65 protein-coding genes (2 of these 65 only partly in view) are annotated in these 56,228 nt (G+C 42.4%); 42 read left to right on the top strand and 23 right to left on the bottom strand.

The window, feature by feature from the left end; genetic code table 11:
* Positions 1-392 carry the 3' portion of a guanylate kinase gene (gene gmk / locus G500_RS0109060; protein ID WP_027002329.1) on the top strand. The gene continues 187 nt to the left of window position 1, outside the view, so only the last 392 of its 579 coding nucleotides appear in the window; its start codon lies beyond the left edge, outside the window; it ends in the stop codon at positions 390-392.
* A gap of 43 nt (positions 393-435) precedes the next feature.
* Positions 436-1,008: a nicotinate (nicotinamide) nucleotide adenylyltransferase gene (gene nadD / locus G500_RS0109055; RefSeq protein WP_027002328.1), complete on the top strand. Its 573-nt coding sequence runs from the start codon at positions 436-438 to the stop codon at positions 1,006-1,008.
* A 67-nt stretch (positions 1,009-1,075) separates the two neighbouring features.
* Here the strand turns inward: nadD and G500_RS0109050 are convergent, their stop codons facing one another.
* The 13 genes from G500_RS0109050 to G500_RS24980 form a co-directional block, all read right to left on the bottom strand.
* Entirely contained in the window at positions 1,076-1,393 is a 318-nt protein-coding gene (locus tag G500_RS0109050; protein ID WP_027002327.1) for a hypothetical protein, read from the bottom strand.
* A 24-nt stretch (positions 1,394-1,417) separates the two neighbouring features.
* Entirely contained in the window at positions 1,418-1,765 is a 348-nt protein-coding gene (locus tag G500_RS0109045; protein ID WP_035756869.1) for an avidin-fold protein, read from the bottom strand.
* A 413-nt stretch (positions 1,766-2,178) separates the two neighbouring features.
* Positions 2,179-2,580 (bottom strand): hypothetical protein, encoded by a 402-nt coding sequence (locus G500_RS0109040; RefSeq protein WP_027002325.1) that lies wholly within the window; start codon positions 2,578-2,580, stop codon positions 2,179-2,181.
* Positions 2,581-2,748: 168 nt separating this feature from the next.
* Positions 2,749-3,399, bottom strand: coding sequence for a hypothetical protein (locus tag G500_RS0109035; RefSeq protein ID WP_027002324.1), 651 nt, complete (start codon positions 3,397-3,399; stop codon positions 2,749-2,751).
* Between the two features lie 139 nt (positions 3,400-3,538).
* Positions 3,539-5,398, bottom strand: coding sequence for an AIPR family protein (locus G500_RS0109030; protein ID WP_027002323.1), 1,860 nt, complete (start codon positions 5,396-5,398; stop codon positions 3,539-3,541).
* Positions 5,399-5,598: 200 nt separating this feature from the next.
* A complete protein-coding gene (locus tag G500_RS0109025) occupies positions 5,599-6,501 on the bottom strand; it encodes a right-handed parallel beta-helix repeat-containing protein (protein WP_027002322.1) in 903 nt (300 codons plus the stop codon).
* Positions 6,502-6,531: 30 nt separating this feature from the next.
* A complete protein-coding gene (locus G500_RS0109020) occupies positions 6,532-7,233 on the bottom strand; it encodes a hypothetical protein (protein ID WP_027002321.1) in 702 nt (233 codons plus the stop codon).
* A gap of 101 nt (positions 7,234-7,334) precedes the next feature.
* Positions 7,335-7,670 (bottom strand): hypothetical protein, encoded by a 336-nt coding sequence (locus G500_RS0109015; protein ID WP_027002320.1) that lies wholly within the window; start codon positions 7,668-7,670, stop codon positions 7,335-7,337.
* Positions 7,671-7,790: 120 nt separating this feature from the next.
* Positions 7,791-8,444, bottom strand: a complete 654-nt coding sequence (locus tag G500_RS0109010; protein ID WP_027002319.1) for a hypothetical protein — start codon at positions 8,442-8,444, stop codon at positions 7,791-7,793.
* Between the two features lie 88 nt (positions 8,445-8,532).
* Entirely contained in the window at positions 8,533-9,060 is a 528-nt protein-coding gene (locus G500_RS0109005; protein WP_154657091.1) for a hypothetical protein, read from the bottom strand.
* A gap of 63 nt (positions 9,061-9,123) precedes the next feature.
* Positions 9,124-9,618: a hypothetical protein gene (locus G500_RS0109000; RefSeq protein ID WP_027002317.1), complete on the bottom strand. Its 495-nt coding sequence runs from the start codon at positions 9,616-9,618 to the stop codon at positions 9,124-9,126.
* Between the two features lie 257 nt (positions 9,619-9,875).
* Entirely contained in the window at positions 9,876-10,097 is a 222-nt protein-coding gene (locus G500_RS22985) for a peptidoglycan-binding domain-containing protein (protein WP_051203398.1), read from the bottom strand.
* A gap of 77 nt (positions 10,098-10,174) precedes the next feature.
* Positions 10,175-10,864, bottom strand: a complete 690-nt coding sequence (locus tag G500_RS24980; RefSeq protein ID WP_161626110.1) for a YARHG domain-containing protein — start codon at positions 10,862-10,864, stop codon at positions 10,175-10,177.
* Positions 10,865-11,583: 719 nt separating this feature from the next.
* Here G500_RS24980 and rplP point away from each other — a divergent pair.
* The 22 genes from rplP to rplQ all read left to right on the top strand — a co-directional run bounded on the left by rplP (position 11,584) and on the right by rplQ (position 23,822).
* Positions 11,584-12,015 carry a 50S ribosomal protein L16 gene (gene rplP / locus G500_RS0108970; RefSeq protein ID WP_027002313.1) on the top strand — a complete coding sequence of 144 codons (432 nt, stop codon included), beginning with the start codon at positions 11,584-11,586 and terminating at the stop codon, positions 12,013-12,015.
* A gap of 38 nt (positions 12,016-12,053) precedes the next feature.
* A complete protein-coding gene (rpmC, locus tag G500_RS0108965) occupies positions 12,054-12,242 on the top strand; it encodes a 50S ribosomal protein L29 (RefSeq protein ID WP_027002312.1) in 189 nt (62 codons plus the stop codon).
* 78 nt (positions 12,243-12,320) lie between these two features.
* A complete protein-coding gene (gene rpsQ / locus G500_RS0108960; protein WP_027002311.1) occupies positions 12,321-12,590 on the top strand; it encodes a 30S ribosomal protein S17 in 270 nt (89 codons plus the stop codon).
* Positions 12,591-12,685: 95 nt separating this feature from the next.
* The gene (gene rplN / locus G500_RS0108955) at positions 12,686-13,054 is read left to right on the top strand and encodes a 50S ribosomal protein L14 (protein WP_027002310.1); all 369 of its coding nucleotides are present in this window, start codon (positions 12,686-12,688) and stop codon (positions 13,052-13,054) included.
* A 24-nt stretch (positions 13,055-13,078) separates the two neighbouring features.
* Positions 13,079-13,429 (top strand): 50S ribosomal protein L24, encoded by a 351-nt coding sequence (gene rplX, locus G500_RS0108950; RefSeq protein WP_035756865.1) that lies wholly within the window; start codon positions 13,079-13,081, stop codon positions 13,427-13,429.
* 18 nt (positions 13,430-13,447) lie between these two features.
* Positions 13,448-13,993, top strand: a complete 546-nt coding sequence (rplE, locus tag G500_RS0108945; RefSeq protein WP_027002308.1) for a 50S ribosomal protein L5 — start codon at positions 13,448-13,450, stop codon at positions 13,991-13,993.
* A 29-nt stretch (positions 13,994-14,022) separates the two neighbouring features.
* Positions 14,023-14,310, top strand: coding sequence for a 30S ribosomal protein S14 (gene rpsN, locus G500_RS0108940; protein WP_027002307.1), 288 nt, complete (start codon positions 14,023-14,025; stop codon positions 14,308-14,310).
* Positions 14,311-14,451: 141 nt separating this feature from the next.
* Complete coding sequence (rpsH, locus tag G500_RS0108935) at positions 14,452-14,853, top strand: 30S ribosomal protein S8 (RefSeq protein ID WP_027002306.1); 402 nt, start codon at positions 14,452-14,454, stop codon at positions 14,851-14,853.
* Positions 14,854-14,967: 114 nt separating this feature from the next.
* Positions 14,968-15,525: a 50S ribosomal protein L6 gene (gene rplF / locus G500_RS0108930; protein WP_027002305.1), complete on the top strand. Its 558-nt coding sequence runs from the start codon at positions 14,968-14,970 to the stop codon at positions 15,523-15,525.
* 50 nt (positions 15,526-15,575) lie between these two features.
* The gene (gene rplR / locus G500_RS0108925; RefSeq protein ID WP_035756862.1) at positions 15,576-15,926 is read left to right on the top strand and encodes a 50S ribosomal protein L18; all 351 of its coding nucleotides are present in this window, start codon (positions 15,576-15,578) and stop codon (positions 15,924-15,926) included.
* A gap of 23 nt (positions 15,927-15,949) precedes the next feature.
* Positions 15,950-16,462, top strand: coding sequence for a 30S ribosomal protein S5 (gene rpsE, locus G500_RS0108920; protein WP_027002303.1), 513 nt, complete (start codon positions 15,950-15,952; stop codon positions 16,460-16,462).
* A 19-nt stretch (positions 16,463-16,481) separates the two neighbouring features.
* The gene (rpmD, locus tag G500_RS0108915) at positions 16,482-16,661 is read left to right on the top strand and encodes a 50S ribosomal protein L30 (RefSeq protein ID WP_027002302.1); all 180 of its coding nucleotides are present in this window, start codon (positions 16,482-16,484) and stop codon (positions 16,659-16,661) included.
* 53 nt (positions 16,662-16,714) lie between these two features.
* Positions 16,715-17,161, top strand: a complete 447-nt coding sequence (gene rplO / locus G500_RS0108910) for a 50S ribosomal protein L15 (protein WP_027002301.1) — start codon at positions 16,715-16,717, stop codon at positions 17,159-17,161.
* Between the two features lie 160 nt (positions 17,162-17,321).
* Positions 17,322-18,656 carry a preprotein translocase subunit SecY gene (gene secY / locus G500_RS0108905; RefSeq protein WP_027002300.1) on the top strand — a complete coding sequence of 445 codons (1,335 nt, stop codon included), beginning with the start codon at positions 17,322-17,324 and terminating at the stop codon, positions 18,654-18,656.
* Positions 18,657-18,872: 216 nt separating this feature from the next.
* Entirely contained in the window at positions 18,873-19,676 is an 804-nt protein-coding gene (gene map / locus G500_RS0108900; RefSeq protein ID WP_035756859.1) for a type I methionyl aminopeptidase, read from the top strand.
* A gap of 249 nt (positions 19,677-19,925) precedes the next feature.
* On the top strand, positions 19,926-20,144 hold the full coding sequence (gene infA / locus G500_RS0108895; RefSeq protein ID WP_027002298.1) for a translation initiation factor IF-1: 219 nt from the start codon (positions 19,926-19,928) through the stop codon (positions 20,142-20,144).
* Between the two features lie 184 nt (positions 20,145-20,328).
* Positions 20,329-20,445, top strand: coding sequence for a type B 50S ribosomal protein L36 (gene ykgO / locus G500_RS25500; RefSeq protein ID WP_086047862.1), 117 nt, complete (start codon positions 20,329-20,331; stop codon positions 20,443-20,445).
* A 24-nt stretch (positions 20,446-20,469) separates the two neighbouring features.
* Entirely contained in the window at positions 20,470-20,838 is a 369-nt protein-coding gene (rpsM, locus tag G500_RS0108890; RefSeq protein WP_027002297.1) for a 30S ribosomal protein S13, read from the top strand.
* Positions 20,839-20,891: 53 nt separating this feature from the next.
* Positions 20,892-21,284, top strand: coding sequence for a 30S ribosomal protein S11 (rpsK, locus tag G500_RS0108885; protein WP_027002296.1), 393 nt, complete (start codon positions 20,892-20,894; stop codon positions 21,282-21,284).
* 251 nt (positions 21,285-21,535) lie between these two features.
* A complete protein-coding gene (gene rpsD, locus G500_RS0108880) occupies positions 21,536-22,141 on the top strand; it encodes a 30S ribosomal protein S4 (RefSeq protein ID WP_027002295.1) in 606 nt (201 codons plus the stop codon).
* Positions 22,142-22,301: 160 nt separating this feature from the next.
* Positions 22,302-23,294: a DNA-directed RNA polymerase subunit alpha gene (locus G500_RS0108875; protein ID WP_027002294.1), complete on the top strand. Its 993-nt coding sequence runs from the start codon at positions 22,302-22,304 to the stop codon at positions 23,292-23,294.
* A 48-nt stretch (positions 23,295-23,342) separates the two neighbouring features.
* On the top strand, positions 23,343-23,822 hold the full coding sequence (gene rplQ / locus G500_RS0108870) for a 50S ribosomal protein L17 (RefSeq protein ID WP_027002293.1): 480 nt from the start codon (positions 23,343-23,345) through the stop codon (positions 23,820-23,822).
* A gap of 145 nt (positions 23,823-23,967) precedes the next feature.
* Here the strand turns inward: rplQ and G500_RS0108860 are convergent, their stop codons facing one another.
* On the bottom strand, positions 23,968-25,920 hold the full coding sequence (locus tag G500_RS0108860) for a T9SS type A sorting domain-containing protein (RefSeq protein ID WP_027002292.1): 1,953 nt from the start codon (positions 25,918-25,920) through the stop codon (positions 23,968-23,970).
* 102 nt (positions 25,921-26,022) lie between these two features.
* Positions 26,023-27,279, bottom strand: coding sequence for a site-2 protease family protein (locus G500_RS0108855; protein ID WP_051203397.1), 1,257 nt, complete (start codon positions 27,277-27,279; stop codon positions 26,023-26,025).
* A gap of 253 nt (positions 27,280-27,532) precedes the next feature.
* Between G500_RS0108855 and G500_RS0108845 the strand changes: the two genes are divergently transcribed.
* The 8 genes from G500_RS0108845 (at position 27,533) to G500_RS0108800 (ending at position 39,194) form a co-directional block, all read left to right on the top strand.
* Positions 27,533-28,042, top strand: a complete 510-nt coding sequence (locus G500_RS0108845; RefSeq protein ID WP_211220148.1) for a hypothetical protein — start codon at positions 27,533-27,535, stop codon at positions 28,040-28,042.
* A gap of 313 nt (positions 28,043-28,355) precedes the next feature.
* Positions 28,356-30,479, top strand: a complete 2,124-nt coding sequence (locus G500_RS0108835) for a PAS domain S-box protein (RefSeq protein WP_027002288.1) — start codon at positions 28,356-28,358, stop codon at positions 30,477-30,479.
* Between the two features lie 38 nt (positions 30,480-30,517).
* On the top strand, positions 30,518-32,269 hold the full coding sequence (locus G500_RS0108830) for a SpoIIE family protein phosphatase (RefSeq protein ID WP_027002287.1): 1,752 nt from the start codon (positions 30,518-30,520) through the stop codon (positions 32,267-32,269).
* An 81-nt stretch (positions 32,270-32,350) separates the two neighbouring features.
* On the top strand, positions 32,351-33,289 hold the full coding sequence (rsgA, locus tag G500_RS0108825) for a ribosome small subunit-dependent GTPase A (protein ID WP_027002286.1): 939 nt from the start codon (positions 32,351-32,353) through the stop codon (positions 33,287-33,289).
* A gap of 25 nt (positions 33,290-33,314) precedes the next feature.
* The gene (locus G500_RS0108820) at positions 33,315-36,671 is read left to right on the top strand and encodes a UvrD-helicase domain-containing protein (protein ID WP_027002285.1); all 3,357 of its coding nucleotides are present in this window, start codon (positions 33,315-33,317) and stop codon (positions 36,669-36,671) included.
* 108 nt (positions 36,672-36,779) lie between these two features.
* The gene (locus G500_RS0108810; protein WP_027002284.1) at positions 36,780-37,421 is read left to right on the top strand and encodes a hypothetical protein; all 642 of its coding nucleotides are present in this window, start codon (positions 36,780-36,782) and stop codon (positions 37,419-37,421) included.
* A 39-nt stretch (positions 37,422-37,460) separates the two neighbouring features.
* Positions 37,461-38,594 carry a glycosyltransferase gene (locus G500_RS0108805; RefSeq protein ID WP_027002283.1) on the top strand — a complete coding sequence of 378 codons (1,134 nt, stop codon included), beginning with the start codon at positions 37,461-37,463 and terminating at the stop codon, positions 38,592-38,594.
* A gap of 36 nt (positions 38,595-38,630) precedes the next feature.
* Complete coding sequence (locus G500_RS0108800) at positions 38,631-39,194, top strand: 2OG-Fe(II) oxygenase (protein ID WP_027002282.1); 564 nt, start codon at positions 38,631-38,633, stop codon at positions 39,192-39,194.
* A 40-nt stretch (positions 39,195-39,234) separates the two neighbouring features.
* Here G500_RS0108800 and G500_RS0108795 read toward each other — a convergent pair whose 3' ends face one another.
* From G500_RS0108795 to nhaC, 6 genes are all read right to left on the bottom strand, one after another.
* Positions 39,235-40,407, bottom strand: coding sequence for an acetyl-CoA C-acyltransferase (locus G500_RS0108795; RefSeq protein WP_027002281.1), 1,173 nt, complete (start codon positions 40,405-40,407; stop codon positions 39,235-39,237).
* A gap of 212 nt (positions 40,408-40,619) precedes the next feature.
* Positions 40,620-43,046 carry a 3-hydroxyacyl-CoA dehydrogenase/enoyl-CoA hydratase family protein gene (locus G500_RS0108790; RefSeq protein ID WP_051203440.1) on the bottom strand — a complete coding sequence of 809 codons (2,427 nt, stop codon included), beginning with the start codon at positions 43,044-43,046 and terminating at the stop codon, positions 40,620-40,622.
* Positions 43,047-43,310: 264 nt separating this feature from the next.
* Positions 43,311-44,045, bottom strand: a complete 735-nt coding sequence (locus G500_RS0108785; RefSeq protein WP_027002279.1) for a pirin family protein — start codon at positions 44,043-44,045, stop codon at positions 43,311-43,313.
* A 190-nt stretch (positions 44,046-44,235) separates the two neighbouring features.
* Positions 44,236-45,321, bottom strand: a complete 1,086-nt coding sequence (locus G500_RS0108780; protein WP_027002278.1) for an alkane 1-monooxygenase — start codon at positions 45,319-45,321, stop codon at positions 44,236-44,238.
* A gap of 105 nt (positions 45,322-45,426) precedes the next feature.
* A complete protein-coding gene (locus tag G500_RS0108775; protein WP_027002277.1) occupies positions 45,427-45,930 on the bottom strand; it encodes a YcxB family protein in 504 nt (167 codons plus the stop codon).
* A 92-nt stretch (positions 45,931-46,022) separates the two neighbouring features.
* Positions 46,023-47,489 carry a Na+/H+ antiporter NhaC gene (gene nhaC, locus G500_RS22975; protein ID WP_086047873.1) on the bottom strand — a complete coding sequence of 489 codons (1,467 nt, stop codon included), beginning with the start codon at positions 47,487-47,489 and terminating at the stop codon, positions 46,023-46,025.
* Between the two features lie 200 nt (positions 47,490-47,689).
* Here nhaC and G500_RS0108765 point away from each other — a divergent pair, with 200 nt between their 5' ends.
* From G500_RS0108765 to G500_RS0108725, 8 genes are all read left to right on the top strand, one after another.
* Entirely contained in the window at positions 47,690-48,019 is a 330-nt protein-coding gene (locus G500_RS0108765) for a nucleotide pyrophosphohydrolase (RefSeq protein ID WP_027002276.1), read from the top strand.
* A 113-nt stretch (positions 48,020-48,132) separates the two neighbouring features.
* Positions 48,133-48,819, top strand: coding sequence for a LytR/AlgR family response regulator transcription factor (locus tag G500_RS0108760; protein WP_027002275.1), 687 nt, complete (start codon positions 48,133-48,135; stop codon positions 48,817-48,819).
* 103 nt (positions 48,820-48,922) lie between these two features.
* Positions 48,923-49,570: a toxin-antitoxin system YwqK family antitoxin gene (locus tag G500_RS24975; RefSeq protein ID WP_161626109.1), complete on the top strand. Its 648-nt coding sequence runs from the start codon at positions 48,923-48,925 to the stop codon at positions 49,568-49,570.
* A gap of 21 nt (positions 49,571-49,591) precedes the next feature.
* Positions 49,592-50,866 carry an ABC transporter permease gene (locus G500_RS0108750; RefSeq protein WP_027002274.1) on the top strand — a complete coding sequence of 425 codons (1,275 nt, stop codon included), beginning with the start codon at positions 49,592-49,594 and terminating at the stop codon, positions 50,864-50,866.
* 16 nt (positions 50,867-50,882) lie between these two features.
* Positions 50,883-51,713 carry a glycosyltransferase family 2 protein gene (locus G500_RS24970; protein ID WP_051203395.1) on the top strand — a complete coding sequence of 277 codons (831 nt, stop codon included), beginning with the start codon at positions 50,883-50,885 and terminating at the stop codon, positions 51,711-51,713.
* A 437-nt stretch (positions 51,714-52,150) separates the two neighbouring features.
* Positions 52,151-53,062 (top strand): MerR family transcriptional regulator, encoded by a 912-nt coding sequence (locus G500_RS0108735; RefSeq protein WP_027002273.1) that lies wholly within the window; start codon positions 52,151-52,153, stop codon positions 53,060-53,062.
* A gap of 123 nt (positions 53,063-53,185) precedes the next feature.
* Positions 53,186-53,545 carry a type II toxin-antitoxin system RelE/ParE family toxin gene (locus G500_RS0108730; protein ID WP_027002272.1) on the top strand — a complete coding sequence of 120 codons (360 nt, stop codon included), beginning with the start codon at positions 53,186-53,188 and terminating at the stop codon, positions 53,543-53,545.
* Positions 53,514-53,819, top strand: a complete 306-nt coding sequence (locus G500_RS0108725; RefSeq protein ID WP_027002271.1) for a helix-turn-helix domain-containing protein — start codon at positions 53,514-53,516, stop codon at positions 53,817-53,819. Before G500_RS0108730 ends, G500_RS0108725 begins: the two co-directional genes overlap by 32 nt.
* 158 nt (positions 53,820-53,977) lie before the next feature.
* On the opposite strand, the gene mnmC2 is transcribed toward G500_RS0108725, so the two are convergent.
* Positions 53,978-54,664: a tRNA (5-methylaminomethyl-2-thiouridine)(34)-methyltransferase MnmC2 gene (mnmC2, locus tag G500_RS0108720; RefSeq protein WP_027002270.1), complete on the bottom strand. Its 687-nt coding sequence runs from the start codon at positions 54,662-54,664 to the stop codon at positions 53,978-53,980.
* 13 nt (positions 54,665-54,677) lie between these two features.
* A complete protein-coding gene (locus G500_RS0108715; protein ID WP_154657089.1) occupies positions 54,678-55,247 on the bottom strand; it encodes a hypothetical protein in 570 nt (189 codons plus the stop codon).
* Between the two features lie 264 nt (positions 55,248-55,511).
* On the opposite strand from G500_RS0108715, the gene G500_RS0108710 reads away from it, so the two are divergent.
* Together G500_RS0108710 and G500_RS0108705 are read left to right on the top strand one after the other, a co-directional pair.
* Positions 55,512-56,033 carry a hypothetical protein gene (locus tag G500_RS0108710; protein WP_027002268.1) on the top strand — a complete coding sequence of 174 codons (522 nt, stop codon included), beginning with the start codon at positions 55,512-55,514 and terminating at the stop codon, positions 56,031-56,033.
* A 182-nt stretch (positions 56,034-56,215) separates the two neighbouring features.
* A protein-coding gene (locus G500_RS0108705; protein ID WP_027002267.1) for a M23 family metallopeptidase crosses the window boundary here: on the top strand, positions 56,216-56,228 show its beginning. Its footprint extends 845 nt past the window's final position; the window shows 13 of its 858 coding nt (coding positions 1-13); it begins with the start codon at positions 56,216-56,218; its stop codon lies off the right edge, out of view.

Here is a 56,228-nt window from a genome sequence, read left to right as displayed (position 1 = left end):
AGATAGCACAAAAAGCCTTTGTGGAGTACGAGGAAGTCTATCAGGGCTTGTTTTATGGTACGTTACAAAGTGAGATTGAGCGGATATGGCAGGAAGGCAAAATCGCGCTTTTTGATATTGATGTCAAGGGCGGCATCAATTTGAAGAAATATTTTGGCAGCCAAGCCCTTTCCATCTTTGTAAAGCCACCCAGCCTAACGGCTTTGGCAGAGCGGCTTGAAAAACGCCAAACCGAAAGCGAGGAGCGAAAGGCGGAACGCCTCAAAAAGGCGCAAGAGGAGATGCAATTTGAAGCAGATTTCGACTGCGTTTTGCTCAACGACGATTTAGATACTGCCTTGAAAGAGGCTGAAAAACTACTGCTCCAATTTTTAGAAGTGGAAACGGCATAGGCTATCAGACAAGCGATTCAATCCTAACCCGACTTTACGCGCTATGAAAATCGGTCTTTTTTTTGGTTCGTTTAATCCTATCCATATCGGACACCTTATTTTGGCGGATACGATGGCGCAAAGTACGGATTGCGACCAAGTTTGGTTTGTCGTTTCGCCTCACAATCCACACAAGGAGCGCGGTTCGTTGCTACACGAATTTGACCGCTACGACATGGTACGCCTTGCCATCGGCGACAATCCCCTACTTGACGTTACGGATATAGAATTTTCGTTGCCTCGCCCCAGTTATACGATTGACACTTTGGCGCACCTTTCCGAAAAATACCCACAACACGAATTTGCCCTCATTATGGGTGAAGACAACCTGACGCACTTTCAGAAGTGGAAAAATTACGATAAAATCTTGAAATATTACCATATTTTGGTCTATCCGCGTCCTGCTGTTGCCAAAACGGTTTGGCATACACATGAAAAAGTCCGCTTGGTAGATGCACCAATGATAGACATTTCGGCAACTTTTATCCGCAAGCGCATAGGAGCGCATCAATCCATTCGCTATTTGGTTACGCCCGAAGTAGAAACGATGATACGGTTGAAGAAGTTTTATTTGTAGGGGTAGTTTGTTACAATAAAAAAAACAGGATATTTTATCTATAAAATTGTTGTTTTTATATTTTATTCTACCACTGTTTCGTTACCTTTTTTAGTTTATCGTCTTCAAATATAAGCAAGATTCGGTTGAGCGAAATCGTATCGGCTTTGAAGTCTGCAAAGTCAAAATGACTGTCGTTTTTAAGTTTTTCTATTATCTGTTTTTTGCTCAAATTGGTTTCGCTCACAATCTCCATAAGCTCTTCAAGGTCTTTTTCGGTGTCTTCATACCCAACTTTTTGATAAGTTAGGGTATAGGCTTGGTCAATGATTGCGTAAGCTGCAAAGCAGGTTACTGCCACCAAAAGTGCCAGACAACTCCAAAATGCAATTTTCCAGTAGTTCATGTCTGCTTTTTATTTTCTACGAAATTAAATTTCTTCAATAATTGATGTACCTTTTGAGTTATCTCCACTTGTCCATTGCCAAGTTTCGTGCAATCTCAACTTTCCATTTGGCAAAACTTCTGGTCTTGATTTGCAAATGCCCGTCATCAATTCGTTGTTTGTATTTATCTGATGATAGCGCATCTCTATATTTCCAAGTTCGTCGACCAGACCTATCAAATGTCCAAACTTGATTTTTCCACCTGAATAGGTTGCTGTTATCATATTCCCATTTTGTGTGTAGTGGAAAGTAGTTTCTTGGGAAGTTTCACCGTTATCAGTGTTTATGAAGGGTCTGAAAGATTTTTTGTCATAATTTATTGCCTTTTGCATAGGGAGTTTTTGGGGTTTTGTGGTGAATGGAAAATAAAAAAAATAAAGATAGAATGTAAAAAAATGTTTTATTTAGTGATTTTTAGCTATTTTGTTTGAAATTTTCAACTTGTCCCCTGGTGGGCGTAGCTTCTAACTACGACCTATCAGGGCAAATCTTAGATTTGCGCTGTAAGATACTACAGAAGTAGCAAAAAACAAATATAAAATGCTGTTTTTAGATATTTTAATCGTAGTGGCTCTGTAAATCTAAGATTTGCTGAATGGATTAGACTTAGTCTGTGGTTAAGCCTAACACTTAGCTTTATTTTTTAGTATTCTGAAGGCTTCGCCAAACAGTGGAAATCAATAATCGTAAAAAATGAGTATTCATTAAAACAATAAACTTTGTTTTTTTTAAATATTAGTATTGTTTAGTTGTTTGTATTTTGTTCATCTTTATTTTTTCTTCGTCTAATAGCAAACCATATTTGAATGATTGCTCCAATTAGTCCACCAAGCGTTATGAAAGGAATGGAATCAATGAATCCATCAGGTAGAAATGGTAGATATTCTTGTAAAAAGGTTTTTGAATAGGTTGAAGTTGGGTCAATTTCAAGTCTAATTTTTTTCTCTATATCTGTAAGGAAACATCCGCCTGTAAAAAATAATGAAATCATTTGACCGATTGTAAATATCATAAAAAGCCAAGCGAAATAGTCTTTTTTGTGAAATTTTGTAAAGCGTCCTGTCAATAAGGCGATGCAGCCTGCAATGGTAACTCCCACTACTACGCTATGGACTAATAGTATCAAATAAACTAACCAAATTTGCATTTTTACGTTTTTTTGAGGTTTTGTTAGAAGAAAACATGTATAAAAAAACTAAATAACATTTTATTTGCACTAAACAGAAAGTTTATAGAAAGCACAAAAGCCTAAATACATACATTCGTCTTCGCTGATTTTCAATTCGCAAAAACTATGTTGCAAGGTGTTTTTCGCTCACTCGTTTCTACTGTCCTCTATTACACGAAGCCGAAATTCCCTATCAATTTCATTTCCTTTTTCATCAATTTGAGTAATATAATTCGCTTTTGATTTTATTAAATGAATGTTGTCTTTTGGGTAATAATTTTCAGTTCTAATAACAAACTTATTAGTCTTTATACAAGTGCTAATACTTGATTTGTCTATTGTAATAAGGCTGTCTTTCAAAGTATAAGTTCCGTAAAAATAACGCTGCCCAAGTCCGCTTCCGTTTGCTATTACGTAATTTCCGTTCTTCTTAAAATCTACGGAAAAACCATTAAAGTCACCATCATAAAAAGCCCTAATTAAAGTTGGTGTATTTATTTTGTTATTTTGGTAATAGAATAAACCGATATTTGCCAGGATAAATAATAATCCGATAAAGGTTGGCAAATAGCTTGTCAATTTTTGCGAAGTCTGAAACGCTTTTAGGTCTTTACGAATTGTCCAAATGAGAACTAATAGTCCAATTAGTGCAATTATTAACAAAATAATTCCATCAAGAAAAAAGTCATCTTGATATGTCTGATACAACTTGTATGCGAACCAAGCTCCGAAAACTGTAACCAGAATAGTTCGTAATATTTTGTTGTCTTGTATCGATGGTGTCGTCTTTTGGAACATTCTGTAATGGAAAAATGTTTGCGGAGGGCGGGATTTAATAGCGTTACACCTCACACAAGCGCAAAAATAAGTAAAAAGCACTAAATTTCAAAACAGCACCTTAGCCCGACTTACGCAAATGTAATGTTAGGCATTGTTTTTATTCTTGCTCACTTTTTACTTCGGTATCTTTATCACCTTCAATTATATCATCATTATCTTTTAAGACAATGTCGTCGATGTCTTTTACAGATATTTCAGTGTCTTCTAGTGCATCATAAATTTTTTGATAGTGTGATAATGTGAACAAAAATTTAAACATACGTTCTGTTGTCTTTTTTTCGTTATCGGCTACCTCAATCTGTTTTTCAACAAACTGATTAAGAAATTTAAAGGTCTTTATGATAACCTCTTTTTCTCCCTGCTCATAGATTTTGACTATCTGTCTGTTTACATTAATCTTATCTCCATACTTGGCAGTAAGATACTTTGTAAAGGCAACTTTAAATAAAGCAAGTAAATGGTATAAGTTTGTTTTAAATGAATAAGAAAATTCTCTTTGTAACGGTTTAAAAATTACATCAAACACATAAAAAGCGCAAAGCATATCCTCAAAAGAGGTGTTACTATTAAATATTTTTTCATACAAACCATCTTTGTGGTCTTTATGAGAAATAAAGTTTAAATCTTTATCTGTTTTAAATCGCTGGGTGTGATTTTTTAGTACGCTTACAGGGTCTTGTAGGTGATAGGCTAAATATACATTGGCAAAAACTAAGTTTGGCATTGTTCTAACTCCCTTAGGGGTTTCTCTAAATTCACCTCTTCTTTTTTCATACCAAACATTTGTTTGATAGGACGCATTTTGCAGGCTTACTTGAATTTCATCATTGGCGTAAAAATCTCTGTCTTGGATAGGGTTTTGGCGATTAGTGTAGCGAGTAACATTCAAATCAAAAGATTTTCCTCCTGATTTTAGCAAACGCAAAGTAACTAAGACTTCGCTATCCATTTTTAATCTTTGTGTAGGTGAAGCACTTTCATAAGCACGATAAATGGCATAAACTGTTTGCGCACCGTTGATAATTTGTAAACCTGTAACCGTTATTTTTTCAGCTTTTTTGCCAATTTCTGGAAGTAGGTAAGTAATTGCGGTTATTCCATTGTTATAATACCAAAAAAGGTTAGACTCCTCTATGGCTGTTTTTTCAATTTCTTGATTAAATTGAGATTGTAATAAAGGATTGCGAACATTTTTGAAAAACAGTGAAAAATTATAGGTTTTAAAAAGTTCCCAAATTGCTTTGGGGCGAAGTAAAAACATATATGCCTCGTAAGGCTTTTCAATTTTTATACTACCGCCTTTTTGTACAATTTCAAGCGTTACAGAACTTTCTTCGGGGTTTTGATAGGTTTCAAGAGGATTGATAGGGTCTATTTTTTTATACTTCCTATCAATATAATCAACTCTAATTCTGTTAATATCAATTACTTCAAATTTAGTCTTAACATCATTATTTCGAAATGCCTCAATATTTTCATCGGCACCACCTTTGTATTGAGAAAGTGAAAGAAAAATAAATTTTACCTCACCATTTGCTTTTAAGTGCAAATCAAGTTCTTCTAATTTAGATTTTAGTTTCTCATTTACACTTTTCTTTTCGCCACGTAAAATGGTTTCAAAATCATTGAGGGCTTTTAAAATCTCATCTTTATTTGTTTCTTTTTCAGAGTTATCTACATTGTTCCACTTTGATTGAACGATATAAAAAACCTTATTTCCTTGATTATCAAGGCTATCAAATACAATATCACAAGAGCTATCATTATCTCCGTCTGTGATAAAGTTAGAATAATTGGATATTCTGCCATAAAAATCAAGAAACCAAATCAAAAGGGCATAAGACTTTTGATTGTTAATAGCACTTTTATGCTTTTTGATGAAGTTGTCATCTTTATATTTTATGATAAGTGCATCGAGTTCTACGTCTATGATGCTATAAAAGTCTTTTGTAAGCATTTTTGTTGTTTTTTTATGTTATTTTAAAACAAATAACACCCAATAGCAGCTACCCACAAGCGACTTTGCATTTCCCCTCAAAAAGCAAACCTACAAAACTTCTCACACATTTCCAAATTAGAAATAGGGCTTTGTACAAAAAAAGGACTTCTTTGTAGAGAAGCCCTTTTTTCTTTTTATGATACCCAAAAATGGGTAAATTATTTTTCGTACATGCCCTTGTAGGTGTTATTGCTTTCTATCTGTGAGCCATTGTTGCGAATAGCACTGCGCGAATTTGCCAAATAATCTACGCGATTAAATTTGATAAGGCAGTTATTAAGCGTAACCGAATTGCCATCTACCTGAAAGAGTTTGTTGCTACTATGTTGATGGTATTCTGTGTCGGGATTGCTATTGGTGTTATCTTTGATAATGCAACTATTAAAGATAACATTGCTACAATCATGGATTGAAAAAATATCTAAATTGCCATTATCTGTAAAAGTAACCTTGTTCAAATTGACATAACCACACTCGATAAGATAGAGTGCGCCATAGGTGGTGCTGCGAATTGTGCTATTTTCTATCGTAATATTCTGACTATTTGTGCCTTCTAAACCATAAGTGCCGCTACCATAGAGAACAGAGCGGCTCACAAAAAAGCCATCTGTTTTGTAGGTACGCAAAACTGCCCCCTGACAATATCCTGTCGAAGCACCATGCCCAACTTCTACATTTTCTAAGCGCACATTTTTACAGTTATTAAAGGCTAAAACTGTAGCGTATGCGTCGGCATCTAAGATAATTTCGGTAGGGAAATCGCCTACGCCTCTGATAGTTAGGTTGGAAAGTCCGTTGATGTGGAAACCCGAATAGGGGTAGTCGCTATCATAGTAGGCTTCACTATTGTAGTTGCTCAAATTATACAAGCCGTATTCCATCTCGATGGTCGTATTGGATTGTAGGGCAGCCACAAATTCGGCTACATTGCGGACGCGCACCGTTTTGGGCGTATTGTTGCTCATGGCTAAGGCTTTTCCCACAGGTACTTGCGCCCAAAGGCTATCTTGGGGCAGTAAAAGCAGGGCAAAAAGGGCAAGCAGAAGTGTTTTTTTGTACATGGGGCAGAAAAATTAGGGTTTAAAAAGGCTTTATTTGGTATTAAAAACTTCGAGGTAGTCGAGATAAGGATTGAGGGCTACAAAGTTGCTTTCGTCGGAAGAAAAAGTTACATCTTGGTTTTTGCCTTTGAGCTGTGGCAGCAAATCTGCAATGTACTGATTGGGGTTATTTTTTTGGCGAAGTTGGAGAGAAAAGCACTTGTTCACTTTTTCGTCTTTGACAATCAAACGCCCCATTTCTACAGAATGATACACCTCAAAGGGTTTGCCTATCAAACTTTCAAGTTCTGAAACGGGCATGCCTGCATAGAAGCCTTCTTGGGTTTTGTAGTTGGGATTGCTCACGACGATAAAGCCAATTTTTTTCCCTACTTCGGTCTGAAAATCCCAATAAACCGTCAGCGTATCGCCTGCACTTAGGACGACATCGCAGTAGTCGCCATCGTGTCCTGCCTCTATTTCAGACACTTTTTCGCCAAAAAGCTCTTTGAGTTTGGCGTAGTCATAGCTCATCTTGATTTTACCTACGCCTTCACAAGAGATAAGATAATCCTCTTGTGGCAAATCATTGCCCCTATTTTGGTCGGCTTCGGAAACGAGCGCGGCGGTGTTATCGGCGGAAGTTGTGCTTTGTTCGGCATCTTGTTTTTTGGCGCAAGCTACCAAAAAAAAGCCCATCAAAAGGGCTGCTGCAAAAAGGGTGCGAAACTGAAAAAGGCTTGTTTTTTTCATATCAAAAGAAGATTGGGTGAGGGGATAAACTTTGCCGTTATTCGAGCAAAATCTCAAATAAGGGCAAAGTTAGCAAACTTATACTTTATCTGCCTCTGGGCTTACATGAGGTCGGAAAGTTTGTAGGTCTTATTGGCGACCTTCGCTGTTACTTCTAACAAAACTTTGCCCTTTCTACCTTTATCAGCTAAGTACAATTTGCCACCTTCTTCTATACAAATTTCGTTGGTGGTCAGATTGTTCATGGGCTTTGTGCCGCTTCCTGTGTGTAGCGTTTGGCTTGCGCCTGTATCGTTTTTAATTTTGAAACAAATCTTGCCTTTGGGTGCAACAAGGGCAATGCTGTTGGGGCTTGTGCCAACAAAGGCGGTGCTACCTACGCCTATCAAGGCGGCAAAAGAAAAAAGGGTACAGAATTTTACAAAAGAAAACTTCATATAAAAAGAAATTTGGGTTGAAAAATGTGAGTGTTAGGCTCTAATAGCGTTTATGAATAGGTTTTGTAGTGTTGTATTTAGCACTTTTTACAAATTATCCATAAACGCTCTTGATAGAAATTACTGCTTGACAAAACGTCGTTGCTCAAAACTAAACTTACGCTTTTGGGTTTCGCTTTGTGCCTCTTCTTTGCCCTCGACATCGATAATTTCGGTAGTGATGGTCATAACTTCGCCCTCGATTTGGTCTAAACTTATGCTGCCATGTGGGGCAATATTGATAAGTGTTTGTTCGTCCAGACCGCGCCCTTCGGCAGAAAGGGCTACTAAGGTTAAGCCGCTGCTCATCATGCCTGCATAAGAGCCTACTACAAAAATGACGTTGTTTTCGGCATACAAGCCATAAATTTCATAAGACTGATTGGCTTGGTTGGCAAAGAAATTACCTAATACTTCAAATTCGGGTGCAGAAGTGGGTACTTGCGCCACTAAGTTATAAGAAGGATTTTGAGAGTCTGTGCCTTGGTTTAGTGTGGCATAGAGTTGGGTGCTTCCTTTGATAAGTTCCTCAAAAGAGTTGTAGGTTTTTACGCCTGCCTTTTCTAAACTCTCTTGGAAAGGGCTTTTTGTGGTTTCTGCCGTCGTTATTGCTTCGACATTTGCCATCACTTGGGCGGTATCTGCGGTAGCCGTTGTTGCTTCGGATTGATTTCCGCAGGCTTGTAAGCTCATTGAGGCGAGCAGGGCGATACCTGCCAAAGACATTTTTTTCATATAATATAAAAGGAGAAAAAGATTTGAAAATCAAAACCACAAAAAGTAATAAAAAGCAGTAATGTTTGGAAGCCCCTGTGTTGAAGTGCTAATTTTTTTGTCTTCTACAAACGGTTTGCGGATAAGTGCTGCCATCTTCATTGACAATTTGGAAAATAAATTCGTCTTTTGTCAATTTGATAATGCGGCGTTTTTGCACCCCATAAACGCTATGCGTGCAGAGGAGCATGTCGCCTGCAAATGAAATTTGGGCAGGACCCATTTCGCTTTCGGCATAGGCGCGGTCGTTCCATTCAGTGCCGCTGATGGTGAAGCCATACCAGCCGTTTTCAGAATCTTCGGGTGCGTCGGGGTCGCCTGTTTCCCAAGCTCCCTGCAATAGTTTGAGTTGGTCTTCGTCTATTCGCGGTGCATCATCGTCATAAGGCTCTTCGACGACTTCTTCGGCAGTTTCACCGTTGGCGGCTTGTGCCTCTGTGCTATCCACTTGCAAAGCCTTTGATTGCGCCTCGTCCGTTGTGCTTTCTACTTTGGCTGTGCAGCTGCTCAATCCCAAAATTAGACTAAGCATTAGAAAGGAAAGCACAAGGGCATTTTTTTTGAATAGGAAATACATGATAGAAAGATTTGAATTGAAAAAAAGAAAAAAGAAAATCAGAGCAAGCGCAAGGGTTTGCATTTAGATTTTAAAACTGCTCATCAGGCGCGAAAACTCGTCTTGGTAGGTCTTGCGGTCTTCTATTTTGCAATAGAGGTCGAAAACGATATATTGCTTGCCGCCTTTTCTGACCACCATGCGCATACGGTAGTGCGTATTTTCTACTACCCCGTCGACGATATAAACTTTTCCGTCCTCATCTATAAATCTATCGCCTTCTGTACCTAAGTTTTCTATTTCCGAAACGGCATTTTGAAAGGCATTTTCCATCGTGCCATAATCTTCTGATTCTTCGTCTAACCAAGTGGTTAGGATAGTTTCGCCTGCGCTATCTTTGAAATAAGCGATGTCCATATCCCCATAGGTAGCCGTTAGCAGGCTTGGGGTGTAGTTGAAACAATAGTTGCCTATTTTATGACAAAACTTTTCCGTATCCTGCGCTGTGGCGTTTTTGGGCAACCCCAAAAAGAGTAGGAAAAAGGCGAAGGCGAATGTGAAAAAAGGTTGTTTTTGCATAAAATTGCGTTTTTGACGTGAAAAGCGAAAACCAAAGAGAATGAACTTTTTGATATGCTTGCAAAGTTAGTAGGAGTAGGACTATTTTTTTTTGTGTTTTTTATGAAATAGCGGTATGACTTTGTGAAAAGGGCTTTTGGGCAAATTTTCGCCTCTGCTTAGGTGATAAAATGAGATGAAAAAAACGATACAGTTTTGCTGTATCGTTTTCTAAAAAGTAGGAAAAGTAAAAAATGAGAGTAAGCACAGGGATAGGCTTAGGCGTTGTAATCGCCTGCATAGCCCTTTTGTCGGGCGGCAGTATAGGTATTTTTGCCCACAATGCCGTCGGCGGTTAAGCCTACCGATTTTTGGAAGTTCATGGTAGCCTGACGCGTACCTGCACCAAAGATGCCATCTACGGCAATGTTATTGCCAATCTGCACCAAAAACTTTTGCCACTGCAATACTTCAGGGCTTTTGCTTCCTTGTTGAATCATAGAAAATAAAAAGGAAAAGGTGGATAAATAAGAGTTTGATAAGTGAATTAATTGTAAAATAAAAAATTATTTTGTTGCTATTTTTCGTACTTTTGTATCAGCGCGATATTTGCCTGCTCCAAAGGCGTGAGCAAGTTATCTACATTGCTTTTCGTAGGTTGATACCAAGCCTTGTTTGCAAAGTGGTTTTTCATGGCTTCGGTCTTGAAAATGTAGCCATAACGCGCATAGATTTCATTTCTCATGATTTTAAGTTGGCTCTTTGTCAGACGTATCATATCGCCTTCCGAAAGCGGCACCAAAGAGGCTTGTGGGTAGTCGCCGATATAACTAAAATCGCCCTTTCCACAATAGATGCGCTTTGTGTTGGCATCGAGTGTTTCCCATTCGCCTTGTGCCAATTCGTCTGCATTAAAGGAAAGGCGTTCTATTTCAGACCTAAATTCGTAGTAGTGATGCTCGTAATATGCCCAGTCAGGCAGATTTGCGCCGCCCATGTTGTCGCGTTTTCCAAAGCCTGTTGGTACGAAAGTGGCGTTGAAGGTATAAAAAACATCTCCGCCGCGCTGCTCCCAAAAGCCAAAACGATACATTCCCATTGATTCATGGACTAAGCGTCCTTCGGGACAGAAACTGTAGTTTTCGATACCAGAGCCATAGGTGAAAGTAATGCTAAAACCTGAAACCGACCTTTGCGCGATAAGTGTGCCTGCTACACCTACCCAAAAAAGAAAGGGCAGTAATAAGAATTTTTGTATTTGTGTCATTTTAAAAATTGAAAAGTAGTGAATGATTGTCATAACTGCAATAAATAATCGCAGTGGTGTGCCATTGGGCAGCCTTCAAAGTTGGTGCAAAAATAGGGTCTAAAAGATGCGCCCACTTTTCAAATTTTATGAAAGTGTAGTTTGGCTTTGCGAAAAGGGCTTTTGGGCAGTTAGGCGTGCTAAAAATATTGGGTAGCGGTAGGCAAAAGGCATTGTCTTGTTCTAATTTTAGAAAGTAACCTGATTGGGAGTGGCGCGTGTCATTTTAAAAAAGTTCCTCATTTTCAGAAAAAAAGCGAAAAAAAAGCGTTTCGGGTTTGGAAAGTTGAAAATAGTTTGTACCTTTGCAGTCCCTAACGGATACTATGTACGCCTGCTACTTGTGTTTGCTATCAAGATAAAACAAGGCAGTCGCGCAAAAGTCCGCCTTTAAACGCCTATTTTGTATCAATGATTATGAATTGAAGTAGGGCTACTACAAAGCAAACTCCTTCACATTTTTATTTAGGCATACAGTAAAGAAGTTTAAGAGAGGACATTTCGTTTGGGTTTGACTTTTGAAAAAGGAAAGCCTGATGGGTGTTGCGCTATTTGCACCACACACGCACCTTTCCCCGTTTTGCAGTCAGACCGCCGCTTTTATAGGGTTAGCAACCCAAAGGCACGCAAGTATCACGTAGGGTAAAGCCATTGTATCCGCAACTCAATAGCAAGAAGTTATGTTACAGCCAAAGCGCACCAAATTCCGCAAACGCCATAAGGAGGTATCGCGTACCAGAGGGGTCGCCCAACGCGGTCATACCGTTAATTTTGGCGACTTTGCTATCAAAGCCTTAGAACCGGGCTGGATTACCTCTCGCCAAATCGAGTCTGCCCGTATCGCTGTTACACGCGCGATGAAACGTCAAGGTCAGGTCTGGATTCGTATCTTCCCCGATAAGCCCGTTACGAAGAAGCCTGCTGAGGTACGTATGGGTAAAGGTAAAGGTTCGCCTGAATACTGGGTAGCACCTATCAAAGCGGGTACGGTAGTATTCGAGGTATCAGGGGTTGATGAAGCCCTTGCACGTGAAGCCTTGCGTTTGGCTTCTCAAAAGCTACCTATCCTGACTAAATTTGTGGTACGTTTAGATTACGAAGCTGGTCAGTAGTAGGGTCTTATTTTACCAAACTTATTATCTGAAAAGATATGAAAAATCAAGACATTCGTGCGCTCTCTACCGAGGACATTCACGCACAAATCAAGGAATTGGAAGCCAAATTGCAGAAGCTCTCTTTCAGCCATGCAGTAGCTCCGTTAGAAAATCCGATTTCCTTGCGACATACGCGCCGCACGATAGCACGCCTCAAAACGCATCTGCAAGCTCGCACAAAATAAGCCGCTTTTGTTTAGAAGAAGCCATGCTTATCAGCTGCTTTATTTCCAAATTCCTAACTTGCAAACGCCCAATTATCTATGGAATCTACCCAAATAGAGAGAAAGCAACGCAAAGAGCGCATCGGCATCGTAACGAGCAATAAGATGGATAAAACCATTGTTGTAGCCGTAGAGCGTCGTATGAAGCACCCCCTTTACGGGAAATTTGTAAAGCGTACCTCTAAATTTATGGCGCACGACGAGGAGCAAACTTGTCAGATAGGCGACCGAGTACGCATCATAGAAACGCGCCCACTTAGCAAAAATAAGTGCTGGCGACTCGCCGAAGTGATAGAACGCGCTAAGTAACCCTTCGCCGCTCTTGACCTCCCCTACTCCACTGCCCTTCGGCAGGCGAGTTTATTAATAAGCGCATCATCTTATTCCTTAACTCATTAAGAGCGATGATACAACAAGAAAGCAGACTGGCAGTAGCCGATAACAGTGGTGCCAAAGAAGTGTTATGTATTCGCGTATTAGGCGGTACAGGCAAGCGTTATGCCAGCGTAGGCGATAAAATCGTTGTGGCAGTCAAATCTGCCGTTCCTTCTGGCAACGTCAAGAAGGGCGCAGTTTCAAAAGCCGTCGTGGTACGCACCAAATCGGCTATCCGCCGCAAAGACGGTTCTTATATCCGTTTTGAAGAGAACGCCGCCGTATTGCTCAATGCGCAAGACGAACCGCGTGGCACTCGTATCTTCGGTCCCGTTGCACGTGAGCTTCGTGAAAAGAAGTTCATGAAAATCGTATCCTTAGCACCCGAAGTTCTTTAATCACTCCTAACCTTGTTTAAAGGTATGAAGACATCAAGCAAAACACCTGCAAAAACCCCTAAACTGCACGTCAAGACTGGCGATACGGTTATCGTAGTCGCTGGCGCAGATAAAGGCAAGAAAGGCGAGATTTTGAAAGTCTTTCCTGAAAAGCAGCGTGCCATCGTGAGCGGTATGAAAATGGCAAAGAAACACATCAAGCCTACTGCCGAACAACCACAAGGTGGCGTTATTGAAATTGAGATGCCGATTCATGTGAGCAACCTGATGCACCTCGACCCTAAAAGTGGCGAGCCTACCCGCATCGGACGCAAGAAAGATGAAAGCGGCAAAACCGTTCGTTATTCTAAGAAAAGCGGAGAAATTATTAAATAATTCGTCCAAATCATCGTCATGGCAAGACCCAGATTAAAGGAAAAATACTACAACGAAGTAGTGCCTGCTTTGCGCGAAAAATTCCAATACAAGACGGTGATGCAAGTCCCTCAATTAGAGAAAATTTGCATCAATCGCGGTATCGGACAAGCCGTTGCAGATAAGAAACTCATCGACGTGTCGGTAGAAGAGCTTTCCAACATCACTGGTCAGCGTGCCGTTCCTACCTACGCCAAGCAATCAGTAGCGAACTTCAAATTGCGCGAGGGCATGCCCATTGGTGTGCGCGTAACCTTGCGCGGCGACCGCATGTATGAGTTCTTAGACCGTCTCACTACCGTATCTATGCCTCGCGTCCGCGACTTCCGCGGCATTAGCGACAAGGGCTTCGACGGACGTGGCAACTACACGCTTGGCATCAAGGAGCAGATTATCTTCCCCGAAATCTCTATCGATAAGGTAAAGCAAATTTCAGGTATGGATATCACCTTTGTAACCAACGCGGCTACCGACGAAGAGGGCATGGCACTTCTCAAAGGCTTAGGACTCCCCTTCCGTAGTTAAGCCACTCACTTTAACCCTAAGTAGCAATTATGGCAAGACTTTCCATTATCGCACGCGAACGCAAACGCGAGAAACTTGTAGCCCTACAAGCTGAAAAACGCGCCGACTTGAAAAAGCGCGTCAAAGACGGGGACATAGAAGCGCAAGCACTCTTAGACAAATTGCCACGCAACGGCTCTAAAGTGCGCCTCCGCAACCGCTGCAAACTCACAGGCAGACCACGTGGCTATATGCGCAAATTTGGCATTTCACGGGTTACGTTTCGTGAATTAGCCTCTGCGGGTAAGATTCCGGGCGTAACGAAAGCAAGCTGGTAAGCAATACATTTGCCTATCACGCCTTCTCTGTCCTTAAACTTACCGTCCAAACTTACCGACGGCACAATCGGAACGATTTGATTGCCCTGTGTCGTCTTCTTATTTCAAATCCGAATACGAAGGAAATAAATTCTTGAGGGAATGACAACGGATCCAATTGCAGACTATCTGACTCGCATCAGAAATGCCATCAGAGCCAACCATCGCATTGTTGAGATTCCTTCTTCTAAATTGAAGAAAGAAATCACCAAGATTTTATACGATAAAGGCTATATCCAAGGCTATAAATTTGACCAAGCTGCCAGCATCGGCGGCACTATCAAAATTGCCTTGAAGTACAATCCTGTAACCAAACAAGCGGCTATCTCTGCCTTAGAGCGAGTGAGCCGTCCAGGGTTGCGCCAGTATCGTAAAGCAAGCGAACTTCCGCGCGTTATGAACGGACTCGGCATTGCGGTTATCTCCACTTCGCGTGGCTTGATGACTGACAAAGAGGCTCGTAGAGATAACATCGGCGGCGAGGTGCTTTGCTACATTTACTAATCTTAGCTTCTTCGGCGGTTTGCTATTCAGAGATGACTTTTTAGGGAGCGAATAGCCCCTTAGAAACACAATTTCCCGCCGAAATTTTACACTGACCTTCAAAAAACAGACCCGATGTCACGTATAGGTAAAAAACCGATTAGTATTCCAAACGGTGTAAGTGTAACCATTGACAAAGATGTCTTGACCGTCAAGGGACCTAAGGGCGAATTGAAGCAGACCCTTCACAAAGACGTATCTGCTTCTATGCAAGACGGCGAAGTGGTCTTCGAGCGTCATGCCGAATCTAAAGACGCACGTGCTTTGCATGGGCTTTACCGTTCCTTAGTACAAAATATGGTCAAAGGCGTTACCGAAGGTTACAAACTCCAATTAGAGTTGGTAGGGGTAGGTTATAAAGCTGCCACCAACGGACAAGTGTTGGAGTTAAACTTAGGTTATTCGCACGCTATCTTTTTCCAAATCCCCAACGAGGTGAAAGTCGCTGCCGAGATGGTCAAGGGTAAGAATCCTATCGTTACTTTGGAAAGTAATGATAAGCAACTTATCGGACACATCGCTGCCAAGATTCGCTCGCTACGCAAAGTAGAGCCTTACCAAGGTAAGGGTGTGAAATTTGTAGGGGAGAACATTCGTCGTAAGGCTGGTAAAGCAGGCGGCAAGAAAAAATAATTTCTTCACCACTGGCTGGATACAAAACAGACATAAAATAGACACGAACTATGTCAGCTACTACCATCGCGCTTAAACTCAAACGCCGCGCTCGTATTAAAAAAGGTATTCGCAAGCGTGTGAGCGGAACTGCCGAGCGTCCTCGTCTTAGCGTCTTTCGCAGCAATAAAGCGATTTACGCCCAACTGATAGACGACAACGCAGGCGTAACCTTAGTTAGTGCTTCTCTACAAGCGGGAACGCGCAACATCGAAAACTCTAAGCAAGTAGGCACTCTGCTTGCCGAGCGTGCCTTAGCCAAAGGCATCAATACTGTTACTTTCGACCGTAACGGCTACCTCTATCACGGCAACGTGAAAGCCCTCGCTGAAGGCGCAAGAGAAGGCGGTCTGATATTTTAATCACAAACTCACAACCTTAGATTATGAACCTCAATACGGTAAAAGTAGCCGAAACGGGCGAATTGAAGGAAAAAGTTGTTGCTGTGAATCGGGTTGCCAAAGTAGTGAAAGGCGGACGCAGATTTAGCTTCTCAGCATTAGTTGTCGTGGGCAATGGCGAAGGCGTAGTAGGATACGGCTTAGGAAAGGCTCTCGAAGTACAAGATGCTATCAATAAAGCGGTAGAAGATGCCAAGAAAAACTTGGTTAAAGTTCCTATCATCAATGCCACTGTCCCACACGATATTATCGGCAAATTCGGCGCAGCCAAGGTATTGCTCAAACCTGCTTCAAAAGGTACAGGTGTTATCGCTGGTGGCGGCGCACGTGCCGTCTTAGAAGCAGCAGGCATCAACAACGTCCTTGCCAAATCGCAGGGTTCTAATAATCCCGGCAACGTCGTTCGCGCTACTGTCAATGCCTTGCTCAATATGCGTGATGCCCATTCGGTAGCACAACAACGCAACGTTAAACTTTCCAAAGTGTTCAACGGCTAATGCCCTCTCTTCAATAGATATGGCTAAAATCAAAATCACCCAAACTCGCAGCACCATTAAGCGTCCCCAAGCACAACGCTTGACGCTCAAAGCCCTGGGGCTGCACAAAATTCATCAGTCGGTAGAGCAAGAAGACTCTGAAACTATCAAAGGCATGATTAGAAAAGTGGCACACTTAGTTAAAGTGGAAGCCCTCTAAGCACTCCTGCTCCCACCTCTCCCTGATATTCATCTTCTAACAAGAGAACGACAATGAAACTACATAACCTTCAACCCGCAGCGGGTTCGGTCAAAGCCGAAACACGTATCGCACGTGGGCAAGGCTCTGGTAAGGGCGGAACGGCTACCCGTGGTCATAAGGGCGCACAGTCGCGCTCTGGCTACAGCCACAAGAAAGGCTTCGAAGGCGGTCAGATGCCTTTGCAGCGTCGTATTCCTAAGTTCGGTTTTAAGAATTTCAATCGAGTAGAGTATAAGCCCATCAACTTAGACACCCTCGAGAAATTGGCGAGCGAAAAAGGTATCTCTACCATCACCCCTGAAGTGTTGTATGCCAACGGACTGGTAGGCAAGACAGACAGAGTCAAAATCCTAAACCGCGGCGCACTTCAAAGCAAAATCGAGGTCTCGGCACATGCTTTCTCGGAGGCTGCCAAAGCCAAAATCGAGGAAGTGGGTGGCTCAGTCGCTACGCTTTAATCTTATTACAATAGTTAGGAATTTCAGAAAAAATCGTTTCTTTGCGTTTTCTTACCAAGCAAGCGTTTGGCTCGTAAGATACGGCGTTTGTGTGGTGAAAAAGTAAGCCAACGACTTTCTGTTTTTGCTAACTATTCATTTATTTTATCCGTGAGAACTCATGAATAAGTTCATTCAGACGATAAAGAATATCTTTTCTATCGAGGAACTACGCAACCGCATTTTGGTTACGCTCGGCTTTTTGCTGGTCTTCCGTCTTGGCTCCTATGTGGTTCTGCCGGGCGTAGACCCTGACAAGCTCGAGGGCGCACAAGGTGGTCTTTTAGACTTCATCAACCTCTTTTCTGGTGGAGCTTTTAGCCGTGCCTCTGTGTTTGCCTTAGGGATTATGCCCTATATCTCGGCTTCTATCGTGATACAGCTTCTAACCGTTGCGGTAGGCTATTTTCAGAAACTACAAAAAGAGGGCGAATCGGGCAGAAAACGCCTGAATCAAATTACACGTTTTCTCACGATTGCGATTACGCTGTTCCAATCGGTGGCTTATATCAAAGGGACAATCCCTAATGAAGCTATCCTTATCAACTCCAATTTCTTCCTTTTTGCCTCGATGGTCTTGCTTACAGGCGGTACAGTTTTCTGTATGTGGCTGGGCGAAAAAATCACGGAAAAGGGTATCGGAAATGGGGTGTCTTTGCTCATCATGATTGGTATTGTGGCACGTTTCCCCGACGCTTTGTGGCAGGAATCTACCCTACGTGGCATAGATGGTCTGTTGATTTTCTTCTTAGAAATCTTCGCTCTTTTCTTTGTTGTGGTAGGTACGGTCTTGGTCATTCAAGCAGTTCGTCATGTGCCTATGGAATACGCACGTCAGATGGTGGGTGGAAAGGGCAGAAGAGCTGCTATGGGTGCTAATCCTCGCTCTACTTTGCCCCTGAAAGTCAATGCTGCTGGTGTAATGCCTATCATCTTTGCACAAGCCTTGATGTTTCTTCCCCCGCTTATCGCCTCTGCTTTTCGCGGAGAGGACACACCTACGGCTGATTACATTTCGCAGCGTTTCGCAGACTTTACAAGCTGGGAATACAATCTGCTCTTTGGCGTTCTGATTATCCTCTTCACCTTCTTTTATACTGCCATTACTATCAATCCGCAGCAAATTGCAGAAGATTTGAAGCGCAATAATGCTTACATTCCCGGCGTACAGCCCGGCGAGGAAACGGCAACTCACATTTCTACCATTATGGATAGAATTACTTTGCCCGGTGCTATCTTTATTGCCATCATAGCCATCTTACCTGCCTTAGCAGCCGCAGCAGGCGTAGGGGCGCAATTTGCGCAGTTCTACGGCGGTACTTCACTACTTATCATGGTGGGGGTAGTATTGGATACACTACAAAAGATAGAAAGCTATTTGCTTGACAAAGATTACGAAGGTCTGATGGACGGCTCTGCCGAAGGTAGGACACAACCCCATTTAGACGTTATTTAATCTTGACAAGAAACTCGCCGACAGCTCTTGAAAACTGTCGTCTGGTTTTTTGAAACAATAAGCACAGTGGCGCAAGCAAAATGGCAATAGTATGATGCGTTTTCTACTATTCTGATAAGCAAAGTAAGAAATTACTTTGCTTTCGCCGTGCTAAATCATTCACTTCTTATTCCTTCTTTGTGCCGCATGCTTTTGTGCAGGCACACGTCAGAAACTATGCCTATCTATTACAAAACCGCTGACGAGATTGCACGCATGCGCGTGAGTGCCGACCTCTTGGGGCGCGCACATGGCGAAGTTGCTAAACACGTTAAGCCCGGTGTTTCTACCAAACGATTAGACCAAATCGCTTTTGAGTATATTGCCGACCATAAGGCGATACCGTCTTTTCTCAATTATTCAGGCTTCCCTGCCTCGCTTTGTATTTCTGTTAATGAAGTCGTCGTGCATGGGATTCCAAGTCAATATATTTTGAGAGAGGGCGATATTATCTCCATCGATTGTGGCGTGTTGTTCAATGGCTATCACGCTGACAGTGCTTATACTTACCCTGTGGGCGAGGTCAAGCCCGAAGTACAGGCACTATTAGACGCAACAAAGGCTTCGCTTTATGAAGGAATTGCGAAAGCTACCTACGGCAATCGTATCGGTGATGTGAGTGCGGCTATTCAGACTTTTGTAGAAAAGAGAGGCTATTCGGTAGTGCGTGAGTTGGTAGGACATGGCATTGGGCGCAACCTGCACGAATCGCCAGAAGTTCCCAACTTTGGCAAGCCGCGCAAGGGCGAAAAATTGCGAAACGGCTTGGTTTTAGCCATCGAGCCGATGGTCAATTTGGGAAGTCGTGCCATTGTGCAGGAGGCAGACGGCTGGACAATCCGCACTATGGACAAAAAGCCCTCGGCACACTACGAACATACCGTTGCTATTTTGAATGGCAAGCCTGAAATCTTGACCACTTTCAAATATATCGAGGAGGCGTTGGGGCTTGCCGTACTTAGTTCTACTAAGACAGCTTGAGAAGCGCACTCGCTCAAATCGGTTTTCTTGGATAAACCCTAAGTCTTGTTTTCTTTCAAATAGAGAATTTCGCTTTGAAAGAATCTCTTAAAAAGTAAAAACTTTATCGCAAATAGAGTTTTGCAAATCCAAAAAAAAAGACTACCTTTGCATTTCGTTTGAAATCAGACAGTTGGCGAAGTGATGTTGTGGAAACTAATTCCGTAATTTATCTAATCAAAAACTATTTACCATCTCTAACCTACCTTTATGCCCAAACAAGCTAATATCGAGCAAGACGGCGTTGTAACAGAAGCCTTATCCAATGCGATGTTTCGCGTAGAACTTCAAAGCGGACATCAAGTAATTGCACATATTGCAGGAAAAATGCGAATGAATTACATCAAAATCTTGCCGGGCGATAGAGTGAAATTGGAGATGTCGCCCTACGACCTGACACGCGGACGCATCGTCTATCGCTACAAGTAGCGAAAGAGTTGCGATTTGGCGTTTAAAGACGCGCTGCTCCCAACTTTCCCTGTGGGTGGTTTTGTCTAAGGTCTGTGGCGGCAAGCCTTCAGGTTTGTGAAGTTCTCAAACGTAAAGCCAAGCCAAGTCCTTCTTTTGTTCTCAATCGCAAAATCGAGAGTCTTCTCTCTAAAATTTCACTCCCATGAAAGTAAGAGCATCTGTAAAAAAACGCAGTGCGGATTGCAAGATTGTTCGCCGTAAAGGAAAAGTTTACGTCATCAACAAGAAAAATCCGCGATTCAAACAAAGACAAGGCTAATCCAACTCAATCTATAACTACACTATGGCAAGGATACAAGGGGTAGATATTCCCGACAAAAAACGTGGAGTCATTAGTTTGACTTACATCTATGGAATCGGTCCTACACGTGCAAGAACTATCTTGGAAAGCGTAGGCATTTCTGCTGATAAGCGTGCAGGGCAATGGACAGACGAAGAGGCACGCGCCATTCGCGAGTTTATCGCTCAAAACTACAAAACGGAAGGTGAATTGAAGTCGGAAGTGCAGCTCAACATCAAGCGTTTGATGGACATCGGCTGCTACCGTGGTCTTCGCCACCGTAAGGGTTTGCCTGTTCGCGGTCAGCGCACCCAAACCAACGCGCGTACCCGCAAAGGTAAGCGCAAAACAGTTGCCAACAAGAAAAAATAATAAGGGCAACTGACTTCTAATCCGAACCGTGTCCCTATCGAATTTTAAAAAACATGGCACAAAAAAGAAAAGATAAAGCTAAAAAGCGCGTCGTTAAAGTAGAAGCGACAGGGCAGGCACACATCAAAGCCTCCTTCAACAACATCATCGTTTCTATGACCAACGAGGCTGGACAGGTCATCACTTGGGCTTCGGCGGGTAAAATGAACTTTAAGGGTTCGAAGAAAAACACGCCCTATGCAGCTCAGGTTGCGGCAAAAGATTGCGCACAACGCGCTTTTGACTTAGGACTTCGCAAGGTAGATGTCTTCGTCAAAGGACCTGGTTCTGGTCGTGAGTCTGCGATTCGCGCTATTAGCGCGGTAGGCATTGAAATTGCCTCTATCAAAGATGTTACGCCACTACCTCACAACGGTTGCCGTCCACCCAAACGCCGTCGCGTTTAATCTCTTTCAGAAATGCTGAAACAGTTGTCGATTTCGCCCACTTGCTTGTATCTTTTTGATATAATATACTGGCTCGGCAATCTTACGCGCGAGCAGAGTGCAGGCTGTAAATCCACTGTTTAGATTTCGCCCTCTCTTATCTACCTGATTGGAGAGCGGTTTTCTCTCAAATTATTTGCATCAATCGCAAACCACAAGGCTCTGCACCGATACCCTTTCGGCAGGCAAGCCCCAAATTGTACGAAATTCTTATGGCAAGATATACAGGTCCTATTGATAAGATAGCACGCCGCTTCAACGAGGCTATCTTCGGTCCTAGTAAGGCTCTTAAGCGTAAGCCTTATGCGCCGGGTCAGCATGGCAAAGGTCGCCGTCGTAAGCCGTCCGACTATGCCGTCCAGCTCATGGAAAAACAAAAAGCCAAGCACACCTACGGGGTGTTAGAGCGTCAGTTCTCTAATCTTTTCAAGCGTGCTGCCAGCAAACAAGGTGCGACAGGTCATAACTTGATTAAGTTCTTGGAAGCGCGTCTTGACAACGTCGTTTATCGTTTAGGCATTGCACCTACACGCCGCGCTGCCCGTCAGCTCGTCAGTCACAAGCACATCACCGTCAATGGTGAGGTCGTCAATGTGCCTTCTTACGCATTGCGCCCTGGCGATATCGTGGGAGTTCGTGAGAAGTCTAAGTCCTTAGAAGTCATTTCTGAAAGCCTTTCTGGGCGTGCAGCCAACAAGTATTCTTGGTTGGAATGGGATAGCAACCAGTTGGCGGGTAAATTTATGAGCTATCCTGAACGCGAAGAAGTGCCTGAGAACATTCAAGAGCGTCTTATCGTAGAATTGTACTCTAAGTAAGCAGGCTTTTGGCAGGCTGCCTTAGCAAGTACGCTCCTGACCGCGGACGCAAGAAGGTCAGACACGCTTTTTTTCCTGCGTCCGCTTTATTTTGTATCTTTTCAATCTTTCTCTACATCATCAAAACCAACGGTTTTCAAACCCAAAGAAGGCAAACAATATGGCAGTTTTAGGATTTCAGATGCCCGAAAAGGTGGTAATGGAAAAAGCAGACGACTTCCACGGGCTATTCGAGTTTAAGCCGCTTGAACCCGGTTATGGGGTTACGATAGGAAATGCTCTGCGCCGCGTACTCTTGTCTTCGCTTGAAGGCTATGCCATCGTAGGCATACGAATCCCCTCTGTGTTACACGAATTTTCTACTATGGAAGGCGTAGTGGAAGACGTGAGTGAAATTATCCTCAACTTGAAAATGGTGTGTTTGAAGAGGAAAGTAGAAGAACCTACTTTGAAATTCTCGGCGCACGTCAAAGGAAAGAACGTCATCACAGCTGGCGATTTAGGGATTAACTCTTCCGATTTTACCATTCTGAATCCTGACTTGGTGATTTGCCATTTAGATGAATCGGTAGAGTTCGAGATTGACCTGTTTATTGATAGAGGCAAAGGATACGTTCCCGCAGAGGAAAACAAGCCCGCTACCGAAATGCCTATCGGTTATATTCCGATTGATGCCATCTACACGCCTATCAAAAACGTGCGTTATAGCATCGAAAATACGCGCGTAGAACAGCGCACCGACTATGAAAAGTTGCTCATCGAAATTAAAACTGATGGCTCTATTCACCCAGAGGAGGCACTTAAATCGGCTGCACACTTGCTCATCAAGCATCTCCTACTTATCTCCGACCAAAACATCACCCTCGATGAAGCCGAAAGAGAAGAGCAGGAAGCCGTAGATGAGGAAATGCTCTACATGCGTCGCTTGCTAAAATCCCCGCTTTCAGAGTTAGACCTTTCGGTACGCGCTTACAACTGCTTGAAGGCAGCCAACATCAAGACTTTGGGCGATTTGGTAAGTTTAGAGATTTCAGATATGATGAAATTTAGAAACTTCGGTAAAAAATCCCTCACCGAACTTGAACAACTCGTCAATGAGAAAGGACTTACTTTTGGCATGGACGTATCTAAGTATCGTTTAGACGAAGACTAATCTCTCACCCTCCGCAATTTGTAGTCAAATTGCACAACGAACTTCAAAATGAGACACGCAAGTAAAATCAATACACTCGGACGCACAGCCTCACATCGTAAGGCTTTGATGGCTAACATGGCATCGTCGCTCATTAAACATAAGCGCATCAAAACCACTTTGGCGAAAGCAAAAGCCTTGCGCAGCTATGTAGAGCCGATGCTTACACAAGCCAAAACCGACACCACAGCCGCAAGACGCTTAGTTTTTGCTAAGGTGCAAGACAAAGAAGTGGTCAAAATCCTTTTTGATGAGATTGCACAAAAAATTGCAGACCGTCCCGGTGGCTATACACGCATCTTGAAATTGGGACAGCGTGTAGGTGATGCTGCTGAAATCTGCTTCATCGAGCTTGTCGATTACAACGATTTGATGAAGAAAGGCGAAGGCAAAGCCACTAAAACGCGCCGCCGTCGCAAGAAAAAAGCAACCGACGCTGCACCTGAAAATACAGCTTCTGAAGCAACAGAAAACAGCACAGAGGAATAAGACCGAAAGCGGTACTTTTCTCTTGTTTTTCTACAAAAAGCCCTTCTTTTTGAAAAAGAAGGGCTTTTGTGTTGTCAGAGCCAAGCTACAGACGCGCCAGCAGGCTTTTCCTATAAAACTTCTTTACAAAACTTCCCTTTAAAATTTATCTTTTAATGAATTTTTTGAATGAAGTTTCGCCTTTTTGGGTTTGGGTTAGTCGGATTAGATACAAACCCGCAGGAAGAGAAGCGATATTGTGTTGCCAAGTCTGTTCGCCTGCCTCGAAGTGCCTTGTATCGGAGAAGCACTTTTTGCCCTCTGCCGTTAGAAATTCGAGGTATAGTAGGTCGTTTTGTGGCAAGTAGAAAGTTAGGGATAGTTCTTCTTGGGCAGGATTGGGGTATAAATTGGTTATCTGGAAGCTCTTTTTGAAGGCGTTTCGCAATAGGATAGTCTTCGAGTAGGTGAAGGTCTGATTTTGGTCTATTTGTTTGAGGCGGTAATAATTATCGCCTTCGAGGGGCTGATTGTCGGCAAATTGGTAGTATTGTTTGCTTTTGCCATTTTTACCTGCCTGAATCCTACCCAAATAAACGAAATTTTTGCCATCTGCACTACGCTCTACTTCAAAGGCTTCGCTCTGCCATTCCGATACCGTAACCCATTGGAGCAAATTTCGCTCGCCTTGTACTTGTCCCTTAAATTCCTGCATTTCCACAGGCAGTATGGTGCAGTCGAGGTCGGCAGTGCCGCCAAAGGAGAGATTGAAGCCGATGCCTGTGGTGCTAAAATTATTGATAAGAAGATAAAAGCGGTCGCCTGCTGTGGCGTTGATGTCTAAATTGAAAGGATTGCCTGCATTGGGACCTTCGGAATTGGTAGTGCCGCCCAAAGCAGTGCTTACGCCTGTGGTGCCGCCTGCGCCTACGCTGGAGCGTGCGTTGCAGGAAACGACTGTTCCGTTGGTAGCGACGTTGGTACAAAAGTCTGGATTATTGGCGCGATAAACGATAAAATCATAATCGTCGGCAGGGCTATTTTGTGAATCTATGACAAAGGAAAGTGTGCCAGTGGTTTGGGCTTCAAAATTTATCCATACCGATTGCGATTCCGAAAAAGTGCCAAAACAGTTATTGATAGGGTCTTGTGTTGCACCAAAACCAAAACTATTGGTATTAAAGGCGGCATCACTGCATAAGGGAATACTGACATTGCAGTCTGAATATTGCTGCTGCACACAAACGCCAAACGTACTTTGTCCCCCACCAAAATCCCAAATGCGCACGTAATAGACATCGCCGGGTATAAGGTTGTAATTGACAATCTGCGACATGCTGCCTTGTCCGTCATCGTCATCACATTCTACCGAATTAAGTGAGCCACAAGTGCCATCAGGCGCGTGATAGAGTTGCATGCCGCTATCGGTCATTGTGCCTGCTATTGTGCTAAGGGCAATATCGCCGCTGGCAGGAGCGGTAAATCTATACCACACATCTTCTGCGCCGTTTCCACTGGCACAGGAGGGTGCGCCGCCAAAGGCATTGCTGGCAGTAGCATTGACGGTAGTGCCATTGATAGGACTGCACTCAAATTCGCCTACGGTAAGCTCGATAGCCCCTGTACAGATGTCATTGACAGGGGGCGGCGGAGGGCTGGTTACACAGATATTGCCCGTCATGTTGTTATTTCCACCTGCTTCATATCGTATGATTCGGATAAAATAAGTTGTGCCGACGGTTGTGGCAATCGTTAGCGTTTCTGTTCCATTATTTCCAAGTGCATCTTCACAACCCAACTCGGTTAGGCTGCCACAACTGCCACTATAAACGGCAATGGCTACATCTCTATTTGTTGTGATGGTAATGGTAGAGCTTGTCCCGATGGCGGTGAAACTATGCCAACCGTCTTCGCGGTTATTGGCATTGCTGACGCAAGAGGCTGCTGAGATGGCATCACGTGTGAAAGTGGAAGGAATAGAATAGTTGCTATTATTACAACTGAAATTGGCTGTAATTGCCGTCGCATCTGCACAAGCGTCGCTTTGTGCCAATAAAGTGGTGTTGTTCCATAATAGAAAAAATCCTATCATAGATAAAAATAAAATATTTTTTTTCATAAGTTTCAATATTTGTTGAGCGTGAGATAAAAGTTTAGTGGCACTAAAATACGGAAAAAATGCTTTCCTTTTGAAAAAAGTGAGAAAAGAGTCAATTTTTTATTAGCTTATTACAAATGGAGTAGGCGAAAAGCAAAGAATGAAAACAATCAGCGCCAGCCAGCCCAAAAACTTGCGAAACGGAGAGAGCGGTGTTTTTTCGTCTAAGGCTTCGGGGTGCGCTGTGCCTAAAAATCTACCGATAATGAAGCCAAAGAGTAGCCAGCCTTGATAGCCCTCTACGGTAGGGAAGACGGTTTTGAGTACAAATTGAGTCGTGAAGATGGCAGTAGCTATGACAAGGGCAGTGAGGCGCGACTCGAAACTGCGTTCTAAGGTTGCATATAGGAAAAAGAGGTACAAAGCACCATAGAGAAGTAGGTCTTGATAGTTGTCTTGGATAGAAAAAAGCCCCAATCCTGCATATCCGATAAAAACGACAAAGATGATGCGCGAAATAGCCCCATGTCTTTTACTTCCCAAAAGCCCATACAAGACATGCCCTCCATCTAACTGTCCGATAGGCATCAGGTTAAGGGCTGTAAAGAAAAGGGCTAAATAACCTGCCAAAATCCAAGGATAGTGCATCAATTCGCTATTAGGAGGCAAATTTGTAGGGTCATTGATGAGGAATTGTTTGCAAAACTCGAAGAGTAGGTTTGTTCCCAACTCAATTTGCCCACTTAAACTGTACCCTCTTTTCACAAAATCTTCTTGGGCAGCATATACAAATTTGGTGTTGCCATGTTGTTCATAAAAGGCTTGCCATTGGGGGTGCGGCTTTTCTATCAAATAACTTTGAGGCGGAAAGGTTTGGAAGCCATAAATCAAGACCCCCAAAGCGACGACAAAGCCCGCCAAAGGACCTGCTATGCCCACATCAAAAAAGGCGGCACGAGTTTTTAAAGGCGATTTGATTTTGATAAATGCGCCCATTGTGCCGATAGTAGAGGGCATACCTAAAAAGCCCAACCATATTGGAATGTAGTAGGGCAAACTCACACGCAGGCGGTAGTGTAAGGCAGCGAAATAATGCCCAAATTCGTGAAAGGTGAGAATCCCTAAAAAAGGCACAGAATAGTACAAGCCATCTAACCAATGCGACCAACCCAAATTCCCTTGTACGATTGCTACCGAAAGAAAAGTATCGCTTTCTACCAAATTGAAAAAACTGTCGGCATAAATCCATTCTGCCCCTGCAAAAGTAGTGCTGATAAGTGTCAGAGAAAAGAGCAAAATTTGAAACAAGATTGTTTTCCAATTCGTGCGTGGCGCAGGCGAGGCAGGCGGATAAGAAAAAGAAGCGTGGTCATCAGACATAGCGCGGCAATAGAGGAGAAAGGTGAAATATAGGATTAAGAGATGCTCAAAAATAAGTCTTTTTTCTTATTTTTCCTACTTTCGCGCCGAAGCAAAAAGAGTAGGGAGCAATTTTAAAAGCGTTTTAAATTGCGTTTAAAGGGCAAAAAAAAGAGCCGAAATCGGATTTTATACAAACGCTTTCCCTTTTTTTTTGTTCTTTTGTAAAATTCCTGCCTTCCTTCTTCTGCCTTGTCTGATAACAAAATCGCCCTTGCCGAAAAGCCGCACATATCGCCTCCTATTTAAAAATGTAACAAAGTTATTGAGCAAAGCACCGACTTTGCTCCCACATGGCTTTGCCCTTTTTGCCAATGCCGACGAGCTTGCACCCCACATAGACGCAATCCTGCCCCATGCCGATGTCTTGCTTCCCCACTTAGACAAATTGCTGCCCTATAAAGAAACTTTACTTCCTTATATCGATAAGATTGCGCCCCAAGCTGCCATTTTGCTCCCCCATGCCGACGCGCTCCTGCCCAAGGCACATATCCTACTGCCCTATTTTGACCTGCTCATGCCTGTGGCTGAAAAGCTATTGCCCTATAAAAATATCATGCTTCCCTATGCCGAAGTTTTATTGCCTCATGCCGAAAAATTGCTCCCCCACATCGATATGCTGCTTCCCCATGCCCAAAGACTCCTGCCCCATGCAGAGGATATGTTACAAGATATTGACGTTTTGTTGAAGCACATAGACAAATTGTTGCCTTTCTACGATTGAAAAAAGCGCGAAAAAGGTTTTTCATGCCTTTTTTTGAAACATGGATACCACAAAAAAATCCGAACAAGAGGACGGCGAAAAAAACGACAATTCCGTATTTTATTTTAGAAAAAAACAGCGAAACCTTATTTTTTTGGGTGAAAACGACAAAAAGTGCCATTTCTATACAAGAAAATTCGCCAAGAGCCGATAAATAGACGGCGGAAAATTTGGAAAAGGGAATATTTTTTGCGAATTTTGAAATCAAAATACCCCAATTACGAAATCTTAACATCTGCCCAAGATATTTCCTCGCGTACCAAATTTTTACGTTATGAAACAAGAATACGACAATGAGTCGCTTTTAGATAAAAACAGTCTTTCGAAAGGCAAACTCTCTGAAAAAAGTTTGGAAGACCGCCTTTGGCTCGATTCCACACTAAGCCGTTTTGATGACATCTTGCGCATCAATTACGACAAATCAGTAGAAGTTTTTGCCGACATTGTTATTGCAGAGGCTTGTACGATAGTAGAAGCCATCAGCGGTTCTTTTTTTATTGTAGATGAAGACCAAGCCTTAGTGCGGGCAGTGGCAGGCTTCGGCACTACGGTAGAAACCATGGCACAGCGCGAATTTCGTATCGGCGCAGGCATCATAGGGCAGTGTGTCAAGTCTAAAACGACGCGCCTACTTACCGATATTCCGCCCCAAAATGTAGTAATTAAATCTTCCTTAGGCGATTTGAGTGCAGACTCGGTCGTGGTCATTCCCCTGATTTTCAACGAAAGAGTCTATGGCGTAATCGAAGTGGTAAGCCTCAAACGCTTTCCCTCCAAATATTTAGACTTTTTGGATAGACTTTGTAGAAATATCGCCTCTACCCTGCAAAGTATTCAGGCGAATGCACGCATGCGCAAACTCTTGATAGAATTGCAGGAACAGACTCAAAAACAAGCCTCACAAGAGGAGGAATTGCGTCAGAATTTAGAAGAATTAGAAGCCACACAAGAAGAATTACAACGCCAAAAATTACAAGTAGAGCAGCAGAGTGCTTTTTATACCACTATCTTCAAATACGCCCCCGTTCTTTTTATCACAACTGATGTCAAGGGTGTCATCACAGGTTTTAACCCTGCCGCCGAAGCCCTTTTAGGCTATGAAGCAGACGAGCTTATTGGCAAACAAACGCCTGCCCTTTTTCACGACATGGGAGAAGTGGCTGCCTATCAGCCTATTCTATCAAAGGAGTTAGGCTATGAAGTGCCGTTGGGTTTTGATGTTTTTGTAGAAAAATCCAAAAAGAGCCTGACCAATAGGCGCGAATGGACATACGTAGCCAAGAGCGGAGCGCGTTATACGGTAGAACTAAGCATCAACGCCATTTTTAATAGAAAAGGTGAAATAGAAGGCTATTTTGGCATTGCGCAAGATGTTACCGAGCGCAAAACCAATCAGCAGGAATTAGAAGCCCAAAAAGCGGCGATGCTTCGTACTATTGAGGAGTTGGAATCGGCACAAGACCAGATGCGTCAGCAGCAGGAAGCTCTCTTTGAAGTCAATGAAGAGGTGAATCGTGAAAAGGTACATTTCGAAAATGTTGTTTCTAACGTCAATGGCATGGTCTATACCTTCGAATTCGACCCCAAAACAGGTGCTACGGGCTTCCCTTATGCTTCCTCGAAGGCGAAAGACTTGTTCGGACTTACACCCGAAGAATTGAAGGCTCTTGGCTCGACAGGCATAGATGTCCACCCCGACGACCAAAAACGCTTCGAGCAAAGTGTGGCAGAATCGGCGCAAAGCATGAGTCCCTACAAAATCCGAATCCGTCTAAAAGCTGCCAACGGCAAATACGAGTGGTTTAGGGCAGAATCAAATCCTACCTTCACCGAGCGCGACACCATACTTTGGTACGGTTATATGCAAAATATTCAAGAGGAGGTAGAGCGCGAAAAAGTGTTCCAACAAAACGAAGAATTGCGAACCTTAGAAGAGGAATTGCGTCAGAATTTGGAAGAACTGCAAGCCAGTCAGGAATTGATAGAAAAGCAGAATCAGGAATTGAGCAGCCGCCAGACCCAACTGCAAACTTTCTTAGACGCTGCCGACGACCATTTCTTAGCCGTTGATAAGGATTTTAAAATCGTGATTGCCAATGATGCGCTTCGTCAGATGTACCGAAAAAGGGGAGTAGAAATTTTGATAGAAGAAACTCACATTTACGATTTGTTGCCCCAAGCCGAATGGGAATCGCACTACAAGCCGCTCTATGAGCGTGCCTTCAAAGGGGAGCGCGTGAGTTTTATGACCGAATTTGAGGGTGAGCATTTTAGTCTGACCTATGCCCCCTTGCGTAGCAGCCCAAAAAGCAAGCCTTATGCAGTGGCGGTGGCTTCCAAAAATGTTACACAAGTGGCGCAAGAAATCGAGCAGAAGAAGCGCGGCAAAAATAGATAGAGGGGCAGTCTTGTTTTCAACTTTTTTCTTTGGTCTTTATGAAATTACACCCAAAAACAAACGGGCAACCAGATAAGGGTAGAGAAAATAACGCATCTGCACTCGAAGAGCGCAGGTACGTTACTGATGCCATGCGCCATTTTCGCAACGTCATGTTGTGGGAAGATGAACAGACCGTAGGCTCTTGGGCAGACAAATTGCTTTCCGAACTCCTGCCTTTCGTGGAGGGTGCAATGGCAACGATGTATGGTTTCTACAAAGAAAAGTTGCGCCTTTTGGCTATCTTTGGGGCAGAAACCGACCAAGTGCGCCCCACCTACGACTCAAGCGAAGGACTCTTAGGCAAGGTTTTTTTGCATAGGCAGCCCCTTTTCCTAACGCGCACACAGCACGAACGCCTAACGCTCCCTTTTGGTACGGGCTTTCTAAAATCAGAGGCACTCCTGCTGCTACCACTTTCCTACAATAGCCGCTCGATTGGGGTCTTAGAAATTGTTTTTTTCAAAGAACCCAGCGAAGAGGTTGTTTTTTTGTTAGAAAAAATCGCGCGTGAGGCAGGCGGACACCTCAACGCACTTCTGAAAGAATTGGCATTGCGCGAAAGTATGCAGAAGACCAAAGAAAACGAGGAGCGTTTGAAGGTATTGGCAAAAGCCGCCACCGAAGGGATTATTTTTTTAGAGGGCAGACAAATTTCTGATGCCAATGATGCCTTTCTCAAAATGTTTGGTTATGTCTTGCAAGAGGTGATTGGCGAAGATTATGCGCGTTTCTTAGTGGCTGATTCTTGTCAATCTCTTTTCGAATTGGATAGCCAAACCATACCCAAAGAGTGCGTAGGGCGTTATGCCAATGGCACAAATTTTCCGATTGAAGTGCAGATGCGCAATCTTTTTTACCAAAAAAGAACCTATCGCGTCTTGACAGTACGCGACATTACCGAGAAAAAATTGGCAGAGGAAACCCTCAAAGATAGCCGAGAGAAGTTAGCCGAAGCCCAAAAAATTGTAGAACTGAGCAAAGAAATCGAGAAAAAGAACCGAAAAATTACCGATAGCATCAATTACGCCTACAAAATTCAGAACGCCATCTTGCCCAAAGAAGCCGACTTTGCGCGAATCTTACCACAATCTTTTGTCTATTATCAGTGCAAGGACATCGTATCGGGCGATTTTTATTGGCTTTCTGAAAATGAAAACCACATACACCTTGCCGCCGTCGATTGCACAGGGCATGGCGTACCCGGTGCTTTTATGTCTTTTATCGGACATTCGCTTCTCAATACGCTTATCAATGTGCGCCAAATTTCCGAACCTGCTCAAATTCTGACGCGCTTAGACAACAAAGTCATCAAGACCCTACGACAAGACGAGGATACCTCCATTCGCGATGGCATGGATTTGGGGCTAATTTGTATCGATAAAAAGACCCAAAAAATAACCTTTGCAGGCGCACACCGTCCGCTTTGGTTGGTCAGAAAGGGCAAATTAGAAGAATATCGCGGCACACGCGCTCCCATTGGCGGCGTATATAGCAAGCCCAAGACCTTCCAACAGGTAGAAATTGAGCCTCAAAAGGGGGACATGCTCTTTCTCTTTTCCGACGGCGCAACGGATTTGTTCAACCCCAAAGGCGAAAAATTTAAGACCAAACGCCTGCGACAACTGCTGGTAGAAGTTGCCAACTTGCCCCAAAATCAACAGGTCGAAACCATCAAGACCGCCTTTCAAGATTGGAGTCAGGGCGTAGAATTTATCGATGATGTCATTATTTTGGGCTTGCGCCTATAAAAAAATATAGGGCGGAACTTTTTTATTGTACTTTTGAGTTGAAAGGATTATATTTGATTTTTGATTCCTTCCCTTATTGATATGCAAAAAGGCTTAGTCCTACGCTCTACGGGGCTTTGGTATGATGTAGTTTCAGAAGATAACAAACGCTACAAGGCGCGGCTACGAGGCAAAATCCGCCTCCAAAACTTGAAAGTTACCAATCCGATTGCTGTCGGCGATTGGGTCTTTTTCGAAGAAGAAACCGCTACCGATACCAGCCAAATCCCTATCGCTTCTATTTTTGATATAGAAAAGCGTCAGAATTATATCATCAGACGCGCCCCCAAAAAAAACGTACATGGGCATATCATTGCTGCCAACCTCGACCAAGCTGCCTTAGTCATTACGTTGGCAATGCCGCGCACGTCGTCAGGATTTATTGATAGATTTTTGGTCAGTTGTGAAACTTTCCGTATCCCTGCCCTGCTCATTTTCAATAAAACCGACTTATTAAGTCCCGAAGAAGTACAAATTCAGGACAAAATTAGAGAAAAATACGAACAAATTGGCTACCCTACCTTAGCCGTTTCCGCCACCGAAGACCCCTCTTTGCAAGCCTTAGAAGCTGCGATTCAGGGCAAAACAACCCTTTTTTCAGGACACTCTGGCGTGGGGAAATCTACCCTTCTCAATCGCCTCGCCCCTCATCTAAATTTGAGAACCCAAGAAATTTCCGACTTTTCAGAAAAAGGCATGCACACCACTACTTTTGCCGAAATGTTCGAATTTCAGCCCCATACCTATCTTATCGATACGCCCGGTATCAAAGAGTTGGGGCTGATAGAAATTGGCGAAGACGAACTTTCTCACTATTTCCCCGAAATGCGCGAGCTTATTGGTGCGTGCAAGTTTCATAATTGCAGGCATCTGCACGAGCCAAAATGTGCCGTTAGGCAGGCAGTAGAAGAAGGCAAGATTGCCAAAAGCCGCTACAATAGTTATTTGAGTATGGTAGAAAACGACGACAATAGGCGATAAATTCTAAAAAAATAACAACCAAGTCATGAAAAAATACTTTTCTGTCTATCGTTCTTCCGCAGGTTCGGGAAAAACTTACACCCTAACCAAAGAGTATCTCAAATTAGCCTTAGCCGCCCCCGACCCCCAGTTGCAGGGGCAGTACGACCCCTACTATTACCGCCATATCCTGACCGTAACTTTTACAAAAGATGCCGCTGCCGAGATGAAAAGCCGCATTTTGAGTAAATTGGCTCTCTTTTCTGATGGCAAAGCCTATCAAAACGACCCTTTCTGTCAGGATATTTTGCGCGAGCTTCCTGCCCAATTTCCTCACCTCAACTTCCAAGAAGGCGAAATTCAGGCGCGTGCAGCTGCACTTTTTACCACAATCTTACATCACTATTCCGACTTTTCAGTCAGCACCATCGATTCCTTCAATAAGCGAATTGTGCAGGCGTTTTCAAAAGATTTAGACCTGCCCCAAAACTTTGAAATTGAGATGGATACCGAAACGGTCATCGAAGAAGCCGTACATAGATTGTTTCAAAAAGTAGGAACAAAAGGCGATAAACATCTAAACGAAATTCTGACAGAATTTGTACTTAAAAATGCCGAAGATGATAAAAGTTGGAACATCGAAGCGGCTTTGAAAGATTTTGCGCGAAACCTTTTCAAAGAAAATACACAAGATGCCATTCAGAAAATTTACCAACTTTCTAACACAGATTTAAAAAAAGTAAAAGCGCAATATTTAGAATTTATTGAAGAAGTAGAAACGCAACATTTCACCCAAATACAGGAAATCGCACAACAGTTGCTTGACGTTTTTGCTGCTAATAATTTAAAAACCGAATATTTTTATCATGGTTCAAATGGGATAACTACTTATTTAAGAAATCATACTAACTTTGACTATTTAAAAAATAATTCCTTTAATAACGAAAAATCAAAATCTTGCAATACTCATATTTCAGATAAAGGAATGAAACTAAAAAAATGGGCAGGTACAGGAAGAGATGTTCCCAATACTGCAATAGAGATAATAAAAGGCTTAACAGATGATATTGAGGCGGTTGTTGGGCAAATAGAGGCGATAAAGGACAGGTATCGGGGTGCATACATGGCAGCAGTACAGATGCGCAACCAGATTTATTTGATTATGACTTTGAAGCAAGTTAAGCAGGAGATGGAGTGGTTGAAGGAAAATAAAAATCAAGTATATTTGAGCGAATTTAACGAAAAAATAAATCAAATTGTAGAACAAGAACCTGTCCCCTACATCTATGAACGTGTGGGTGAGCGGTACAAACACATTCTTATCGACGAATTTCAGGACACTTCCATCAAACAGTGGCACAATTTTATTCCGCTTATCGCAAATAGTTTAGGATATGGTTTTTTTAATATGGTAGTGGGAGATGCCAAACAAGCCATTTATCGTTGGCGCGGTGGAGATGCGAGTATTATTGTACATTTGCCTCAATTGAGTAGCGTTCCCGAAGCCTCTATTTTAAAGGAACACGAAACTGTTTTCGAAGAGCAGCAGCAAAATCAGAACTTAAATACAAATAGGCGCAGTAAAAAAAATATAGTTGAATTTAATAACAATTTTTTTGAATATATAAAAAAGGCATTTACGCAGTCTAATCCCGACTTGCCCAAATTCTTTCGTGAGGTCGAGCAGCAGGCAGCAGGAAAAGAGGGCGGCGAAGTCGTAGTTTTTCGCATAGGGGGCGAAGAAAAACAAGACAAAAATGCAGGAAGAGAAGCTGTTTTTTCAAAAACCCTCGAAGTGGTAGAACGCCTCAACGGGCAAGGTTATGCCTTTGCTGATATTGCACTTTTGGTACGAAACAATGCAGAAGGAGCATTTTTGGCAGAAAAATTCATAGAAAAGGGCGTTCCTGTGATTTCAAGCGAGTCGCTTTTGCTTAACTCATCTTCTATTATTACTTTTCTTGTTTCTTTTTTTGAACTATTGAAAAACTTTCAGCAGCCTACTTTAAAGTTTCACCTTCTTAGTTTTTTAGAAAAACATTGCAAAGGCAAAACTGACATTCGCGGTCAGGACTACCTTGATTTTGCCGCGCCCTGCAACCAGAATGAAGAGCAGGCTTTGGAAGATTTTATATCCAAGCGTTATCAAAGGCGTTTTCATTTGGCATCTTTGCGTCATCTTTCGCTTTATGAGTTGGCAGAAGAATTGATTAGAATTTTTGATTTATTCAAAGCTCCAAATCAGCAACTCTACATTCAAAAATTCTTAGATGTCGTTTTTGATTTTATTCATAAAAAAAACGGAAATTTAGTAGATTTTCTGGAATATTGGCATCGTAAAAAGGATACACTTTCTATTTCGTCTGCGCCCGAAAGTCAGGCTATTCGCATTATGAGTATCCACAAGAGCAAGGGCTTGGAGTTTCCTGTAGTTATTTTGCCTTTTGCCGATTGGAGTATTCACCCCAAACCTAATAGCCCAATTTGGATAGAATGGGAAGAAAATAATATTACTTCAAAACTTTCTACGCTGCTTATCAATCCTAAAAAGGCGTTCCATGATACTGTTTTTCAGCCTTTTGTCGTAAAAGAATACCAAGAGGTATTTATCGATAACCTTAGTTTGCTTTATGTTGCCCTCACACGCCCGATTGATAAATTGTTTATTATTACTCCCTATAAAAAAATAACTAATAAAATAGGTTATGACGACATAAAAGATGTTAGTAGCTTACTTAATTTTTATATCGAGCGTCGAGATAATCTTGATAGAAACATAGGCAAAGAAGAAGTCGTCTTGGCTTCGGATACGAATAAGGGTGAAACTTTGAAAACTCATTTAAAAATTAGTAAAAAAGAACTAAAATTAGAAAAACTAATTAGCACCGAAGCGCGTCATAAAATTAAGGTACGAAAGAATAATTTGCGTTATGATGATAGCTATATCAAAGTAACAGACTTGTATTCTTCTAAAAAAGATGGCTTGCTTATGCACTATGCTTTTGAAAAAATCCAATACGCGCAGGAGGTAGAAAAGGCGGTAGAAGCCTTAGTAGATGAGGGTTATATTGCCAAAGAAGAGCAAAAAGATTTGATTTTTAAAATTAAAAGTGTGATAAGTTTGCCCCTTATCCGACAATATTACGACAGGTCTTATATTCAAAGGGTGCTAAATGAGCGGGAAATTCTTATCAAAGGCAGCAAGCGCGTAATGCGACCTGATAGGTTGGTCATTGGAAAAGATAGGCAGTTAGCCATTATTGACTACAAAACAGGTTTTCCAAATGAACAATATAAAGAACAAATTAGCCAATATGCTGCGGCACTTTCACACATGAATTTTACAAAAATTCGCAAATTTTTGGTTTATACCGAACAACTAAAAGTGGAAGAGGTAGAGTAAATAACTGTAAAAAGCGATAAAATCGGAATCGCGCTTGTTTTTTTCGCTAAAAACGCCTATTATTACGGCAGGCTTGATTTTATTTTTCACCTCTAAATTTTTGAACCTATGTCTTTTTTTTCTGATATTTTACAAAAAGTACGGCTTTTTTTTAATCAAAATGCTGAAACAACAAGTTTCGCTTCGGTAAAAAACCTAAGGAGCGAATTATTAGAAGCTGCCCAGCAAGCGGCTTCTGATGGGGTTATTACCCTACAAGAGATGCAAATGCTTTTAAGTTTGAAAGATAGATTAGGACTTTCCGAAGATGACTTAGAAGATGTCAAGTATGAAGTACTGACCCAACAGATAGAGCAGGTTTTAGAAGATGGAGTTGTTTCAGACGAAGAACTGACCTTTATAGAAGGTTTGTTTGAAGGTTTGCAATTAAGTGGTGAGGCAAAACGCGCTTTGGAGGTACAGCTCAAGCGTATTCATGCGCTGCATAGGGGCGAAATTTACGAGGAGGAAGACGATTTTTACGAAGAATACGATAACGATATTTATATAGAAAATGAACAAGATGATGAAATAAATGACGACTATTGGGGTGAAGACGACAACGAGGATACCGACTTGGCGGCGGCAGTTTTTGCGTTGTCGGAAGAGGAGATAGAGGATAATTTAGAAGATAGTTTGGAAAATAGTTCAGAAGATGAGTCAGAAGATGAGTCAGAAGAAGATTCGGAAGAAGAATCTGATGAGTCTTAATTTTTAGAAAATATTTTGCTTACTTTAAAAAGTAAAATTTTGTATATTCTCTTTTATGCAGTCAATGGTTTGGGCTTGGGGCATCTTACACGCTTGCTTGCGATAGCACGCGAATTGCGCAAAAAAGATCCTAACCTTACACCACTTTTTTTTGTTTCTTCGGAAGCGGCGCAAGTGGTATATCAGGAAGGTTTTGCTTGCTATAAAGTTCCAAGCAAGACTTCGGCGCAGCTTGTAGGGTTGAGCCGTAAAAAACTAACGCAATCTTACTTACAAATCTTACATGCCCTTATCGGAATTTATCAGCCAAAAGCAATTGTGGTGGATACTTTTCCGTTGGGGGCTTTGCAGGAATTAGGTGGCATCTTGGGTGCAAATTTGGGCATGAAAAAAGTTTTCATTCATAGAGAACAAAAAAATCTAACCCTTCAAAAAATTCAAATCCAGAATTTTTATGATTTAATTATTGCACCTCATAGGGAAAATACGGCTCAAATTCCTGTTCCTGATTCGAAAAAATTGTGTTGGGCGGGTGAGATTCTGATTCGAAATACTGCCGAACTTCTGCCAAGAGAGGAGGCGCGTAAGATAATAGGGGTTTTGGCACAAAAAAAGTTACTTTTTGTAAACTTAGGCGGCGGTGGTGATAAAACAACGCTTGAAAATTACGAAATTATTTTTGAAAAGATATTAGATTTTAAAAAGAAAAATAAAAACTTAATATTTGATATTTTCTTCCCACAAGCCCCGCTCTCTATGCGTGGCACTACTTCGCTTTCTATGGCAGCAGCGGCTTTGGAGGCAGAAGGCATTTCTATTTTTCAGAAAGAATATTATCCAATTGCTGAACTAATGCTTGCCTTTGATGGGGCTATTAGTGCAGCGGGCTATAATACTTTTCACGAACTTTTGCAGGCGCAAGTGCCTACTCTTTTTTTGCCCAAAGCACGCGGCTACGACGACCAAATGGCACGCGCTCAAAAAGCAGCAACGGCAGGGGCTGCCTTTTTTGTGCTTGAAAATGAATTGGTTACCTCGAAAGATTGGGTAGAAAAGTTGGGTGCAGAATTATTTGGTACAAAAAAAATATTAGATAAAAACAAAATGGCAGAATTGGTAGCTTTAAATGGTGCGCAAAAGGCTGCCCACGCGATTTTGGGATTATTGAACTAATAAATCTTACTATCTCACACAAAAATATAAAACGTTATGCTTCCGACCTATCACAATTCCCAAGTTTGGACAATAGACAATTTTTTGTCGCCAAAAACCTGTGAAGACCTTATTCTTTTTAGCGAGCAGCAAGGCTATCAGGAGGCAACTGTCGGTTTGGCAAGTGGCGAAAAAATGATAAAAAACATTCGAAATAATGATAGATTAGTTTATCAAGATGAAAATTTAGCAAAACAATTTTGGCTAAAATTAAAAGATTTTTGTCCTCCGACGATTGAAAATAGCAGTGCCGTAGGGCTAAACGAGCAGTTTCGTTTTTATAGGTATGAGCCAATGCAGCGTTTCAAAAGGCATATTGATGGGCGTTTTAGACGCAATGAAATAGAAGAAAGTAGAATTACTTTTATGATTTATTTAAACCAAGATTTTACGGGTGGTGAAACTAAATTTGATAACTTCACCATTCGCCCTCAAACGGGAATGGCACTCTGTTTTATTCACGAGCAAAAGCACGAGGGCGTGTCTGTCATTGAAGGTACAAAATATGTTTTGCGCAGTGATGTGATGTATCGGGTGGTGAGTGATAAGACGATAGCTTAAATAACAAAAAAGCCCCTTTTGCAAGGGGCTTTTTTGGGGTTTAGTTTAGTAGTTCGTAGATGCCTGCAATGCCCTGTCCGCCGCCGATACAGGCAGTAACCATGCCGTATTTTTGGTTGCGGAGGCGCATTTCGTTGAGAAGCTGAACGGAAAGTTTCGCGCCTGTGCAGCCTAAGGGGTGTCCTAAGGCAATCGCTCCACCGTTAGGATTGACGATATTGGGGTCTAAGCCCAACTCTTGGATAACGGCTAAGGCTTGTACGGCAAAGGCTTCGTTAAGCTCAACTTGCTGAATATCAGAAAGTTGTAAGCCTGCCTGCTTCAAGGCTTTTGGCACAGCCGCCACAGGACCGATACCCATAATGCGCGGGTCTACGCCTGCCGAAGTGTAAGACATCAGACGCGCAATAGGTTTCAGACCCAATTCATTGACCATCTTTTCAGACATAAGCATCACAAAGGCTGCCCCGTCGGAGGTCTGTGAGGCATTGCCTGCCGTAACCGTTCCGTCGGCGGCAAAGGCTGGACGCAAGCCCGCAAGTGCCTCTACGGTGGTATCGCCACGCGGTCCTTCGTCGGTATCAACGACAAACTTCTTGCTTATTTTTTTATCGTTTTGCACAAAAATTTCTTCTACTTCGATAGGCACAATCTGGTCTTTAAATTTACCCGTTTCTATTGCCTTAATCGCTTTTTGGTGCGAATGGTAGGCAAATTCGTCTTGTGCTGCCCTGCCAATTTTGTACTGACGCGCAATCTCTTCTGCCGTCAGACCCATAGAGAGCATATATTCAGGATTTTTGCTCACCAAATTCCAATTCAAAGACGGACGGTAGCCCATCATAGGCAGAAACGACATGGACTCTGTTCCCCCTGCAATGATACAGTCGGCTGTGCCTGCGTGAATACGCGAAGCGGCAATGCCTATCGCCTCCAAACCAGAGCCACAGTAGCGATTCAAGACCATACCGGGTACGTTTAGGGGCAGTGAAAGAAGCGAAATAATGCGCCCCATCTGCATGCCCTGTTCGCCTTCGGGAATGGCATTGCCTACGATAAGGTCATCTACTTTTTCAGCCTCGAAATTGGGAATAGATTGTACCAAATGTTTGATAACTTCGGCAGCCAAATCATCAGGACGATAATTTTTAAAGCCCCCTCTTTTGGCTTTGGCTACGGCGGTACGATAGCCTGCGACAATATATGCGTTCATAGTATAAAGTTCGTTTTGGGTAGAAAGGAAAGAATGAATCAACTCCACGCCAAGCCCCTCACCTGATAGCGAGGGACTTTTTTCGGTCTTGGCTTTTTTATATTTGTATAAAAAAGTCTTTTGGCTTTCGAACCTTCTCTAAAAGGAAGGGCGGCGTGAGTTGCATTTGAAATAAAAACTAACCTCGCCAAGGGCTTGCTTCTCGCCAAAGGTTAGTTTCTCAAAGGCTTGCCTTTGAATAGAATACTTTGAATACGCTCCAAAGTCTTAGGTTCGGCAGTAAGCGAAAGGAAGGCTTCGCGCTCTAAGTCGAGTAGGTATTGTTCGGAAACATAGGCACTGCCCGAAAGGTCGCCGCCACAGATGACGTAGGCTAACTTTTTGGCAATCTTGATGTCGTGTTCGGTGGCGTAATGTCCGTAAAGCATACCCACTGCGCCTGCGGTGAAGGTAGCCAAGGCAGAGCGTCCTTCTACGAAAATATCGGTGCGCTGTACGGGCTGCGTGTAGCCTGCTTCGTAAAGCTCGATGGCGGCTTGTTTGGCATCAGCTAAAAGGCGTGAGCGATTGTATGTAACACTGTCCGATTTGCGCAGATAGCCCATTTCGCGTGCTTCTTCGGCAGAGGTAGCGACTTTGGCAGTGGCGATGTTCATAAAAATTTGCTGCAAACGGTTGATTTTAGGGTCGCCTTCTACAAAGCTATCCGCTGTACGCAAGACCATTTCTTTCGTACCGCCGCCCGCAGGAATCAGACCTACGCCTACTTCTACCAAGCCTACATAACTTTCGGCATGTGCCTGCACATGGTCGGCATGTAGGATAGATTCGCAGCCGCCGCCCAAGACCAAGCCCGCAGGCGCAGTAACGACGGGAATGGCAGAGTAGCGAATACGCATCATCGCATTTTGGAATTGGCGAATCATCATCTCTACTTCGTCATATTCCTGCTCCAAAGCGTACATGTAGAGCATCGCCAAATTTGCCCCTGCTGAATAGTTGGGTGCATCATTGCCGATAACCAAGCCACGAAAATCTTTTTCTGCCAGATTGATAGCCGTATGAATACCCTCGATGACTTCTGCACCGATGGCGTTCATTTTGGTATGAAACTCCAAGCCCAAGATACCATCGCCTAAGTCGTGAACGGTAGTGCCGTCGTTGCCCCACACTTTGTTGGTTTTGCGAAGTGCATCTAAGATGATGAAGTCTTCCGTTCCTGCAATGTTTTGGTAGGATTTGGTATTGATGTCGTAATACTGCTTTTTGCCGTTTTCGGTGCGATAGAAGGTATCGCAACCTGCTGCAATCATTTCTTCTACCCAAGCGGCTACTGTTAAGCCTGCCTCCTTGATTTTGGCGGCTGTCTGTGCTACGCCCAAAGTGTCCCAGATTTCGAAAGCACCAATTTCCCAACCGAAACCTGCACAAACGGCTTTATCGATTTGATAAAGGTGGTCTGCAATTTCGGGAACGCGATTCGAAACATAGGCAAAGACCTCATAAAAAGTGGTGCGGAAAAATTCGCCGTATTTGCTTTCATCTTTGATAAGAATGGGAAAGCGTTTTTTCAAATCATCTTCATCTTTGAGCTTGCCAAAAAGTTTGATGTCGGCTTTTTCGGCGGCTTTGTACTCGTAAGTAGTCAGGTCGAGTTCTAAGATGTCGCTTTTGCCACTATCAGATTTTACTTTTTTGTAGTAGCCTTGTTTGGTTTTATCGCCAAACCAGCCTCTTTTTTCGAGTTCGGATACAATGGCAGGCAGGGCAAACTTGTGTTTTTGTTCGTCGTTGGGCAAATTATCAGCCAGTCCTTTGGCTACTTTAATGGTCGTATCCAAACCTACTACGTCTAAGGTGCGGAAGGTGGCAGATTTGGCGCGTCCGATAATCGTACCTGTGAGTTTATCTACTTCGCCTACGGTCAAGCCATATTTTTCTACGGCATGTAGCGTCGACATAATCGCAAAAACCCCTACGCGGTTTGCAATAAAGGCAGGCGTATCTTTACACAAAACGGTTTCTTTGCCTAAGTACAAATCGCCATAGTGGAGCAAAAACTTCACAATTTCGGGGTCAGTCTTTGCCGAAGGGATAATCTCTAAAAGGCGCAGGTAGCGGGGCGGATTGAAAAAGTGCATGCCGCAGAAATGCTTTTGGAAGGCTTCGCTTCTGCCTGCAATGAGCATATTCATGGGAATACCCGAAGTATTCGAAGCCACGATAGCGTCCGCGCGACGGTACTTTTCTACACGCTCAAAAAGTTGTTGTTTGATGTCCAATCGCTCGATGACCGCCTCTAAGATAAGGTCGCAATCGGCTATCCATTCTAAGTTATCGGTCAGATTGCCTGTCTTGATGAGCTTGGCAGAGCCAGCGTGATAGAGCGGTGCAGGTTTAGATTTGATGGCTTCGGTCAGAAACTTATTCACTAAGGCATTGCGGGCGGCGGCGTTGTTTTGGTCGGCTTCTTTCAAATCGAAAGGCACAATATCCAAAAGAACCACCTCGCAACCGATATTGGCGAAGTGGCAGGCGATGCGCGAACCCATCACGCCTGAACCCAAAATCGCAACTTTGCGGATATGGCGTTGTGCGGCTTTCTTTTCTACCGCCGTAGCAGTGGCTGTATTGCTCATGAGAAGGTGTGCGTTTATATGTGATATAAAATAAAAGTTGCTTTTGAATGACCCTAACACAAAACAGAGGCGATAGGTAGGGTCTGTTTCCACAAAGATAGTGAAAATATGTTATGCACGCATAACATTTTGACAAAAAAAACGACTTTGCACCAAGATTAAAGATTTTTTAACAGTCTTGGGTCTGGAAACTACCTAAAAATAGCGTTTTGAGGGTGAAAAACCAAACGCCTCCCAAAACTCTGTTTCGGAAGGCGTTTTATTTTAGAGTGCCATCGGTACTTCCATCAGCAAGATATGGCTATCGGCAAGGGCTTTAAATTCGAGTGGGGTTTGCGTCGTTTCCCAAAAGCCTGCGCCGTCGCGCTTGTGCAGGTCAAGGGTTTGGTCTTGCGCCTTTACCTGCATCTGCCCTTCTATCAAAAAGGCATACAAACCGTTGTTTGCAGGGTCTTTGAGGGTATAAGAAAAGTTTGTACCTACATTAAATTTTCCGAGATGAAAGTAGGCATTTTGATAAATCCACACGCCTTCGTCTTTTTCTGACGGCGAGAGAATTTGATTGAGTTGGTTGTGCAAAAGTTTTTCACCAAAAGAAATTTGCTGGTAGCGCGGTGCTACATTGCGCTGATTGGGAAAGAGCCATATTTGCAACAAGTTACATTCTTTATCGGGATAATGATTAAATTCGCTATGATAAACTCCCGTACCCGCGCTCATCACCTGCACGTCGCCTGCATGGATAACGGAGGCATTGCCCATGCTATCCTTGTGCGCCAAAGCCCCTTTGAGCGGTATGGTAATGATTTCCATGTTGTCGTGTGGGTGCGTACCGAAGCCGCCCCCCCCTGCAATGAGGTCGTCATTGAGGACACGCAAGACCCCAAAGTGCATACGTGAAGGGTCGCGATAAGAAGCAAAACTAAACGTATGATTGGCTTGCAGCCAGCCATGATTGGCACTGCCGCGCGTCTGTGCTTTGTGAAGTAGAGTCTGCATAAGGTTGAGGATTTGAAAGCGAAAGATGAACTGAAAGTGAAAAGTAGGTTTTAATTTATACCATTGTACCTACACCTATTTCTATAACGAAAAAGAAGAAAAAAAGTTGCCTTTTGCAGTCCGCCCCCACGATTGAAATTGGAATCGGGGGGGAGTTGTTAAAAGATTTATTAAATTAAATCTGTCAAGATTAACTTGCTACGGAGAAGGTCGCGCGTTTCCACTGTTCCAATTTTGGGTTCATGAGCGCAAACCAAAGGGGAGGAACAAGGGCAATGAGTATCATGGTCGGATAGCCAAAAGGAAGCTGTGGGCTTTCTTCGAAATGGCGCAAGACCTGATAACGGCGGTGCGCAAAGGCATGATGGTCGGAATGGCGTTGGAGTTGGAAGAGGAAAAAGTTGCTAAAAAGGTCGCTTGCGTTCCAAGAGTGGAGCGGCGTAACGCGCTCATATCGCCCTTCGGCAAGGGCTTTGCGCTGCATGCCGTAATGCTCGATATAATTTACCAATTCCAAAAGAGAAAAAGAAAGAATACTTTGTACGACAAAAAATAGGGGTACTTGCCACACATTTTCTCCACTTATCCAAGAAAAAATGGCATATAAAGAAGCCGCTAAAAGCAAAGGCAAGATGGTATAATAGAGCATTTGGTTGCGGTAGAAAGGCAATTTGGCGCGAGCAAGGCGGTCATTTTCTATCTTCCAAGCACTTCGGTAGCCACCTACTACACTTCTTAGCCAAAAGGCATAGACTGTTTCATCTTTTCTACTGCTGGCAGGGTCTAATGGTGTTGCGACATGAACGTGATGCCCTTTGTTGTGTTCTATAAAAAAGTGCATATAAGATACCGATAGAAGCAAAATCTGACTATAAAACTGTTCTATTTTTGTGTTTTTATGACCTAATTCGTGTGCAACCGTAATGCCAATTCCGCCCATTACGCAGGCGATACCCAGCGTAAAACCTACTAAATGGAGTGGCTGCCAAGTGCCGAAGGCAATGACATAGCATGCCCAAAAGAGCATTGCCCACTGGACATAGACCCAGATAAAGGTAATAAAACGGTAGTATTTTTGTTCGGAAAATTGTTTTTCTTGTTCTTTTTCCACATTTTGAGTATCTTTCCCGATGAGGTAGTCGAAAAGCGGAATCAGAACAAAGACAAAAAAGACAGTAAGCCAATTCGCTGCGCCGCCTACGTAGTAGCCCAAAATAGAGAAAAGGGGCAGCAGGAAAGCCAAGAAAAATCCTATTTTTTTAAGAAAATTACCCATACCATTTTACTTATTTAGAAAGTGTCTGCCTTTGGAAAGAAAAAGAGTTGGGCTAAATTAGACAAAAAATAGCAAAAAGTCAAGATTTTATGCGGCAGAAGGCAGTTAGAGCAGCTTTTTTTTCTGCATAAAGTTGCGAAGGGTTGTTAAATCTTCGGCAGTAGCGAAGGATTTTTTCGGGACAAGGTAGGCTAAATGGCGATTCTGATAAATCATAAACCATTCGCTAAATTCGCGCACCTTATAGACGCGCTCCCAAAAGAGGGTTACGTGCAAATCTTTACTATCTATCTGAATTTTATCCTGAAAAAATTGATATTGGGTAGGCTCTGCCAAAGATTTGTTTTCGGCAAAATAGCTTTTGGTGCGCAAATACGTGAGCAGGGGCAAGACAATAAAAAGAAAGACCAACAGACCTATGCCCGCTGTTTCTTTCCAACCCCAAGCAAACTCCTGATTTTCAAGGATTTCTTCTATGAGCATGCCCAAAAGGACAAAGGAAAGCAAGACACTTGTCCAGACCAAACGACTGCGCAAGAGGATAGAAAAATTAAGACGCAGGTATTCTGAAAACTGCATCTGTACCAAAAGCGAGATAGGTTTTGTCATGAGTTGGTCTTTACTAAGTTTGGGCTAAATTGGGGCTAAATTGGGGCTAAGTTGGTCTTTTTAGATAGGAAATCGCAATCGCAGAGGCAAAATTAGAGCTTTTTGATTTTGATATTGGCATATCCGAACAAAATACTCATAAAAGGGCTGATGATATTGAAGAAACAATAAGGGGCAAAAGCCAAAACTTCTACTTTTAGCACCCCTGCTTGCGTTGCTCCACAGGTATTCCAAGGGATAAGTACCGAAGTTACCGTTCCTGCATCTTCCAAACTGCGACTTAGATTTTCGGGGGCTAATCCTTTTTTGCGAAACGCCTCTGCGTACATTTTGCCCGGCACGACGACGGCTAAATATTGGTCGGAAGCTGTCAGATTGAAAACGACGCAAGTCCCTACGGTGGCGGCAATCATCGAGCCTGTGCTATGGGCTAAGGCAATAACGGCGCGGCTGATGCGTTCGAGCATGCCCGTTGCTTCCATCACGCCCCCAAAAATCATAGCGCAAAGAATCAGCCAAATTGTGTTGAGCATGCCCTTCATGCCGCCTGTACTCAAAAGTTCATTGACGGTGGCATGGTCGGTAGAAAGTGAAATGTCGCCATAAATCGCCTTCATCACGCCGATATAAAAAGCCCAATCTTGGGCAGCCGCCACTTCGCGGACAATTTCGGGTTGAAAAAGCACCGCCGCCAAGCCGCCCAATATCGTACCCAAAAGGAGCGCGGGCAGGGCAGGCACTTTGCGCACTATCAAGACCACGACAGCAAGCGGCACAAGAAAGAGCCAACCTGTGATATTAAATTTGGCTGCTATTGCCTTTTGGATAGCGGCAATTTCGGTAGGGGTAGCGTTGCTTTCTATATTCAGACCCAAAATAAGAAAAATCAATAAGGTAAGTAAAATAGAAGGAATCGTAGTCCAAGCCATGTAGCGAATATGCGTGAAAAGGTCTGTGCCTGCCATAGCAGGAGCGAGGTTTGTTGTGTCGGAAAGTGGCGACATCTTATCGCCAAAATAAGCACCTGAAATAATCGCACCCGCGACCATGCCTTCTTCTATGCCCAAAATTTTGCCGATACCCAAAAGGGCAATTCCCAAAGTAGCGACCGTAGACCAAGAGCTACCCGTGGCGACAGAAACTACTGCACAGACGATTACAGAGGCAACTAAAAAAATCTTAGGGCTTAAAATCTCTAAGCCGTAGTAAATCAGGGCAGGTACAATGCCACTAAGCATCCACGTGCCTGCCAGTGAGCCGATAAAAAGCAAAATCAAGACCGCAGGCAGGGCAGAATTGACGCTATTGGTAATGCCTTCCATTATATCCGACCAAGAAAGACGCAAATACCACGCGCCTAAGCCTGCCACTGCCCCTGCTATCAGCAGGGCGATTTGGTTTGCACCCGAAGTAGCATTATCGCCAAAGACAATCACATTTAGGGTCAGAAAAAATATCAAGACCACAATCGGCAAAAGCGATAAGCCAAGCGAAGGACGGGGAGCAGTTTTAGGCGCGTTAGCGGACGAAGAGGGCGCAGTATCGGCAAAATCTGTCATAGTGGGGTGCAAAAGATGGAGGGTAGGTTCTAAAAAGTGCAAAAATTCGCCTTGCAAGGTAAGCAAAAAAAATAAAACCGCATCTTTTCCAAAGCCTTGTTTAGGGGAAAATCCGAATCCGCAACTAATTTTTTGCTCAACATACGCCAAAACTCGTTATTTTTGGCTTTACAAAATCTCTCACCTTTTTTCTTTCTGATATGACCTTACAAGAAGCCCAACAAATCGTCGACGACTGGATTCAGAAAGTAGGCGTGCGCTATTTCAACGAACTAACCAATACGGCAATCCTTATGGAAGAAGTGGGCGAGGTAGCACGCATCATGGCACGCCAATACGGAGAGCAGTCTTTCAAAGAAAGCGATAAAACGGTGCATCTGGCAGATGAAATGGCAGATGTCCTTTTTGTTTTGATTTGCTTGGCAAACCAAACGGGAGTCAATCTTGAAGAGGCACTTCGCCAAAATTTGGCGAAAAAGACCCTACGTGATGCCCAACGACATCAGAACAACGAAAAACTCAAATCTTAAACCATACAATCCCTATAATTTGCACTAAATTTGCCCCTGCCCACGACAAAGCCGCAAATTATTTTATTTTTGCACTCCGCTCTCCATTTCGAAATCTCCAAACTTATAGCTCTATGAATTGCCTTGTTGTAGATGATGACGAATTTCACCGCAATATCGTCAAGCACTTTGTCAGCAAAACCGACGGCTTGGTCTTAGTAGGCGAAACCGACAATGCCGCCGATGCCTTCAATCTCATCAAATCCAAAGAAATCGACATCGTCTTTTTAGATGTAGAAATGCCTGAAATGACAGGGTTAGATTTGATGAAGGTCTTAGATGATGCCCCCCAAATTATCCTCGTTACTTCGCGCGACAACTACGCCGTAGAAGCCTTTGAGTATAGCGTTACCGACTATTTGGTTAAGCCCATCAACTACTCGCGCTTTCTCAAAGCCGTCAATAAAGCCGAATCGAACCTCAAAGCCGCCAACGTAACGGTAGAAAACCAAGATGAAGTCTTTGTAAAGGCTGACAACAAAATTGTGAAGTTGCGTTTTAGCGAAATTCACTTTATTGAAGCCCTTTCCGACTATGTCATCATCAATACCGCCCAGAAAAAGTACATTATTCATTCTACGATGAAAGGGTTAGAAAAAAAGCTCCCCGAATCTACTTTTATCCGCGTGCATCGTTCTTATATCGTCAATTTCAACCGCATAGAGAGCATCGAAGACCTCAATGTGGTAATGCCCACCAAGACCATTCCCATAGGAGCTTCTTACAAAAATAAGTTTATGCAAAAACTTAATCTTTTGTAGTGCTTTGGCGGCTACTGCCTTTTTCGCCTTTTCAAAGGCTTTGTTTTCTGGTCTTATTTTCTTGTCCTGATACCTTGTTTGGGTGCTTAAAATGATGCAAAAAATGCTAAAAACTTACCTCTTCCTTTGCTCTTGCTTTGTCTTTGCAGCCTTGCTTTCGGTACAAACCCTTTGGGCGCAAAAACCCAAGCACCAACTTTTCTACACCGACGGCAATCTCAAAGCCGAAGGGCATTTACAAGAAGGAAAAAAACAAGGTTACTGGTTTTTTTACTATCCCACAGGAAAGGTCATGGCGTTTGAAAACTATGAAGAAGGTAAATTAGAAGGAATAGCGAAATATTACGATTCGCAGGGAATTTTAGAAAGAAAAGAGTTTTGGCAGCAAGGTGTCCGTCAAGACTCTGCCTTTCTTTTCTATCCCGATGGAAAAGTAAAGCAAAAGGGAAAGTATCAAGACGACCTCTACCAAGGCGAATGGCTGCATTTTTTCCCCGACGGCAATTTGCAGCAGCGCGTACAGTACCAAGCAGGCGTGTTAGAGGGCGAGTATTTGCGCTACCAAAGTCCTGACAAACTTTTAGAAAAAGGCAACTATCGAGCAGGAAAAGAAAATGGCTATTGGATTTTTTATGATGAAAATGGAAATCCTTTTTTAGAAGGCAACTACCAAAATGGACAAAAAGTCGGTGAATGGTACATCTATAAAAAGGGCAAGAAAAAGGTAGCCAAAAAGAAAGATTTAGAATAAAGATATAAAAAAGAAACAAAAATGAATAGATTCGCCTTTGCCTATCGTCAGATTCGTTATCGCAAGTTGCAAGTCTTGCTTAGTTTGTTGCTCTTTGCCCTTTCTGCGAGCCTTATTGCGATAGTTTTATTGCTACAAAAGCAAGCCGACGAACAACTCACCCTACAAGCCAAAGGCATCAATTTGGTAGTGGGGGCAAAGGGGTCGCCCCTGCAAATTGTGCTATCGACGCTCTACCACCTCGATAATCCGACAGGAAATATTAAAAAATCAGAACTTGCTTTTATAGAAAAACACCCTTTGGTAGCCAAAACGATTCCTTTACTTTTGGGCGATAACTATAAAGGTTTCAGAATTGTAGGGACAAATCAGGCATATTACGACCACTATCAACTTGAAATAAAAGAAGGCGCGTATCCAAAAAATGAAATGGAAGCTATTGTAGGTGCAAAGGTAGCTTCAAAACTAAACTTAAAAATAGGCGATACTTTCGCCAGCACGCATGGGATTCAAGCCGAAATAGAAGAAGGGCATCTGCATGAAGATAGTTTTAAAGTGGTAGGAATTTTAAAGGAAAGCACCTACACCTTAGACCACCTCATTTTTACGAAAATAGAAAGTTATTGGCATTTGCATCAATCTCATCACAACCTCCTACACGACCACCCAGAAGACGACAAAAAAATAGAACAAGTCACTGATAACAAAGAAGATAGCACTACAAATTCTATTGCCTCCCTCAAACAACCAGAGGGCGAATACACTGCCCTTTTGGTGCAATACAAAGGGGCGGCGGGCTTTATGTTGCCACGCCAAATTCAAGAAAATTCTGCCCTACAAGCTGCCGTACCTGCCCAAGAGTTGCAGCGGCTTTTGCTGCTTACGGGAGGCGCAAGTCGGGGTTTGCAGGCTTTGGCTGCCCTGATTTTGGTAGTTTCGGCTTTGAGTTTGCTGATTGCCCTGCTTTCGGCTTTGCGCCTTCGCACCTACGAAATGGCAATTTTGCGCTCTTGGGGTGCAAATAAATTCTATCTTTTCTCGCTTATTTGCATAGAAAGTTTGTTTATTGCTTTATTCGGAACGGCTATTGGCTTGCTTTCCGCACATGGCTTGCTCTTTTTAGCCCCTTTTTTATACCCTGAAAACAAAAGTTTTGCTTTGGCTGCCGATATGTTTTTGGTAGAAGAACTTTATCTTTTTGGCTTGGCGGCGGCGATTGCACTTTTGGCGGCGGCTTACCCTGCTTGGAAGGCAGCTCAAACTGATTTACATACTACTTTGAAAAAATTGCCCTAAAACCGTATCAATTCTTATGTTTATTCGCCCTAAAATTACCATTGTTACGGTCTGTTACAATGCGGCTCCACTTTTGGAAAAAACGATAGAAAGCGTCCTTTCACAGCGTTACCCTCATATAGAATATTTGATTATTGATGGAAATTCTACTGATAACACAAAAAAAATTGTAGAAAAATACCAAAAAAAAATTGACCTTTTTATTAGCGAACCTGATAAAGGTATTTATGATGCCATGAACAAGGGGATACGATTGGCAAAAGGTGAGTATATAAATTTTATGAACGCAGGTGATTTTTTTTACGATAAAGATACACTTTTAAATGCAATTAAGAAAGCTCCCCCACAGGCAGCGATGATAGTGGGCGACGTGCAGGTCTTGAATGGTACTTATAGCGAAATTCACCAAGTAGAGGATTTGAATACCGATTGGCGAGGACTTAAATTTTGCCATCAAAGTTTGCTTTTAAAAACAGAATTAGCTAAAAAGCAGCTTTTTTCAGGAAAATATGTAACTTCTGATTTCGAGCAAGTGTATGAAATTATACAAAAACACAAAAAAATAAACCCTACTACGCCTTTCCCCATTTTTTATACCCAAGAGGTGATGGCAGTTTTCCGAAACGACGGCTTCAATACCAAACATAAAATTCGGGTGCGTTGGGAAAGTTTCCGCATTGTAAGTCGCCACGACAAGCGGCTACAAACAAAATTTGCCTTTGCCAAGTTGATTATCTGGACATATTGTGTAGAAGGGCTACGCAAAATCTTACCCTCGACGGCTTTCGAAAAACTTTTCCGCCTCAAACAAGGCTTTCTTCCCGACAAGCGAAAAAAAATCATTTGAGCCTTGATTGAAAAGTAGCTAATTTTTTTATCCGCTTGCTTTAAGGCTTCGAAAATACAAAAAACAAATTGGCTATCAGGCTGCTTTTTGTGAAACTTTTAACTGTAAAACTTTAATTCTATCTCCCTTTGAGAAAGTTTTTTCAAACAAAATGCTCCACTTTTTTGTTTTTTGTTTATAGTTTGTTCAACAATCTCTACACAAAAAGGGGCTAAAAGGATAAGGTGCAAAACTTTTGTGGGGGCTTTCCTATAAAAACCCAAAACAAAAGACTAACTTTGGGCGTTCTTATGAAAAAAACTACAAAAGTTAAGCCCCAAACTCGACCCAAATCCTGCTAAAAAGCTAAATACTTGACATTCAACAAATTACAATTTGTTGTCGCTCTTCATAATACCCCATTCTCTTAGGACTATAACCTTTCCAAAGCCTTGAAAATCAATACCTACTCCATACGCGATTTAGAAAACTTGACGGGAATCAAAGCGCACACGCTTCGCATGTGGGAACAGCGTTATGGTATTGTCAAGCCCAAACGCACCGATACCAACATACGGTTTTATGATGCGGAAGATTTGAAGATGATGCTCAATGTGGCTCTGCTTAATAATCATGGCGTAAAAATTTCGAAGATTGCTAAGATGAGCGAAGAAGAGCTATGCCGAAAAGTAAATGAAACCTTAGCCAAAACTTCTGATTATCAGGCACAAATGGCTGCCCTCACTGTGGCGATGATAGATTTGAACGAAGAGCAGTTCGAAAAAATTATGGCTACAAATATCCTACAATTTGGCTTCGAAAAGACGATGGTGCAGATTATTTTTCCTTTCCTAATGCGCATAGGCGTTTTGTGGATGACTAATACCATCAATCCTGCACAGGAGCATTTCATTACCAATCTTATCCGCCAGAAACTCATTGTCGCGATTGACGGACAATATCGCACTTCCCTACCCAACGCCCAAAAATTTATCCTTTACCTTCCCAGCGGCGAGCTACACGAACTTTCTCTGCTTTTTGCCTACTATGTCATCAAAGCACGCGGACACAAGGTCATTTATTTGGGACAAAACCTGCCCCTACGCGACTTGCAAGAAACACAAGCCGTCCATCAGGCGCAGTTTATCATGACCGTCATTACCTCCTCCCCTTCTTCTGATGACGTGGAAGATTATATCGGCGAGCTACAAGCACGTTTCCCCAAGACGCGCCTCTTGCTCACTGGTTTTCAGGTAGTTGGACACGATTTGCGCGATAGACACAACATTATGGTTTTGCATAAAGTACAGGATTTAATAGAATTTTTAGACTATAAATTATCCGAAGAAATCAAAGAAAGTAGAAGATAAAAACTTAGCGAGCCTTTGAAATAAGGCTTGCTAAGTTTTTTTTGTATAAAAAAGACATTTTCTAAATGATTCTGATAAAAAAGTGGAAAATACTAAGCAAGAGATTTTACAAAATTTTTGTACATGGAAGATAACAAAGTGCGAAATGTAGCTTTCTATAAAAGCTATTTTTTTGACTTTTTTGCCCAACAGAGAGTTAAAGTTCAGGAAAAAATACTTTGGACGCTCAAACTGCTTGAAACCATAGAGCAAATACCGACTACTTATCTCAAACACATAGAAGATACGGAAGGGCTGTATGAAGTTCGAGTAAAACAAGGCAGCGATATTTTCCGTATATTTTGCTTCTTTGATAAGGGAAATTTGATTGTATTGGCAAATGGTTTTCACAAGAAAACCCAGAAAACACCAAAAGCGGAGATTCAACAAGCCTTAAAAATAAAACAAGAATATGAATCAGAACAAAAATCTCACAACTCTTGATACGTTTCTAAACGAACAATATGGCGAAATGGGTACGCCTGCACGTGAAGCCTTCGAAAAAGGGTATCAATCTTTTAGGCTTGGCTTCCTTTTGCGTCAAGCACGCCTTAAACAAGGAATTTCAACGGAAGAATTGGCTAATAAATGTGGCATTAGTTCTAATCAAATTCAAAAAATAGAAGATGATACGAATGAACTTACGCTCGATACACTTCAAAAAATTGTAGAGATAGGTTTAGGAGGTAAGATTCGGCTATCCATAGATTTGCCCTAAGCGAAATTTGCCCTAAATGGGATAAATTTTCTACAAAGAATCTTTGTTGTGCAAGTATCCGCATCAAGACGGTTATGATGCGGATTATCATATAAAAACTATTTTACAAAAAATAAACTGAATCTTAAATAGCTTCTACAACTTTTATCCGTTTAAAACTATTTTGTTGCCCGTATCATTTCACGCTTGTAGGGCGGTCCCGCTAAGTTTTCGAGTGTAAAACCTACACTTTTCAAATTGCGCTTAAATTGCCCTTGTGAGCAGTAAGTAACCAAAACGCCCCCTTTTTGCAGACTTTGGTAGCATTTTTCCAGATTTTCTACCGACCAAACTTCGCTTTGTTTGTTGGGTGCAAAGGCATCAAAATAAAGCAGGTGAAAAAAATTGAAGGGTGCTTCCCAATTTTCTAAGGTTGTTTGGCTTTTTTTGAGTTCGAAAAAAGAATCTAATTGTATATTTTCCTCCCAGTTGGCGGCATGAATTGCCTCAAAGTAGTGGTTTTCTACGCCTAAATTTTGTGCATAGTTCAATTTAGGTATCAATTCGGCTTCGAGTGGATAAGGTTCTAAACTTTGATAAAAAGTGCTAACTTCCTGATTTTGAGCGACTAAGCGCGTAAGTAAGGCATTGAGTCCTGTTCCTAAGCCAATTTCTAAAATGCGCAAAGGATTTTGTGGGGTAAAATCTTGCCGTTGGGTTTGAAAATCCCAACCCATCTTGATAAACACGTGTTGCGATTCAGCAATCGCGCCATGTCGTGAGTGGTAGGTTTCGTCTAATTCGCGCCAATAGAGGGTCTGCGAACCGTCAGGACAGGTCTGTACTTCGAGGGTACGTTTTTGCATAAAACTTTGTTTTTTACTTAAAAATATTTACTAAGCGGTAATAATCTTGCATCACAATTCGGAAATTTTCGCGCTCGCGGCTCTGTTTCAGAAAAGGGATTGGTTCTGATTGTGTCTTGCTTTTTAGATGAAAAACACAGTCTTCTATCAAAGCATTGTAGAGTTGGGAGGCAAAAATGAAATGGGTATCTACGTGTCCCCACACAAATTGTAGGCTTCCTTGTGCCTTTGTATGCGGATTTTGCCAATAGACTTTGAGAGTATCTGTTTTTTCTTGTGCTAAAAAATCGTTTAATTTTTCATTTGGTTCAAGAAGGACATAGGCTTGGTCGGTGTCCCATTTTTCCACAAGGGCTAATCCTATTTGTATTTGAGTGCTGTCTTGGGGGCTTTCTTTGTATCGGTATAAATTGCGTTTGGTCTGCGGCATTTCGATAACTTGATAGTCGAGCGAGCGCATATTTTTAAAAAACAAAACCGAATTTTGTGTCGTTCTGTTTCTTACCTCTTGTGGTTTTACCTGTTTTTTGTAGTCGGGATTGCAGGCAAAAACAAAGACCAAAAGCAGCAAAAGGCGTAGCATTCGAAGGAAAAATAGCGTCAGGGGCATACACAATGGGGGCAAAGATAAGAAAAAGAGGCGCAAGGGAAAGCAAAAACAAAACTTAGAAGTAGGGAAAAGTGTTTGCCCGATTTTTTGAAGCGATAGGAATTGACGAATTTCGAGAGCCTTTTGGCTTAAAAATTGCGCGACGGTGTAAAAGCTCCTCAATTTTATATCATACGAAAATAGTTTGGTTTATGCTATTTTTTAAAATATTTATCTTACCCTAATTTTTGTTTCTGCATGAACTACAAAAAACTCAACCGTTCTCTCTTTTCACGTGCCTACTTTCTATTGGCTGCCCTTCCTTTTCTCTTTTTAGCCACTGCCTGCCCCTATTCTTCGAGCGTGCCGCTTGCGCCTGCCAAGGATAAAATTGCACCTAATTTATTAGGCAAATGGGTAGAAAAATCTTCCTTTGACAATCCTAAATTTTATGTCATTACGGAAAATAATCCTACGACTTATCAATTTGAGGAAAACACTTATAGCAGCTCTTCGAAAACCTATGAGAAGAAAATTTATTTGGCGCACCTAACGCCTATTGGCAAGGTTACTTTTCTAAACTTGCGTGGCGATGATGGAAAATACTTTTTCTTCAAACTCGAAAAGGCGGAAAACGGACAAAGTTTTATACTGTATGAAGTTACTGATAACATCGACGAAACTTTCAACAGTTCAGAAGAACTTTTTGGTTTCTTTGATAAGCACAAAGAGTTGAGCTTTTTCTACAATAAAGATGAAGCAACTTTTAATAAAGAATAACAAAATTTAGAAAAGAGCCATACAATCTTTTTCTTTTCATTGCCCAGAGAGGCTACAAAACGCCAAATGCTTTCGAGCAGATGGCGTTTTTTTCTTATCTTTGTGGCAGAATTTGCTTGCTATTTGTTTATCTTCTTACTTATTTTCTTTATCTTCTTAGTCCCTTCCTTAGTTTTTATACCTTGAAGACACAAC

The sequence above is a fragment of the Hugenholtzia roseola DSM 9546 genome (genome assembly GCF_000422585.1).
In the GTDB taxonomy this organism is placed as follows: domain Bacteria; phylum Bacteroidota; class Bacteroidia; order Cytophagales; family Bernardetiaceae; genus Hugenholtzia; species Hugenholtzia roseola.
The sequence above is the reverse complement of the archived record's forward strand: the minus strand, read 5'-3'. Positions and strand labels throughout refer to the sequence as shown.

Coding starts and splice junctions, on each gene's coding strand:
- rplR (WP_035756862.1), top strand. CDS start 15,576: ATGTCAGCTACTACCATCGCGCTTAAACTCAAACGCCGCGCTCGTATT.
- rpsE (WP_027002303.1), top strand. CDS start 15,950: ATGAACCTCAATACGGTAAAAGTAGCCGAAACGGGCGAATTGAAGGAA.
- G500_RS0108710 (WP_027002268.1), top strand. CDS start 55,512: ATGAACTACAAAAAACTCAACCGTTCTCTCTTTTCACGTGCCTACTTT.
- G500_RS0108750 (WP_027002274.1), top strand. CDS start 49,592: ATGAATAGATTCGCCTTTGCCTATCGTCAGATTCGTTATCGCAAGTTG.
- G500_RS0109010 (WP_027002319.1), bottom strand. CDS start 8,444: ATGAAAAAAATGTCTTTGGCAGGTATCGCCCTGCTCGCCTCAATGAGC.
- G500_RS0109000 (WP_027002317.1), bottom strand. CDS start 9,618: ATGCAAAAACAACCTTTTTTCACATTCGCCTTCGCCTTTTTCCTACTC.
- G500_RS0108780 (WP_027002278.1), bottom strand. CDS start 45,321: ATGGGTAATTTTCTTAAAAAAATAGGATTTTTCTTGGCTTTCCTGCTG.
- rplX (WP_035756865.1), top strand. CDS start 13,079: ATGAAGACATCAAGCAAAACACCTGCAAAAACCCCTAAACTGCACGTC.
- rpsQ (WP_027002311.1), top strand. CDS start 12,321: ATGGAATCTACCCAAATAGAGAGAAAGCAACGCAAAGAGCGCATCGGC.
- G500_RS22985 (WP_051203398.1), bottom strand. CDS start 10,097: ATGATTCAACAAGGAAGCAAAAGCCCTGAAGTATTGCAGTGGCAAAAG.
- rpmC (WP_027002312.1), top strand. CDS start 12,054: ATGAAAAATCAAGACATTCGTGCGCTCTCTACCGAGGACATTCACGCA.
- G500_RS0108855 (WP_051203397.1), bottom strand. CDS start 27,279: ATGTCTGATGACCACGCTTCTTTTTCTTATCCGCCTGCCTCGCCTGCG.
- G500_RS24975 (WP_161626109.1), top strand. CDS start 48,923: ATGCTAAAAACTTACCTCTTCCTTTGCTCTTGCTTTGTCTTTGCAGCC.
- rpsK (WP_027002296.1), top strand. CDS start 20,892: ATGGCACAAAAAAGAAAAGATAAAGCTAAAAAGCGCGTCGTTAAAGTA.
- rplF (WP_027002305.1), top strand. CDS start 14,968: ATGTCACGTATAGGTAAAAAACCGATTAGTATTCCAAACGGTGTAAGT.
- G500_RS0109025 (WP_027002322.1), bottom strand. CDS start 6,501: ATGTACAAAAAAACACTTCTGCTTGCCCTTTTTGCCCTGCTTTTACTG.
- rpsD (WP_027002295.1), top strand. CDS start 21,536: ATGGCAAGATATACAGGTCCTATTGATAAGATAGCACGCCGCTTCAAC.
- G500_RS0108725 (WP_027002271.1), top strand. CDS start 53,514: ATGAATCAGAACAAAAATCTCACAACTCTTGATACGTTTCTAAACGAA.
- G500_RS0108790 (WP_051203440.1), bottom strand. CDS start 43,046: ATGAGCAATACAGCCACTGCTACGGCGGTAGAAAAGAAAGCCGCACAA.
- rplE (WP_027002308.1), top strand. CDS start 13,448: ATGGCAAGACCCAGATTAAAGGAAAAATACTACAACGAAGTAGTGCCT.
- nhaC (WP_086047873.1), bottom strand. CDS start 47,489: ATGACAGATTTTGCCGATACTGCGCCCTCTTCGTCCGCTAACGCGCCT.
- rsgA (WP_027002286.1), top strand. CDS start 32,351: ATGCAAAAAGGCTTAGTCCTACGCTCTACGGGGCTTTGGTATGATGTA.
- G500_RS0108835 (WP_027002288.1), top strand. CDS start 28,356: ATGAAACAAGAATACGACAATGAGTCGCTTTTAGATAAAAACAGTCTT.
- map (WP_035756859.1), top strand. CDS start 18,873: ATGCCTATCTATTACAAAACCGCTGACGAGATTGCACGCATGCGCGTG.
- G500_RS0108875 (WP_027002294.1), top strand. CDS start 22,302: ATGGCAGTTTTAGGATTTCAGATGCCCGAAAAGGTGGTAATGGAAAAA.
- ykgO (WP_086047862.1), top strand. CDS start 20,329: ATGAAAGTAAGAGCATCTGTAAAAAAACGCAGTGCGGATTGCAAGATT.
- G500_RS0108715 (WP_154657089.1), bottom strand. CDS start 55,247: ATGCTACGCCTTTTGCTGCTTTTGGTCTTTGTTTTTGCCTGCAATCCC.
- G500_RS0109015 (WP_027002320.1), bottom strand. CDS start 7,670: ATGAAGTTTTCTTTTGTAAAATTCTGTACCCTTTTTTCTTTTGCCGCC.
- G500_RS0109050 (WP_027002327.1), bottom strand. CDS start 1,393: ATGAACTACTGGAAAATTGCATTTTGGAGTTGTCTGGCACTTTTGGTG.
- G500_RS0109040 (WP_027002325.1), bottom strand. CDS start 2,580: ATGCAAATTTGGTTAGTTTATTTGATACTATTAGTCCATAGCGTAGTA.
- G500_RS0108795 (WP_027002281.1), bottom strand. CDS start 40,407: ATGAACGCATATATTGTCGCAGGCTATCGTACCGCCGTAGCCAAAGCC.
- rplN (WP_027002310.1), top strand. CDS start 12,686: ATGATACAACAAGAAAGCAGACTGGCAGTAGCCGATAACAGTGGTGCC.
- G500_RS24980 (WP_161626110.1), bottom strand. CDS start 10,864: ATGACACAAATACAAAAATTCTTATTACTGCCCTTTCTTTTTTGGGTA.
- G500_RS0109030 (WP_027002323.1), bottom strand. CDS start 5,398: ATGCTTACAAAAGACTTTTATAGCATCATAGACGTAGAACTCGATGCA.
- rplP (WP_027002313.1), top strand. CDS start 11,584: ATGTTACAGCCAAAGCGCACCAAATTCCGCAAACGCCATAAGGAGGTA.
- G500_RS0108800 (WP_027002282.1), top strand. CDS start 38,631: ATGCTTCCGACCTATCACAATTCCCAAGTTTGGACAATAGACAATTTT.
- G500_RS0108730 (WP_027002272.1), top strand. CDS start 53,186: ATGGAAGATAACAAAGTGCGAAATGTAGCTTTCTATAAAAGCTATTTT.
- G500_RS0108765 (WP_027002276.1), top strand. CDS start 47,690: ATGACCTTACAAGAAGCCCAACAAATCGTCGACGACTGGATTCAGAAA.
- G500_RS0108775 (WP_027002277.1), bottom strand. CDS start 45,930: ATGACAAAACCTATCTCGCTTTTGGTACAGATGCAGTTTTCAGAATAC.
- mnmC2 (WP_027002270.1), bottom strand. CDS start 54,664: ATGCAAAAACGTACCCTCGAAGTACAGACCTGTCCTGACGGTTCGCAG.
- G500_RS0108820 (WP_027002285.1), top strand. CDS start 33,315: ATGAAAAAATACTTTTCTGTCTATCGTTCTTCCGCAGGTTCGGGAAAA.
- rplQ (WP_027002293.1), top strand. CDS start 23,343: ATGAGACACGCAAGTAAAATCAATACACTCGGACGCACAGCCTCACAT.
- G500_RS0109020 (WP_027002321.1), bottom strand. CDS start 7,233: ATGAAAAAAACAAGCCTTTTTCAGTTTCGCACCCTTTTTGCAGCAGCC.
- secY (WP_027002300.1), top strand. CDS start 17,322: ATGAATAAGTTCATTCAGACGATAAAGAATATCTTTTCTATCGAGGAA.
- infA (WP_027002298.1), top strand. CDS start 19,926: ATGCCCAAACAAGCTAATATCGAGCAAGACGGCGTTGTAACAGAAGCC.
- rpsH (WP_027002306.1), top strand. CDS start 14,452: ATGACAACGGATCCAATTGCAGACTATCTGACTCGCATCAGAAATGCC.
- rpsN (WP_027002307.1), top strand. CDS start 14,023: ATGGCAAGACTTTCCATTATCGCACGCGAACGCAAACGCGAGAAACTT.
- G500_RS0108760 (WP_027002275.1), top strand. CDS start 48,133: ATGAATTGCCTTGTTGTAGATGATGACGAATTTCACCGCAATATCGTC.
- G500_RS0108785 (WP_027002279.1), bottom strand. CDS start 44,045: ATGCAGACTCTACTTCACAAAGCACAGACGCGCGGCAGTGCCAATCAT.
- G500_RS24970 (WP_051203395.1), top strand. CDS start 50,883: ATGTTTATTCGCCCTAAAATTACCATTGTTACGGTCTGTTACAATGCG.
- G500_RS0108830 (WP_027002287.1), top strand. CDS start 30,518: ATGAAATTACACCCAAAAACAAACGGGCAACCAGATAAGGGTAGAGAA.
- rpsM (WP_027002297.1), top strand. CDS start 20,470: ATGGCAAGGATACAAGGGGTAGATATTCCCGACAAAAAACGTGGAGTC.
- G500_RS0108860 (WP_027002292.1), bottom strand. CDS start 25,920: ATGAAAAAAAATATTTTATTTTTATCTATGATAGGATTTTTTCTATTA.
- nadD (WP_027002328.1), top strand. CDS start 436: ATGAAAATCGGTCTTTTTTTTGGTTCGTTTAATCCTATCCATATCGGA.
- rplO (WP_027002301.1), top strand. CDS start 16,715: ATGAAACTACATAACCTTCAACCCGCAGCGGGTTCGGTCAAAGCCGAA.
- G500_RS0109005 (WP_154657091.1), bottom strand. CDS start 9,060: ATGTATTTCCTATTCAAAAAAAATGCCCTTGTGCTTTCCTTTCTAATG.
- G500_RS0109045 (WP_035756869.1), bottom strand. CDS start 1,765: ATGCAAAAGGCAATAAATTATGACAAAAAATCTTTCAGACCCTTCATA.
- G500_RS0109035 (WP_027002324.1), bottom strand. CDS start 3,399: ATGTTCCAAAAGACGACACCATCGATACAAGACAACAAAATATTACGA.
- G500_RS0108810 (WP_027002284.1), top strand. CDS start 36,780: ATGTCTTTTTTTTCTGATATTTTACAAAAAGTACGGCTTTTTTTTAAT.
- rpmD (WP_027002302.1), top strand. CDS start 16,482: ATGGCTAAAATCAAAATCACCCAAACTCGCAGCACCATTAAGCGTCCC.